The 56,282-nt window shown below is 61.9% G+C and carries 51 protein-coding genes and 2 pseudogenes; 24 read left to right on the top strand and 29 right to left on the bottom strand.

The window, feature by feature from the left end; all coding sequences use genetic code 11:
* Positions 1 to 196 precede the first annotated feature (196 nt).
* Both JV551A3_RS16725 and cysS read left to right on the top strand, forming a co-directional pair.
* Positions 197 to 1,900, top strand: a complete 1,704-nt coding sequence (locus JV551A3_RS16725) for a glutamine--tRNA ligase/YqeY domain fusion protein (RefSeq protein ID WP_133973169.1) — start codon at positions 197 to 199, stop codon at positions 1,898 to 1,900.
* A 9-nt stretch (positions 1,901 to 1,909) separates the two neighbouring features.
* The gene (gene cysS, locus JV551A3_RS16720; RefSeq protein WP_133973167.1) at positions 1,910 to 3,292 is read left to right on the top strand and encodes a cysteine--tRNA ligase; all 1,383 of its coding nucleotides are present in this window, start codon (positions 1,910 to 1,912) and stop codon (positions 3,290 to 3,292) included.
* Positions 3,293 to 3,427: 135 nt separating this feature from the next.
* Here the strand turns inward: cysS and JV551A3_RS16715 are convergent, their stop codons facing one another.
* The 3 genes from JV551A3_RS16715 to csiR all read right to left on the bottom strand — a co-directional run bounded on the left by JV551A3_RS16715 (position 3,428) and on the right by csiR (position 6,373).
* The gene (locus JV551A3_RS16715; protein ID WP_133973165.1) at positions 3,428 to 4,819 is read right to left on the bottom strand and encodes a sensor histidine kinase; all 1,392 of its coding nucleotides are present in this window, start codon (positions 4,817 to 4,819) and stop codon (positions 3,428 to 3,430) included.
* Entirely contained in the window at positions 4,797 to 5,477 is a 681-nt protein-coding gene (locus JV551A3_RS16710; protein WP_112253493.1) for a response regulator transcription factor, read from the bottom strand. The genes JV551A3_RS16715 and JV551A3_RS16710 overlap by 23 nt, the downstream gene beginning before the upstream one ends.
* A gap of 200 nt (positions 5,478 to 5,677) precedes the next feature.
* On the bottom strand, positions 5,678 to 6,373 hold the full coding sequence (gene csiR, locus JV551A3_RS16705; RefSeq protein WP_133973163.1) for a DNA-binding transcriptional regulator CsiR: 696 nt from the start codon (positions 6,371 to 6,373) through the stop codon (positions 5,678 to 5,680).
* Between the two features lie 195 nt (positions 6,374 to 6,568).
* Here csiR and glaH point away from each other — a divergent pair, with 195 nt between their 5' ends.
* The 6 genes from glaH (at position 6,569) to proP (ending at position 14,458) form a co-directional block, all read left to right on the top strand.
* On the top strand, positions 6,569 to 7,546 hold the full coding sequence (glaH, locus tag JV551A3_RS16700; RefSeq protein ID WP_133973161.1) for a glutarate dioxygenase GlaH: 978 nt from the start codon (positions 6,569 to 6,571) through the stop codon (positions 7,544 to 7,546).
* A gap of 113 nt (positions 7,547 to 7,659) precedes the next feature.
* Positions 7,660 to 8,922 carry an L-2-hydroxyglutarate oxidase gene (gene lhgO / locus JV551A3_RS16695; protein ID WP_133972611.1) on the top strand — a complete coding sequence of 421 codons (1,263 nt, stop codon included), beginning with the start codon at positions 7,660 to 7,662 and terminating at the stop codon, positions 8,920 to 8,922.
* 151 nt (positions 8,923 to 9,073) lie between these two features.
* Entirely contained in the window at positions 9,074 to 10,465 is a 1,392-nt protein-coding gene (gene gabP / locus JV551A3_RS16690) for a GABA permease (RefSeq protein WP_133972613.1), read from the top strand.
* A 235-nt stretch (positions 10,466 to 10,700) separates the two neighbouring features.
* The gene (locus JV551A3_RS16680; protein WP_133972617.1) at positions 10,701 to 11,594 is read left to right on the top strand and encodes a PA4780 family RIO1-like protein kinase; all 894 of its coding nucleotides are present in this window, start codon (positions 10,701 to 10,703) and stop codon (positions 11,592 to 11,594) included.
* A gap of 225 nt (positions 11,595 to 11,819) precedes the next feature.
* Positions 11,820 to 12,794: a porphobilinogen synthase gene (hemB, locus tag JV551A3_RS16675; RefSeq protein ID WP_013972900.1), complete on the top strand. Its 975-nt coding sequence runs from the start codon at positions 11,820 to 11,822 to the stop codon at positions 12,792 to 12,794.
* Positions 12,795 to 12,955: 161 nt separating this feature from the next.
* Positions 12,956 to 14,458: a glycine betaine/L-proline transporter ProP gene (proP, locus tag JV551A3_RS16670; RefSeq protein WP_133972619.1), complete on the top strand. Its 1,503-nt coding sequence runs from the start codon at positions 12,956 to 12,958 to the stop codon at positions 14,456 to 14,458.
* On the opposite strand, the gene JV551A3_RS16665 is transcribed toward proP, so the two are convergent.
* From JV551A3_RS16665 to JV551A3_RS16640, 5 genes are all read right to left on the bottom strand, one after another.
* Complete coding sequence (locus tag JV551A3_RS16665) at positions 14,459 to 15,160, bottom strand: YoaK family protein (RefSeq protein ID WP_133978974.1); 702 nt, start codon at positions 15,158 to 15,160, stop codon at positions 14,459 to 14,461.
* A gap of 10 nt (positions 15,161 to 15,170) precedes the next feature.
* A complete protein-coding gene (locus JV551A3_RS16660) occupies positions 15,171 to 15,797 on the bottom strand; it encodes a riboflavin synthase subunit alpha (protein WP_133978972.1) in 627 nt (208 codons plus the stop codon).
* A gap of 840 nt (positions 15,798 to 16,637) precedes the next feature.
* Positions 16,638 to 18,704: a maltose alpha-D-glucosyltransferase gene (treS, locus tag JV551A3_RS16650; RefSeq protein WP_133972625.1), complete on the bottom strand. Its 2,067-nt coding sequence runs from the start codon at positions 18,702 to 18,704 to the stop codon at positions 16,638 to 16,640.
* A 136-nt stretch (positions 18,705 to 18,840) separates the two neighbouring features.
* Entirely contained in the window at positions 18,841 to 19,683 is an 843-nt protein-coding gene (locus tag JV551A3_RS16645; RefSeq protein ID WP_133972627.1) for a TIGR03915 family putative DNA repair protein, read from the bottom strand.
* The gene (locus tag JV551A3_RS16640; RefSeq protein WP_112253503.1) at positions 19,674 to 20,894 is read right to left on the bottom strand and encodes a putative DNA modification/repair radical SAM protein; all 1,221 of its coding nucleotides are present in this window, start codon (positions 20,892 to 20,894) and stop codon (positions 19,674 to 19,676) included. Before JV551A3_RS16640 ends, JV551A3_RS16645 begins: the two co-directional genes overlap by 10 nt.
* A gap of 146 nt (positions 20,895 to 21,040) precedes the next feature.
* On the opposite strand from JV551A3_RS16640, the gene mqo reads away from it, so the two are divergent.
* Positions 21,041 to 22,618 carry a malate dehydrogenase (quinone) gene (gene mqo, locus JV551A3_RS16635; protein ID WP_133972629.1) on the top strand — a complete coding sequence of 526 codons (1,578 nt, stop codon included), beginning with the start codon at positions 21,041 to 21,043 and terminating at the stop codon, positions 22,616 to 22,618.
* Between the two features lie 318 nt (positions 22,619 to 22,936).
* Here the strand turns inward: mqo and JV551A3_RS16630 are convergent, their stop codons facing one another.
* The 6 genes from JV551A3_RS16630 to JV551A3_RS16605 are packed head-to-tail and all read right to left on the bottom strand — an operon-like array spanning position 22,937 to position 28,839.
* Positions 22,937 to 24,508, bottom strand: a complete 1,572-nt coding sequence (locus JV551A3_RS16630; protein WP_133972631.1) for an ArnT family glycosyltransferase — start codon at positions 24,506 to 24,508, stop codon at positions 22,937 to 22,939.
* Positions 24,509 to 24,511: 3 nt separating this feature from the next.
* The gene (locus JV551A3_RS16625; RefSeq protein WP_112253505.1) at positions 24,512 to 24,784 is read right to left on the bottom strand and encodes a lipid-A-disaccharide synthase N-terminal domain-containing protein; all 273 of its coding nucleotides are present in this window, start codon (positions 24,782 to 24,784) and stop codon (positions 24,512 to 24,514) included.
* Entirely contained in the window at positions 24,781 to 25,524 is a 744-nt protein-coding gene (locus tag JV551A3_RS16620; protein WP_133972633.1) for a glycosyltransferase family 2 protein, read from the bottom strand. The genes JV551A3_RS16625 and JV551A3_RS16620 overlap by 4 nt, the downstream gene beginning before the upstream one ends.
* A 31-nt stretch (positions 25,525 to 25,555) precedes the next feature.
* Positions 25,556 to 26,530 carry an NAD-dependent epimerase/dehydratase family protein gene (locus JV551A3_RS16615; RefSeq protein WP_133972635.1) on the bottom strand — a complete coding sequence of 325 codons (975 nt, stop codon included), beginning with the start codon at positions 26,528 to 26,530 and terminating at the stop codon, positions 25,556 to 25,558.
* Positions 26,518 to 27,855: a UDP-glucose dehydrogenase family protein gene (locus JV551A3_RS16610; RefSeq protein WP_133972637.1), complete on the bottom strand. Its 1,338-nt coding sequence runs from the start codon at positions 27,853 to 27,855 to the stop codon at positions 26,518 to 26,520. The genes JV551A3_RS16615 and JV551A3_RS16610 overlap by 13 nt, the downstream gene beginning before the upstream one ends.
* A gap of 48 nt (positions 27,856 to 27,903) precedes the next feature.
* Complete coding sequence (locus JV551A3_RS16605) at positions 27,904 to 28,839, bottom strand: LysR family transcriptional regulator (protein WP_133972639.1); 936 nt, start codon at positions 28,837 to 28,839, stop codon at positions 27,904 to 27,906.
* A gap of 116 nt (positions 28,840 to 28,955) precedes the next feature.
* Here JV551A3_RS16605 and JV551A3_RS16600 point away from each other — a divergent pair, with 116 nt between their 5' ends.
* The gene (locus tag JV551A3_RS16600; protein ID WP_133972641.1) at positions 28,956 to 29,801 is read left to right on the top strand and encodes a type 1 glutamine amidotransferase domain-containing protein; all 846 of its coding nucleotides are present in this window, start codon (positions 28,956 to 28,958) and stop codon (positions 29,799 to 29,801) included.
* Between the two features lie 157 nt (positions 29,802 to 29,958).
* Here JV551A3_RS16600 and JV551A3_RS16590 read toward each other — a convergent pair whose 3' ends face one another.
* The 6 genes from JV551A3_RS16590 to yghU form a co-directional block, all read right to left on the bottom strand.
* Positions 29,959 to 31,203 (bottom strand): saccharopine dehydrogenase family protein, encoded by a 1,245-nt coding sequence (locus JV551A3_RS16590; protein ID WP_003248123.1) that lies wholly within the window; start codon positions 31,201 to 31,203, stop codon positions 29,959 to 29,961.
* Positions 31,204 to 31,234: 31 nt separating this feature from the next.
* Entirely contained in the window at positions 31,235 to 32,332 is a 1,098-nt protein-coding gene (locus tag JV551A3_RS16585) for a carboxynorspermidine decarboxylase (RefSeq protein ID WP_112253510.1), read from the bottom strand.
* 333 nt (positions 32,333 to 32,665) lie between these two features.
* Positions 32,666 to 33,583, bottom strand: coding sequence for a pyridoxal-phosphate dependent enzyme (locus JV551A3_RS16580; RefSeq protein ID WP_133972643.1), 918 nt, complete (start codon positions 33,581 to 33,583; stop codon positions 32,666 to 32,668).
* Positions 33,580 to 34,254 (bottom strand): helix-turn-helix transcriptional regulator, encoded by a 675-nt coding sequence (locus tag JV551A3_RS16575; RefSeq protein ID WP_133972646.1) that lies wholly within the window; start codon positions 34,252 to 34,254, stop codon positions 33,580 to 33,582. Before JV551A3_RS16575 ends, JV551A3_RS16580 begins: the two co-directional genes overlap by 4 nt.
* A 184-nt stretch (positions 34,255 to 34,438) precedes the next feature.
* Positions 34,439 to 36,142, bottom strand: a complete 1,704-nt coding sequence (locus JV551A3_RS16570; RefSeq protein WP_133978970.1) for an amidase — start codon at positions 36,140 to 36,142, stop codon at positions 34,439 to 34,441.
* A gap of 265 nt (positions 36,143 to 36,407) precedes the next feature.
* A complete protein-coding gene (gene yghU, locus JV551A3_RS16565; RefSeq protein WP_133972650.1) occupies positions 36,408 to 37,250 on the bottom strand; it encodes a glutathione-dependent disulfide-bond oxidoreductase in 843 nt (280 codons plus the stop codon).
* Positions 37,251 to 37,450: 200 nt separating this feature from the next.
* On the opposite strand from yghU, the gene JV551A3_RS16560 reads away from it, so the two are divergent.
* Entirely contained in the window at positions 37,451 to 38,497 is a 1,047-nt protein-coding gene (locus JV551A3_RS16560) for an alpha/beta hydrolase family protein (protein WP_133972652.1), read from the top strand.
* On the opposite strand, the gene JV551A3_RS16555 is transcribed toward JV551A3_RS16560, so the two are convergent.
* The 3 genes from JV551A3_RS16555 to JV551A3_RS16545 form a co-directional block, all read right to left on the bottom strand.
* Complete coding sequence (locus JV551A3_RS16555) at positions 38,459 to 39,652, bottom strand: MFS transporter (protein ID WP_133972653.1); 1,194 nt, start codon at positions 39,650 to 39,652, stop codon at positions 38,459 to 38,461. The genes JV551A3_RS16560 and JV551A3_RS16555 overlap by 39 nt on opposite strands.
* A gap of 247 nt (positions 39,653 to 39,899) precedes the next feature.
* Complete coding sequence (locus JV551A3_RS16550) at positions 39,900 to 41,486, bottom strand: ABC-F family ATPase (protein ID WP_075045122.1); 1,587 nt, start codon at positions 41,484 to 41,486, stop codon at positions 39,900 to 39,902.
* A gap of 32 nt (positions 41,487 to 41,518) precedes the next feature.
* Positions 41,519 to 41,887, bottom strand: a complete 369-nt coding sequence (locus tag JV551A3_RS16545; protein ID WP_133978968.1) for a site-specific integrase — start codon at positions 41,885 to 41,887, stop codon at positions 41,519 to 41,521.
* A 385-nt stretch (positions 41,888 to 42,272) separates the two neighbouring features.
* Here JV551A3_RS16545 and JV551A3_RS31030 point away from each other — a divergent pair, with 385 nt between their 5' ends.
* From JV551A3_RS31030 to arsH, 5 genes are all read left to right on the top strand, one after another.
* On the top strand, positions 42,273 to 42,572 hold the full coding sequence (locus tag JV551A3_RS31030) for a hypothetical protein (RefSeq protein ID WP_133978966.1): 300 nt from the start codon (positions 42,273 to 42,275) through the stop codon (positions 42,570 to 42,572).
* Between the two features lie 179 nt (positions 42,573 to 42,751).
* On the top strand, positions 42,752 to 43,099 hold the full coding sequence (locus JV551A3_RS16535) for a metalloregulator ArsR/SmtB family transcription factor (RefSeq protein WP_133978964.1): 348 nt from the start codon (positions 42,752 to 42,754) through the stop codon (positions 43,097 to 43,099).
* Positions 43,100 to 43,120: 21 nt separating this feature from the next.
* On the top strand, positions 43,121 to 44,404 hold the full coding sequence (locus JV551A3_RS16530; RefSeq protein ID WP_133978962.1) for an arsenic transporter: 1,284 nt from the start codon (positions 43,121 to 43,123) through the stop codon (positions 44,402 to 44,404).
* Positions 44,405 to 44,431: 27 nt separating this feature from the next.
* Positions 44,432 to 44,902, top strand: a complete 471-nt coding sequence (locus JV551A3_RS16525; RefSeq protein ID WP_133978960.1) for an arsenate reductase ArsC — start codon at positions 44,432 to 44,434, stop codon at positions 44,900 to 44,902.
* A gap of 12 nt (positions 44,903 to 44,914) precedes the next feature.
* Positions 44,915 to 45,616, top strand: a complete 702-nt coding sequence (gene arsH / locus JV551A3_RS16520; RefSeq protein WP_133978958.1) for an arsenical resistance protein ArsH — start codon at positions 44,915 to 44,917, stop codon at positions 45,614 to 45,616.
* Positions 45,617 to 45,805: 189 nt separating this feature from the next.
* Here arsH and JV551A3_RS16515 read toward each other — a convergent pair whose 3' ends face one another.
* Positions 45,806 to 46,081 (bottom strand): hypothetical protein, encoded by a 276-nt coding sequence (locus JV551A3_RS16515; RefSeq protein ID WP_133978956.1) that lies wholly within the window; start codon positions 46,079 to 46,081, stop codon positions 45,806 to 45,808.
* A gap of 26 nt (positions 46,082 to 46,107) precedes the next feature.
* Positions 46,108 to 47,064 carry a non-homologous end-joining DNA ligase gene (gene ligD / locus JV551A3_RS16510; RefSeq protein WP_235874595.1) on the bottom strand — a complete coding sequence of 319 codons (957 nt, stop codon included), beginning with the start codon at positions 47,062 to 47,064 and terminating at the stop codon, positions 46,108 to 46,110.
* A gap of 325 nt (positions 47,065 to 47,389) precedes the next feature.
* On the opposite strand from ligD, the gene JV551A3_RS31200 reads away from it, so the two are divergent.
* Both JV551A3_RS31200 and JV551A3_RS31195 read left to right on the top strand, forming a co-directional pair.
* A complete protein-coding gene (locus JV551A3_RS31200; RefSeq protein WP_133978952.1) occupies positions 47,390 to 47,926 on the top strand; it encodes a PIN-like domain-containing protein in 537 nt (178 codons plus the stop codon).
* A 16-nt stretch (positions 47,927 to 47,942) separates the two neighbouring features.
* Positions 47,943 to 48,695, top strand: coding sequence for a PIN-like domain-containing protein (locus tag JV551A3_RS31195; protein WP_167494831.1), 753 nt, complete (start codon positions 47,943 to 47,945; stop codon positions 48,693 to 48,695).
* A 252-nt stretch (positions 48,696 to 48,947) separates the two neighbouring features.
* Here the strand turns inward: JV551A3_RS31195 and JV551A3_RS16495 are convergent.
* Both JV551A3_RS16495 and JV551A3_RS16490 read right to left on the bottom strand, forming a co-directional pair.
* A pseudogene (locus tag JV551A3_RS16495) lies at positions 48,948 to 49,238 on the bottom strand (site-specific integrase); the annotation flags it as partial.
* Positions 49,239 to 49,413: 175 nt separating this feature from the next.
* Positions 49,414 to 49,881 carry a hypothetical protein gene (locus tag JV551A3_RS16490; protein ID WP_133978948.1) on the bottom strand — a complete coding sequence of 156 codons (468 nt, stop codon included), beginning with the start codon at positions 49,879 to 49,881 and terminating at the stop codon, positions 49,414 to 49,416.
* A 164-nt stretch (positions 49,882 to 50,045) separates the two neighbouring features.
* Between JV551A3_RS16490 and JV551A3_RS31020 the strand changes: the two genes are divergently transcribed.
* The 6 genes from JV551A3_RS31020 (at position 50,046) to JV551A3_RS16460 (ending at position 53,732) form a co-directional block, all read left to right on the top strand.
* Positions 50,046 to 50,345 carry a hypothetical protein gene (locus JV551A3_RS31020; RefSeq protein WP_133978946.1) on the top strand — a complete coding sequence of 100 codons (300 nt, stop codon included), beginning with the start codon at positions 50,046 to 50,048 and terminating at the stop codon, positions 50,343 to 50,345.
* Between the two features lie 252 nt (positions 50,346 to 50,597).
* Positions 50,598 to 50,975 carry a hypothetical protein gene (locus tag JV551A3_RS16480; RefSeq protein ID WP_133978944.1) on the top strand — a complete coding sequence of 126 codons (378 nt, stop codon included), beginning with the start codon at positions 50,598 to 50,600 and terminating at the stop codon, positions 50,973 to 50,975.
* A 401-nt stretch (positions 50,976 to 51,376) separates the two neighbouring features.
* Positions 51,377 to 51,757, top strand: coding sequence for a hypothetical protein (locus JV551A3_RS16475; RefSeq protein WP_328592102.1), 381 nt, complete (start codon positions 51,377 to 51,379; stop codon positions 51,755 to 51,757).
* 457 nt (positions 51,758 to 52,214) lie between these two features.
* The gene (locus tag JV551A3_RS16470) at positions 52,215 to 52,727 is read left to right on the top strand and encodes a DUF2199 domain-containing protein (protein WP_085615075.1); all 513 of its coding nucleotides are present in this window, start codon (positions 52,215 to 52,217) and stop codon (positions 52,725 to 52,727) included.
* Complete coding sequence (locus JV551A3_RS16465) at positions 52,720 to 53,058, top strand: hypothetical protein (protein ID WP_133978942.1); 339 nt, start codon at positions 52,720 to 52,722, stop codon at positions 53,056 to 53,058. Before JV551A3_RS16470 ends, JV551A3_RS16465 begins: the two co-directional genes overlap by 8 nt.
* Before the next feature lie 164 nt (positions 53,059 to 53,222).
* Positions 53,223 to 53,732 (top strand): hypothetical protein, encoded by a 510-nt coding sequence (locus tag JV551A3_RS16460; protein WP_133978940.1) that lies wholly within the window; start codon positions 53,223 to 53,225, stop codon positions 53,730 to 53,732.
* 1,036 nt (positions 53,733 to 54,768) lie between these two features.
* Here JV551A3_RS16460 and JV551A3_RS16455 read toward each other — a convergent pair.
* Together JV551A3_RS16455 and JV551A3_RS16450 are read right to left on the bottom strand one after the other, a co-directional pair.
* The gene (locus JV551A3_RS16455) at positions 54,769 to 55,458 is read right to left on the bottom strand and encodes a B3/B4 domain-containing protein (protein ID WP_133978938.1); all 690 of its coding nucleotides are present in this window, start codon (positions 55,456 to 55,458) and stop codon (positions 54,769 to 54,771) included.
* Between the two features lie 677 nt (positions 55,459 to 56,135).
* Positions 56,136 to 56,282 (bottom strand): annotated as a pseudogene (locus tag JV551A3_RS16450) (phosphonoacetaldehyde hydrolase); the annotation flags it as partial.

The following is a 56,282-nucleotide window of genomic DNA, read 5'->3' as shown; positions in this document are numbered from 1 at the left end:
GTTATCACCTGACGCAGGATCAGGCGATCACGACACATGGCGCGCACCGGCCATTTTGCCAGGCTGCGGCAAAAAGCCGTGATAAATCACGCCAGTTTGTCCGGGCCCGACTGTCAGCAGCTTGACTGCTTCGGCTATGATAGGCCCTTTGATTCAATCGGCCTACCCAGGCCGGACACGTGCATTCAAGGATCCTATGAGCAAGCCCACTGCCGACAACGCGCCCAACGCCGCTGCCAAAGGCGCCCCCGCTGTCCCTGCGAACTTCCTGCGGCCGATCATCCAGGCCGACCTGGACTCGGGCAAGCACAGCAGCATCGTCACCCGTTTCCCGCCGGAGCCCAATGGCTACCTGCACATCGGTCACGCCAAGTCGATCTGCGTCAACTTCGGCCTGGCCAAGGAATTCGGGGGCGTCTGCCACCTGCGTTTCGACGATACCAACCCGGCCAAGGAAGACCAGGAGTACATCGACGCCATCCAGAGCGATGTCAAGTGGCTGGGCTTCGACTGGGCCGGTGACGTGCGCTACGCCTCGGACTACTTCGACCAGCTGCACGACTGGGCGGTCGAGCTGATCAAGCGTGGCAAGGCCTACGTCTGCGACCTTACCCCTGAGCAGGCCAAGGAATACCGCGGCAACCTCAAGGAACCGGGCAAGAACAGCCCGTTCCGCGAGCGCAGCGTTGACGAGAACCTCGACTTGTTCGCCCGCATGAAGGCCGGCGAGTTCAAGGATGGCGAGCGCGTGCTGCGGGCCAAGATCGACATGGCCTCGCCGAACATGAACCTGCGCGACCCGATCCTGTACCGTATCCGCCATGCCCACCACCACCAGACCGGTGACAAGTGGTGCATCTACCCGAACTACGACTTCACCCACGGCCAGTCGGACGCGATCGAAGGCATCACCCACTCGATCTGCACCCTGGAGTTCGAAGGGCATCGTCCGCTGTACGACTGGTTCCTCGACAACCTGCCGGTGCCGGCACACCCGCGCCAGTACGAGTTCAGCCGCCTGAACCTGAACTACACCATCACGTCCAAGCGCAAGCTCAAGCAGCTGGTCGACGAAAAGCACGTCGAAGGTTGGGACGACCCGCGCATGTCGACCCTGTCCGGCTTCCGCCGCCGTGGCTACACCCCGGCCTCGATCCGCAACTTCTGCGAAATGATCGGCACCAACCGTTCCGACGGCGTGGTCGACATGTCCATGCTCGAGTTCAGCATCCGTGACGACCTAGACCGCACCGCGCCACGCGCCATGTGCGTACTGCGCCCGCTGAAGGTGGTCATCACCAACTATCCGGAAGGCCAGGTCGAGCAGCTCGAACTGCCGCGCCACCCGAAAGAAGACATGGGCGTGCGCGTGCTGCCGTTCTCCCGTGAACTGTACATCGACCGCGACGACTTCATGGAAGAGCCGCCGAAGGGCTACAAGCGCCTGGAACCGGCCGGTGAAGTGCGCCTGCGCGGCAGCTACGTGATCCGCGCCGACGAGGCGATCAAGGATGCCGACGGCAACATCGTCGAGCTGCGCTGCTCGTACGACCCGGACACCCTGGGCAAGAACCCCGAAGGCCGCAAGGTCAAGGGCGTGATCCACTGGGTGCCGGCCGAGGGCAGCGTCGAGTGCGAAGTGCGCCTGTACGACCGCCTGTTCCGCTCGGCGAACCCGGAAAAGACCGAAGAGGGCGGCAGCTTCCTGGACAACATCAACCCAGGCTCGCTGCAAGTGCTCAGCGGCTGCCGTGCCGAGCCTTCGTTGGCCCAGGCGCAGCCCGAGGACCGTTTCCAGTTCGAACGCGAAGGCTACTTCTGCGCCGACCTGAAAGACAGCCAGCCGGGCCGCCCGGTGTTCAACCGCACTGTCACCCTGCGTGACTCCTGGGGCAGCTGAGGAACCGCCGTGCTTACCATCTACAACACGCTGAGCAAAGCGAAGGAAACCTTCAAGCCGCTGGATGGCAACAAGGTACGCATGTACGTGTGCGGCATGACCGTGTACGACTACTGCCACCTCGGCCACGGCCGCAGCATGGTGGCCTTCGACCTGGTCACCCGTTGGCTGCGCAAGAGCGGCTACGAGCTGACCTACGTGCGCAACATCACCGACATCGATGACAAGATCATCAACCGGGCCAACGAGAACGGCGAAAGCTTCGACGCCCTGACCGCCCGCATGATCGACGCGATGCACGAAGACGAGCGCCGCCTGAACATCCTGCCGCCGGACCAGGAGCCTCGCGCCACCGACCATATCGCCGGCATGCACGCGATGATCCAGACCCTGATCGACAAGGGTTATGCCTACGCACCGGGCAACGGCGACGTGTACTACCGCGTCGGCAAGTTCGTCGGCTACGGCAAGCTGTCGCGCAAGAAGATCGAAGACCTGCGCATCGGTGCCCGTATCGAGGTCGACGAAGCCAAGCAGGACCCGCTGGACTTCGTGCTGTGGAAGGGCGTCAAGCCGGGCGAGCCGAGCTGGGAGTCGCCGTGGGGGCCGGGGCGCCCGGGCTGGCACATCGAATGCTCGGTGATGTCCACCTGCTGCCTGGGTGAAAGCTTCGACATCCACGGCGGCGGTAGCGACCTGGAGTTCCCGCACCACGAGAACGAGATCGCCCAGAGCGAGGCAGCCACCGGCAAGCAGTACGCCAACGCCTGGATGCACTGCGGCATGATCCGTATCAATGGCGAGAAGATGTCCAAGTCGTTGAACAACTTCTTCACCATTCGCGACGTGCTCGAGAAGTACCACCCGGAAGTGGTGCGCTACCTGCTGGTGGCTAGTCACTACCGCAGCGCGATCAACTACTCGGAAGACAGCCTGCGCGATGCCAAGGGCGCACTGGAGCGCTTCTATCACGCCTTGCGTGGCTTGCCACGAGTGGCGGCCAAGGGTGGCGAAGAGTTTGTCGAGCGCTTCAGCGTGGCCATGAACGACGACTTCGGCACCCCCGAGGCCTGCGCCGTGCTGTTCGACCTGGTGCGCGAGATCAACCGCCTGCGCGACAGCGACGTGGAGGCCGCTGCCGGCCTGGCCGGTCGCCTGCGCGAGCTGGGTGATGTGCTGGGTGTTCTGCAGCTGGAAGCCGATGAATTCCTGCGTGCCGGTGCCGAAGGCAAGGTGGATGCCGCTGAGGTCGAGGGCTTGATCCAGGCGCGCCTGCAGGCGCGTGCGGACAAGAACTGGGCCGAGTCCGACCGCATTCGCGATCAGCTGACCGCCATGGGTGTGGTGCTGGAAGACAGCAAGGGTGGCACTACCTGGCGTCTGGCTGACTGATCGGTCTCAAGGGGGCTGCTTTGCAGCCCATCGCGACACAAGGCCGCTCCTACAGGAATGGCGCCGCATTCAATGCTTGCGCAATCCTTGTAGGAGCGGCCTTGTGTCGCGATGGGCCGCAAAGCGGCCCCGCTTTTATTTGGCCAACCCGGCCAACGGGCAGTGCAACACCAACCTGGCCCCACCCAGCTCGCTTTCCCCCACCTCCAGCCCGAACCCATGCAGGTCGACGATCGCCGCAACGATCGACAACCCCAGCCCGAACCCAGCATGGCGGTGGCCTTCCTCACTACGATAGAAGCGCTTCAACACCGCAGCACGCTCTTCTTCCGGAATACCTGGCCCGCTGTCCTCGATGGCCAGGTGCACGCCTTGCTCGTCCTGCGTCGCGCTAATCCGCACCTGCCCACCCTCGGGGGTGAACTTGATACCGTTGCCCACCAGGTTGGCCAATGCCTCGAACAGCAGTTCGCGGTCACCGTGCAATGCCGGCAGTTCAGCGGGCTGCTGCAGTTCCAGGCGAATGCCGCCATCCTCGGCCAACGGCAAGTAGAAATCGTGCAGCTCCACCAGCAGTTCGTGCGGGTCAAGTTGGACGAAACCGGCTCGCCGCTGGCGGTCTTCCAGCTCGCTGATGCGCAACAAACCGCGAAAACGCGCCATCAGGGTGTCGGTTTCACCGATGGCCTGGTTCAGTGCCTCGGCCTGGGTGGAGTCGACCTCACTTTGCTGGCGAATGCGGTACAGCTGGGCGCGCAGGCGCGTGAGCGGGGTGCGCAGGTCGTGGGCGATGTTGTCGCACACGCCCTTGACCTCGTGCATCAGCCGCTCGATGCGGTCGAGCATGGCATTGACGATGGCCGCCAGCATGTCCAGCTCGTCACGCCGGGCCGACAGCGGCAGGCGGTGGGTAAGGTCGCCGGCGACGATCAGTTCGGCCTGGGCCTGTATCGCGCGAATGCGCTTGAGCGGGCGGCGCCTTAGCAGATACCAGCCGGCAAAGCCCGGGATCAGGGTCAGCGAGATCCCCCACAGCAAGGCATGCAGGATGATCCGGGTGACCACGAACAGCGAGCCGTTGTCGCGCACCAGCACCAGCCAACGGCCATCCTGCACCTTGATCGCCACCGCGTCGCAGCTGTCGCGCGGCATGTGCGGGTCGTCGGCGTCCAGGCAGCGCTTGAGTTCGTGAACCTTGCCGTCCAGCCCCAGCTCTGGCGGGATGGCACGAATGCGCCCGCCGATCGGGTTGAGCTGGCTGTCGAACAGGCCGTAGGCGTCGAAGCTGCGTTCTTCGAAGGCCTGGCTGGCGACCAGGGCGTCGTCCAGCTGTTTGCCGCTCATGTGCGCGAACAGGTGCTGGCGCTGCAGCATGGAATGGCGGGTGAGCTTGTTCAGGTAGCTGGATACCTCAAAGTACAGCACCCCCATGAGGATGCTGCTCCAGGCCACGAACAGAAAGCTGTACAGCGCCAGCAGGCGGCTGGTCGAGGAGCTCCAGCCCTTAGACGGGTTCAGCAATGGCATAGCCGGAGCCCCGTACCGTACGGATCAGCGGCGACTGGCCGGGGGAGTCGATTTTCTTGCGCAGGCGGCCGATGTGCACATCGATCAGGTTGGTGCCCGGGTCGAAGTGGTAGCCCCAGACTTCCTCGAAAATCATCATCCGCGTGATCACCTGGCCGCTATGGCGCATCAGGTACTCCAGCAGCTTGTACTCGGTGGGCAGCAGGTTGAGGGTCTGTTCGCCACGACGGGCTTCGTGGCTGATCAGGTCCAGTTGCAGGTCGGCGACCTGCAGGCGGGTCTGGGTCATGGGCACACTGTTGCGACGCAGCAGTACTTCGACTCGCGCGGCCATCTCGTCGGAGGCGAACGGTTTGGTCAGGTAGTCGTCACCCCCGGCACGCAGGCCACGCACCCGCTCGTCGACGTCGGAGAGGGCGCTGATCATCAGGATCGGCGTGGCGATCTTGAGGCTGCGCAGGGTGGTGACGATGGTCAGGCCATCGACCTCGGGCAGCATGCGGTCCAGGGTGATCAGGTCGTAGCCGCCGGCAATGGCCTTGGCCAGGCCTTCACGGCCGTTGTCGGCCCAATCCACGTCGAGGCCGTGGCTGGTAAGTTCGGCGACGATTTCCTGGCCGGTGACGGCGTCGTCTTCGATGGTCAGTACGCGAGGCATGCTGGTTCCCGGGCATCTAATGGAGACTTGATTGTGCCAAAGAATAGCCAAACGGCGATTTAAGAAAAATTCATCTAGGGTGTTTTGCCTGCGCCGGCCTCTTCGCGGGTAAACCCGCTCCCACAGGTGCAGCGTCGCCCCCAAGGGCGGTGACATCCCTGTGGGAGCGGGTTTACCCGCGAAGCAGGCACCGCGCTGTTTCAGCGCGCGCCGATCCCCTCGGCATGCATGATCTGCGCAATGATCGGCACCGGTGTCATCAGGTGCGAACGCATCATGGCGCTGGCGCGCTTGGCGTCCCGGGCCAGAATCACTTCCACCAGTGCAGCATGCTCCTGGCGCTTGAGCTCCAGGGCCTGTTCCGAAAACACCGTCTGGGTCAGCCACAGGTGCCGGTAGCGCTCAGCCTGGTCGAACAGGTAGGTGCGCGCCTGCAGCAGGTGCTTGGAGCCGCAGCCCGAGGCAATGGCCGTGTGGAACGCCTTGTGCCGCTCGTCCCATACATCCAGCCGCTGCTCGCGGGTCTTCACTTCCACCACCTTGGCCAGGGTATGCGAGTGGGCCAGTACCGACGCCTCCCAGGCGTCGTCGCCACGCTCGATGGCCAGGGTGATGATCATCGCCTCCAGGTTGGCGCGGGCATCGTAGATGTCGTTCATCTCGTCAAGCGACATGGGCGCCACGCGGTAACCCTTCTGGCTGATAGCGTTGACCAGATGCTCGGCCACCAGCTGCGACAGTGCTTCGCGCAGCGGGCCCACGCCCAGGTCGTAGCGTTCCTTCAGAGCACTCATCAGCAGCTTTTCTCCGGGCTTGAAGATGCCGCGGATGATGTCCTTCTTGAGCCTCTCATACCCGCTGAATGCTGAGTTTTGTCGGGGGGCGAGCGCTTCCAAGGTCCTGTTCCTCAAACGGTTTTGTCGATCATACCGAAAGCGTTCGCTGGCGAAAAACAATGGACAAACACATGTTTTGTCGCTGAATAATAAAAATGTAGACATTTTTCAGTTATGGCGATAATTTTACCTCGCCCGCACTGATCCAAGTCATGACCGGACAGCGCCACTCACTTTCTCTGCCAGGACACAGCCATGAACGCTTTTACGCAGATCGACGAACTTGTGATGCCACTGCCGCTCGAACCGCGTGGTTACACCATCGCCCCCTCGAAACAGTCGCCGCGCCTGCTTGAACTCACCTTCGCCCGTGAAACGGTCGAAGCGTTCGTCCACGCGGTTGCCCAGTGGCCGGTGCAGGCGCTGGAGTACAAGTCGTTCCTGCGCTTCCGGGTTGGCGAGATCCTCGACGAGCTGTGCCAGGGCACCCTGCGCCCGGTGCTGCTCAATACCATCCTCAACCGCGCCAGCGGCGGCATGCTGATCACCCCGGTCGGCCTGGATGACGTGAGCCAGGCCGAGGACATGGTCAAGTTCACCACCGCCTGCGCACACCTGATCGGGCGCTCCAACTACGACGCCATGAGCGGGCAGTTCTATGCTCGCTTCGTGGTGGTCAACACCGACAACTCCGACAGCTACCTGCGCCAGCCGCACCGGGTCATGGAGCTGCACAACGATGGCACCTTCGTCGACCAGATCACCGACTACGTGCTGATGCTGAAGATCGACGAAAAGAACATGGAAGGCGGCAACTCGCTGCTGCTGCACCTGGACGACTGGGAGCAGTGCGACGAGTTCTTCCGCCACCCGCTGGCCCGTCGCGAAATGCGCTGGACCGCACCGCCGAGCAAGAAGGTCTCCGAGGATGTGTTCCACTCGGTATTCGACACCGATGCCGAAGGCCGCCCGACCATGCGCTACATCGACCAGTTCGTACAGCCGGAAAACTACGAGGAGGGCATCTGGCTGAACGCCTTGTCCGAATCGCTGGAAGGCAGCGAGAATAAGCTTTCGGTACCGGTTGGCGTGGGTAGCTTCCTGCTGATCAACAACCTGTTCTGGCTGCATGGCCGCGACCGCTTCACGCCGCACGAAGGCCTGCGCCGCGAGCTGATGCGCCAGCGCGGTTACGTGGCCTTCCCCAAGCCGCTGTACCAGCGCGGGCAATAATGACAGGGCGCTGGGCGGGCGCCCGCCCAGCGTCTTTGTACAAAACGATGCCACCTGGGCCCGCGCGGGCCGTGGTGAGCCAGTCAGGCAATGCCTGCGTGTGAGGTAAGGCTGTGTACGATTTCATCATCATTGGCGGTGGCATTGTGGGCATGTCCACGGCCATGCACCTGATCAAGGTCTACCCGGATGCGAAGATTCTCCTGCTGGAGAAAGAGTCCGGCCCGGCCCGCCACCAGACCGGCCACAACAGCGGCGTGATCCACGCCGGCGTGTATTACACCCCCGGCAGCCTCAAGGCGCGCTTCTGCCTGGAAGGCAACAAGGCCACCAAGGCCTTCTGCACCCAGCACGGTATCCGCTTCGATGAGTGCGGCAAGCTGCTGGTGGCCACCAACGACCTGGAAATGCAGCGCATGAAGGCGCTGTGGGAGCGCACTGCGGCCAATGGCCTGGAGCGCTACTGGTTGTCGGCGGCCGAGCTGCGCGAGCGCGAGCCCAATATCGTTGGCATGGGCGGCATCTTCGTGCCCTCCAGCGGCATCGTCAATTACGCCGAAGTGACTGCGGCCATGGGGGCCGAGTTTCAGCGCGCCGGCGGTGAAATCCGCTATGGCGCCGAGGTGGTCGGCCTGCAGGAGCTGGCCAGCGAAGTGATCGTGCGCACGCGTGGCGAGCATCGTGACGACGAGTTGCGCAGCCGTTTCCTGGTGACCTGCTCGGGCCTGATGGCCGACCGCGTGGTGAGCATGCTGGGCTTGCGTACCGAGTTCGTCATCTGCCCGTTCCGGGGCGAGTATTACCTTTTGCCCAAGCAGCACAACCAGATCGTCAACCACCTGATCTACCCGATTCCCGACCCGTCCATGCCGTTCCTGGGCGTGCACCTGACACGCATGATCGACGGCACGGTCACCGTTGGCCCCAACGCCGTGCTGGCAATGAAGCGCGAGGGCTACCGCAAGAGCGACGTCAGCCCGGCCGACCTGTTCCAGACCCTGACCACCCCCGGCATCCTCAAGGTGCTGGCGAAGAACTTCCGCCCTGGCCTGATCGAGATGAAGAACTCGCTGTTCAAGGGGGGGTACCTCAAGCAGGTACAGAAGTACTGCCCGAGCATCACCAAGGCCGACCTCACGCCATACCCGGCCGGCGTGCGTGCCCAGGCCGTTTCGCGTGACGGCAAGCTGATCGACGACTTCCTGTTCGTCAACACCGCTCGCAGCGTCAATGTGTGCAATGCACCGTCGCCTGCCGCCACCTCCGCCATCCCGATCGGTGCCTACATCGTCGACAAGGTTTGCGAGCAGGTCGGCCGCCAAGGCGGCAGTTTCCCCAAGGCCGACCTGGCGCCTCGCCAGCGGGCTGGCGGCTGACTTACCCGTAATACGTTCTGCGGTTTCGTTTTACTCAACCCGTACTGCCCTACTCACCATCTGGGGCAGGGCGGGCTTTTTCGCGCCTGCGCCGGTGACGTGCAAGCCGGCGGCCCCTGCGTGGGCATGACAAAAACAACAAGGTAGCGCCATGCAAACCCACAAGAACAATTTGAGTCATGGATTGAAGTCCAGACATGTCACCATGCTGTCCATTGCCGGCGTGATCGGTGCCGGCCTGTTCGTCGGCTCCGGCCGTGCGATTGCCGAAGCAGGGCCCGCCACCATCCTGGCCTATATGCTGGCCGGTGCGCTGGTGGTGCTGGTGATGCGCATGCTGGCCGAAATGGCCGTTGCCTCACCGGACACCGGTTCGTTCTCGACCTATGCCGACCTCGCCATCGGCAAGTGGGCCGGCTACACCATCGGCTGGCTGTACTGGTGGTTCTGGGTACTGATCATCCCCATCGAGGCCAATATCGCCGCCACCATCATCAATTCCTGGGTCCCGCAGCTGGAGATCTGGGTCTTGTCGTTGGTGATTACCCTGTTGCTGACCGCCACCAACCTGTTCAGCGTGAAGAACTACGGTGAGTTCGAGTTCTGGCTGGCGCTGGTGAAGGTGGTGGCCATCGTCGGCTTCATCGCACTGGGGGTGTGCGCCATCTTCGGCCTGCTGCCAGGCTCTGGTGTCAGCGGGGTGTCGCGCCTGTGGGACAATGGCGGTTTCATGCCCAACGGTTTTGGTGCGGTGCTCAGTGCCATGCTTATTACCATGTTCTCGTTCCTCGGTGCCGAGGTGGTGACCATCGCCGCGGCCGAATCGGACGAAGCAGGCAAGCATATTTCCAAGGCCACCAACTCGGTGATCTGGCGAATCACCCTGTTCTACATCCTGTCGATCTTCATCGTCATCGCGCTGGTGCCGTGGACTGACCCGCGCCTGGCCACAGAAGGGTCCTATGTCACGGTGCTGGACACCCTGGGCGTGCCGAATGCCAAGGCCATCATCGACTTCGTGGTGCTGACGTCGGTGACCAGCTGCCTCAACTCGTCGCTGTATACCGCTTCGCGCATGGTCTACTCGCTGAGCCGCCGCGGTGATGCGCCGGCCTGTGCCCAGGTGACCAGCCGCAGCGGCACCCCGGTGGTAGCTGTGCTGCTGTCCACTGGCGCAGCTTTTCTGGCCGTGATCGCCAATTACCTGGTACCGGCCAAGGTGTTCGGCTTCCTCATGGCAAGCTCCGGCGCCATTGCTTTGCTGGTGTACCTGGTGATCGCCGTTTCCCAGCTGCGCCTGCGCCAGCGCCTGACTGCACAGGGCAAGACGTTGGGCTACCGCATGTGGCTGTTCCCATGGCTGACCTGGGGCGTGATCCTGTTCATCAGTGGTGTGCTGGTGCTGATGCTGTTCCGCCCGGATCACCGTCTGGAAGTGGTATCGACCATGGTGCTGGCGGTGCTGGTGGTGTGTTCCGGGCTGCTGGTCACGCGGCGTCGGGCACGTGGGGTGGTAGTTGGCAGCGTAGGGCAGGGCGCCTGAGATACACACTTCTGGCCTACGCAGCCCAATGTAGGAGCGGCCTTGTGTCGCGAGAGGGCTGCGAAGCAGCCCCAGCAATTCGTGCATCTGCCCTGAAACCCTGGGGCCGCGTTGCGGCCCTTTCGCGACACAAGGCCGCTCCTACAAGGTCTGATGTTGACCGATCAGACGAGCAAGTCGCCTCAGGCTGTGAGAGGATGTCCGCCATCACAGCCAGGACCCCGAACGCAGCCTGATGAAGACACCCAAAAGAATCGAACCCCTGATCGAAGACGGCCTGGTCGACGAAGTACTGCGGCCGTTGATGAGTGGCAAGGAAGCCGCCGTGTATGTGGTGCGTTGTGGCAACCAGGTGCGCTGCGCCAAGGTTTATAAAGAAGCCAACAAGCGCAGTTTCCGCCAGGCGGCCGAGTACCAGGAGGGCCGTAAGGTCCGCAACAGCCGTCAGGCCCGGGCCATGGCCAAGGGCAGCAAGTACGGCCGCAAGGAAGCCGAAGACGCCTGGCAGAACGCCGAAGTGGCGGCGCTGTTCCGCCTGGCCGGCGCTGGTGTGAGGGTTCCCAAGCCCTACGATTTCCAGGATGGCGTACTGTTGATGGAGCTGGTGACCGATGCCGACGGTGACGCGGCCCCGCGCCTGAACGACGTGCACCTCGAGGCCGAGGATGCCCGTGCGTTCCACGCTTTCGTCATTCGCCAGATCGTGCTGATGCTGTGTGCCGGGCTGGTGCATGGCGACCTGTCGGAGTTCAACGTGCTGCTTGGCCCGGACGGGCCGGTGATCATCGACCTGCCGCAGGCGGTGGATGCAGCGGCCAACAACCACGCCTTCAGCATGCTGCAGCGCGATGTGGCCAACATGGCCCATTATTTCGGGCGCTTTGCGCCGGAGTTGAAAAATACCCGGTATGCGCAGGAAATGTGGGCCTTGTACGAGGCGGGCAAATTGCTGCCTGACAGCGAATTGACCGGCGTGTTCGAGGATGACGAACATGAAGCCGACGTAAGTGGCGTGATGCGCGAAATTGACGCAGCCCGGCTGGATGACGCCCGCCGCCGCGCGGCGCGCGCCGAGGCCGAGCATGGTGAGGCTAGGGCAGAGGAGCCTGCGCCGCCCTGGCTTCAGTGATGTGTTGCCTGTGCCGGCCACTTCGCGGGCACGCCCGCTCCCACAGGGACCGCACGATACTTGAGGGCTGCGCTGTACTTGTGGGAGCGGGCATGCCCGCGAAGAGGCCGGCACAGGAAAAATGCAGCCATTGCCTTTGACGCAAGACAATATCTCGTCATCTGGCCTTTTCACTGGCGCGCGACAGGCATAAGGTATACGCCGTTCAAATTCCCTGGAGCTGTCATGTCCAACCAATTCCCGTCCGTTCGCCCCCGCCGCCTGCGCCAGAACGAGTCCCTGCGCACGATCTTCCAGGAAACCGAGTTCCGCCTTGAAGACCTGATCCTGCCGATCTTCGTTGAAGAGGGCATCGATGACTTCGTGCCGATCACCAGCATGCCGGGCGTCAACCGCATCCCAGAGAAGCTGCTGGCGCAGGAAATCGAGCGCTATGCCCGCGCCGGTATCAAGTCGGTAATGACCTTTGGCGTTTCGCACAACCTGGACGCCGTCGGCAGCGACACCTGGAACGAAAACGGCCTGGTCGCGCGCATGTCGCGCATCTGCAAGGACACCGTGCCGGAAATGGTGGTGATGTCCGACACCTGCTTCTGCGAATACACCAGCCACGGCCACTGCGGCGTGCTGCACGACCACGGCGTGGACAACGACGCCACCCTGGCCAACCTGGGCAAGCAGGCAGTCATCGCCGCCGCTGCCGGTGCCGACTTCATTGCCCCGTCAGCGGCGATGGACGGCCAGGTCCAGGCCATCCGTAGCGCACTGGATGGTGCCGGCTTCCACGACACCGCGATCATGGCCTATTCCACCAAGTTCGCCTCGTCGCTGTATGGCCCGTTCCGTGAAGCCGGTGGTACCGCACTGAAGGGCGACCGCAAGAGCTACCAGATGAACCCGATGAACCGCCGCGAAGCCGTGCGTGAGTCGCTGCTCGACGAGCAGGAAGGGGCCGATGTGCTGATGGTCAAGCCGGCCGGAGCCTACCTCGATGTGATCGCCGATATCCGTGCCGCCTCCCGCCTGCCGCTGGCGGCGTACCAGGTGAGCGGTGAGTACGCGATGATCAAGTTCGGCGGCCTGGCTGGCGCCATCGATGAAGGCCGGGTGGTGCGTGAAAGCATTGGCGCGATCAAGCGTGCCGGTGCCGACCTGATCCTCACCTACTTCGCCATGGACTTGGCCCGCGAAGGCATCTGACCGCGAGCCGTTGCCCATGCAAGCCGCTGCCATCGCAGCGGCTTTTCTTTACCCGCGCAGCAACCGCTGAGAGGAAAAACACAAAAAACCCGTAAGCGCTGAATTATTTAGTGTCCCGTTGTATCTCATCCCTTAGAGCATTCATCGACAGGGATACGGACATGAAACCTCGCAAGAAAAACCTCCAGCCAATCGGCCTGAAGGACATCACCATCGTCGACGACGGCAAGATGCGCAAGGCAATCACCGCGGCAGCACTGGGCAATGCCATGGAGTGGTTCGACTTCGGCGTCTACGGCTTCGTCGCCTACGCCCTGGGCAAGGTATTCTTCCCCAACGCCGACCCAAGCGTGCAGATGATCGCGGCGTTGGCCACGTTCTCGGTGCCGTTTCTGATCAGGCCTCTGGGCGGGCTGTTCTTCGGCGCCTTGGGCGACCGGTTCGGGCGGCAGAAAATCCTCGCTGCGACCATCGTGATCATGTCGCTCAGCACCTTCGCCATCGGCCTGATACCGTCCTATGCCAGCATCGGTATCTGGGCGCCGATCCTGTTGCTGCTGGCCAAGATGGCCCAGGGCTTCTCGGTGGGGGGCGAGTACACCGGTGCGTCGATCTTCGTCGCCGAATATGCCCCTGACCGAAAACGGGGGTTTCTCGGCAGTTGGCTGGACTTCGGCTCGATTGCCGGGTTCGTGTTGGGTGCCGGTGTGGTGGTGTTGATCTCTACGGTGCTGGGTGAGGACAAGTTCCTCGAATGGGGTTGGCGCCTGCCGTTCTTCCTCGCCTTGCCGCTGGGCATCATCGGCCTGTACCTGCGCCATGCGCTGGAGGAAACGCCAGCCTTCCAGCAGCATGTCGACAAGCTGGAGAAAGGTGACCGCGAAGGCCTGGCGACCGGGCCCAAAGTATCGTTCCGGGAGGTGGCCACCCAGCACTGGCGCAGCCTGGTGACCTGCATCGGCGTGGTGATCGCCACCAACGTCACCTACTACATGCTGCTCACGTACATGCCCAGCTACCTGTCGCACAACCTGCACTACAGCGAAGACCATGGCGTGCTGATCATCATCGCGATCATGGTTGGCATGCTGTTCGTGCAACCCATTATCGGGCTGCTCAGCGACAAGTTCGGCCGTCGACCGTTCATCATCGTCGGCAGCGTCGGCCTGTTCGTGCTGGCCATCCCGGCATTCATGCTGATCAACAGCGGCGTACTGGGGGTGATCTTTGCCGGGCTGCTGATCATTGCCGTGCTGCTGAACTTCTTCATCGGCGTGATGGCCTCGACGCTACCGGCAATGTTCCCCACGCACATCCGCTACAGCGCCCTCGCCAGCGCCTTCAATATCTCGGTGCTGATTGCCGGCCTCACCCCGACCATCGCCGCCTGGCTGGTGGAAAGTACTGGCAACCTGTACATGCCGGCCTATTACCTGATGGTGATCGCCGCCGTGGGGCTGGTCACCGGCCTGACCATGAAGGAAACCGCCAACAAGCCGCTGCGCGGCGCGGCACCGGCAGCATCGGATATCGAGGAAGCGCGTGAGTTGCTGCAGGAGCACCATGACAACATCGAGCAAAGGATCGAGGACATCGATGCGCAGATTGCCGAACTGGAGGCCAAGCGCAAGTTGCTTGTTCAGCAGCACCCGCGCATCGAGTGATCAGTATGGCATGTAGCCACGCTGCCAGGTCCGCGGAATGAACCGCGACACCAGGGCCAGCACGCAGGCCAGCGCGCAGCTGCCGGCCAGCGCCTGCAGGCCCAGGTGATGCTCCAGCCAGGCACCCAGCGCGGCGCCCAGCAGCATGCCGGCCCAAGGCACCAGTTGCACCCGCCAGCCATTGCGCCGCTCGCCCAGCAGCCAGCGCCCCAGCCCACGACCGAAGCGTGACAGGGCGCCGGTGACGTAGGTCAGGCCGATTGGCAGGCCGTTCACCTGTTCGACCACAGCGTTGATCATGCCCATGGCCAGCGTGGCAGCGAGCAGCGCTGGAAAGGTCGCTGCCAACGGCCATGCGGCTGCAAAGGCCAGCAAGGCGGCGACCACCAGCAGCACCGGCCAGGCCCGGCGGCGGAAACCGCGCGCCAGCAGCACGCCCAGGGCGTTGCCGACGACGAAGCCCAGCACCGCAGCACTCAGGCGCAGCACCAGGGCCAGGTCCGCATCGCTGATGGCGACAGCCAGGCGCGTGGTGTTGCCACTCATGAACGACACGAAGTCGCCAAGCGCCAGCAGGCCGATGGCATCGGTCATGCCGGCCAGTACGGACAGGCCGGCGACCAGGCCAAGGCCGACACGACCACGCAGAACCTGCAGGCGTAGCCGCTTGGCTGTGCGCGCGGGGAGGGTGTTGGGCAGCATGCTCGGGAACTCAGCGAGGCATTTCGCGGGCCAGGGTACTCTTGATGGTGCGCTCCACTACATCGACCAGCACCATAGTCTGGTGGTCCACTTCGATATTGAGCAGATCTCCGGCCTTGTAGTCAGGGAAGGTGGTCTGGCGCAGGGTTTCCGGGATCAGGTTGATGGTGATCACGTTGTCCTCGACATCGGCTACGGTCAGGCTGCAGCCATTGACCCCGATGAAGCCGCGCGGGAACACGTACTTGCCCCATTCCGGTGGCATGCGGAACTTGATGAAAGCACCGGTTTCCTTGATCGACAGCTCGACGATTTCGGCGGTGGTGGCGATGTGGCCGGCCATCAGGTGGCCGCCGACTTCGGCGTTCATCTTCGCCGAACGTTCGATGTTGACGCCCTGGCCGGCTTTGAAGTTGCGCAGGTTGGTACGCTCGAGGGTGGCGCTCATGGCGTCGAACCTGACCTGGGTGCCGTGGATCTCGGTGACCGACAGGCAGGTGCCTTCGACACTGACGCTGGCGCCGATCTTCAGCTCGTCGAGTAGCTCCGGGGTGAGGTCGATGGTGAACTGGTTGTGGCCCGGGTAAGTGGTCACATCAAGCAGAGGGCGGACGGCCTGGACGATGCCGGTGTACATGGAGTTGCTCCTGGGCACGGAAAAGAAAACTTCCGAACGCTATGCCCGTGGAGCGGTAAAAGCAAGCTGGCCATTTGTCTGGGCACTTGGAGCCCACGCGGCATCCTGTGGGAGCGGGTTCACCCGCGAAGCAGGCGACGCGGTGGCTGGCACCGGCTGCGCCGGTGTTCGCGGGCGCGCCCGCTCCCACAGGTACAGCACATTCCTTCAGCTGACGGGGGGCCTGTGGGAGCGGGCATGCCCGCGAAGCAGGCGACGCGGAGGATGGCACCGGCTGCGCCGGTGTTCGCGGGTGAACCCGCTCCCACAGGTACAGCACATTCCTTCAGCTGGCGGGGGGCCTGTGGGAGCGGGCATGCCCGCGAAGCAGGCGACGCGGAGGCTGGCACCGGCTGCGCCGGTGTTCGCGGGCGCGCCCGCTCCCACAGGTACAGCACATTCCTTCAGCTGACGAGGGACTCTGTGGGAGCGGGCATGCCCGCGAAGCAGGCGACGCGGTGGATGGCACCTGCTACGCCGGTGTTCGCGGGCGCGCCCGCTCCCACAGGTACAGCACATTCCTTCAGCTGGCGGGGGGCCTGTGGGAGCGGGCATGCCCGCGAAGCAGGCGACGCGATGGATGGCACCGGCTGCGCCGGTGTTCGCGGGCGCGCCCGCTCCCACAGGTATGGCGCATTCCTTCAGCTGGCGGGGTCCCTGTGGGAGCGGGCATGCCCGCGAAGCAGGCGACGCGGTGGATGGCACCGGCTACGCCGGTGTTCGCGGGCGCGCCCGCTCCCACAGGTATCGCGTGGCTGCCGTTCAGAGCTTCACCGGCGAAGGCAATGGGGCGAATACAATTCAGACATGGCCGCTGCTGTTGACGATTCGCAGGCACAGCGCCTCATACGGGTCCAGGTTCACCATCAGCCGCCCATCCTCGGTCAAATCCCCTTCGACTGTTTCATTGATCATGTCCACCACCGGCCCCGGCGTGAACCCGGTCAGTTGCAGCTCCTCGGCAATCACTTCCTGGCCGAAGTTCAGCGCACTGATCTGGATACCGCGCCCGGCCGGCAGTTCATGCACCATCACCAGCAAGCCGGGGCTGCTGACTTCGGGCACCAGCACCTGGCGGCTGGTGGCGATGCCATAGGCCTGGCGCACCGCCAGCAGTTTCTTCACCTTGCAGGCAAACGAATCGCCGTTTTCCAGCTGGCTGTCCAGGCTGCCATACAGCGCCCGGGCTCGGGGCATGCCACGTACCGATGACTGGGCCTGCGGCTCCAGCCCGGCCAGGTCGTAGCCGCCGCGGTGAATCCAGCGGGTATCGCCATCGAGCATCCGCTGCGCGACCGCTTCGGCGGGCAAGGGCAGGGCACCCACCAGGTCCCAGCCGGACAGCGCCACCACCCCCGGTTGCATGGCGTTGTACATGACCAGCAGCAGGTGCACCTTCTGGATCAGCTCGGTTTCTGCCACCCCGATCTGCCCAAGGTCGCGGATGCCCAGTGCGGCAGCGATCAGGCTGGCCGTGGTACAGGCTATGCCATTGGTGACGAAGCGCAGGTTGTACGGCGCATGCTCGCCCGACAGCCGTTCGTAGATCTCTTCGCGAATGTGCTCGCGCAGGATGCCGCCCGGCAAGGTCTGGCCTTTGTACAGGTACATGTCATGGGCATGCAGCGTCCAGAAATGCACCAGCTCCACGGTCAGCTCGTCATGGTTCTGCAAGGCATGGATCAGCGAGGCCGGGTCGATGCCGAAAGCGTGCATTTCCTTGAGCATCAGGCGCAGGAACTCGGTGTCGCCGGTCAGCAGCGCATGCTGGTAGGCCGGCCGGGTAATGAAATCGTAGGACAGGTCGGCACCGCCTTTGGACATCTGCGCGATGTCGTCAAGGGTCAGGTTCAGCTCCTGAAAGCTGAAACCGCCAGCCTTGCGGATCATGCCGCCGATCAGCTGGTTGCCGACGATCGACAGCGGGTGGCTTTCCGACCAGGCCGTGCCGCTGGCGCGCGTTTCCACGCCGAGAAAGCCGTTGGCATCCAGGCGCAGGCCGCGGGCACCCAGGCAGTCCAGGGCGTGCAGGGCATCGCCAATGATCATCTGCTGGGCGGCGAAGGTCGGGTCCAGCCAGTTCAGCGACGGCTGGCCTTCCTTGAAGTAGTGCAGGTACACCCAGCGCCGGGTCTTGCCATCCACACCGGTCACCGGCGGCGTGGCGCTCCAGTCGGTTTCCTTCACCCCTGGTTCGAAGAAGATCACCCGTTGCAGCTGGCCGACGATGTAATGGCGGGCCTTGAGTTCGTCACACTGGGCCGGCAGCAGGTTGACCGCGTCGCGCCCAGCGGGCACTTCGGGCAGCAGCGGCCAGTCTTCCTCGCGGATTTCGACCATGTGGTACAGCCCCGGGTAGGGGCCGTAGGCCAGCTCGGCCAGGCGGAAGTCGGCGCCCTTGCCAGTGTGCGAGGGGATCAGGTCGTCGATGGTCACGGCGTTGTGCGCGGCGGCCATGCGGCTCATCTGGATCAGCTCCTGCTCGCTGCCGTACAGCGGGTCGATGTCGAAACTGATGCGGTCGAAGTTGCCGTCCACGCTGGGGGTGAGTTCACGGCCGCGAATGCCGCCGGACAGCTTGATAGGGCCGGTGTGCAGGCCCTGGATGCCGATCTCCGACAAACGCTTCCACAGCGCCTCGTGGGCCAGGGCGCCAAGCACCGAACAACCTTCGGGGGCGATGATGGCATCGGGGTAGACGGTCAGCCAGACCGAAGCGATTTCAGTGGCGCGGCGGGGCTGGGCTTCGGCGTAGGGCTGTTGCCACAGGCGCGACTGGCCCGAGTACAGGTGGGTGCGTTGCTGGGAGGCCCTGAGCATGGCGCGGTCTTCGAGCCATTTGACGTATGACGGGTCGGGTTGGGTCATTTCGCGTCCTCTTTGCGTGTCGGCAGCGGCTCAGGTTATGACGGNTGTGGCGGCTGATCGTTCGGCTTGAGAATGGTTCTGGCTGCTTCGCGGGCACGCCCGCTCCCACAGGGGCTCCTCACACTTCGAGAAACCACTACCGCATGGGCTTGCTGATTTGCTTGCCAGCCCGGGAGGCAACTTCCAGGGCTTGGCCGTCCCGTTGCTTGCCTTGCCGGGCCTGGCCTTCGAGCTGCGGAATCAGCATGCCCTCCGGCAAATGTCGCCAGAACCGCCCGGGCATGTGCAGGCGCAAGGCATCGGGGTTGAGGCGGGCAGGGTTGAAGGTATGGCGATAGTAGGTTCGCCATAACTCGGCGCCAGGGTCTTCGGCATTGCGGGCCCACTGGCGCCAGGGCTCGGGGCACTGGCGCTGGTAGTCGAATGCCTGGCCATCGAAGCGTATGCCGTCGTGCGCCGTGGCAATCATCCAGCGCAAACGCCCCAGGCGGTCGGCGAAATGCGCACTGGCGCTTTCCAGAATGTCATGCGCCGGCTCGTGATAGGCCACCAGGTCAAGGTGCAGCTGTTCAGCCAATACTTCGGGTAGTGGCACGAAGCGTACGAACGCATGCAGGTGGTGCGATTCGCGATTGACCTGCTTGATCCGCCTTTGCAACTCACTGCCCAATCGGTCACCTGCCAGCATTGCCGTGCGGTCGCCATGGGCCACCCGCCAAAGTACCTCGTACAGCAGGTTCCAGCGCTGCTCGCCACGGTAGCGGGCGGCCTGTTCCAGCTGGCTCAGCAGCGCCGCTGGCACCTTGGCGCGAAAAGGACCGGCGCCTTCCGGCAACGCGGTCGGTACGGCCAGCAAATCTGCCACCGGCCCTTGCAACCAGGTGACCTGCGACGGGTCGATACCATGCCCCAACAACACCCGGGCCTGGTCACGCCAGGTGGCGAACAGGCCGTCGCAGTCGAGCGCGATCATCCCCACAAGCCCATCTGCACCGGCGCTTGCGGCTCACGCAAGCGCGCCCTCAGCAGGCCGCTGCGCAGCTCGGCCTGGGCTGGGCGGTAGTCGCTGGTGACAATGAACGGGCGCGCCTTTTCCAGTACACAGCGCAACTGGATCAGGTCATCGTAGCGAACGCGCCGTTCGCGGCGCAGGGCTACCAGGCGCTGCACGCTGCGCAGGCCGATGCCGGGGATGCGTGCCAGTAGCGCCGGCTCGGCACGGTTCACATCCAGTGGGAACACTTCGCGGTTGGCCAGCGCCCAGGCCAGCTTGGGGTCGATGTCCAGTGCCAGGTTGCCGCTCTGGCCCAGCAGCTCGCCGGCCTTGTAGCCATAGCCACGCAGCAGGAAGTCAGCCTGGTACAGGCGGTGTTCGCGCAGCAGCGGTGGTGCGGCGAGGGGTACGCTGCCGGGGCTGTCGGGGATGGGGCTGAAGGCGGAGTAATACACGCGCTTGAGGCCGTAGCCTTGGTACAGCGATTCGGCATTGCGCAGCAATGTGCTGTCGTCGGTGCTGTCGGCCCCGACGATCACCTGGGTGCTTTGCCCGGCCGGGGTAAAGCGCGGCGCCTTGGGCTCGTGGGCCACAGCTTGTTGGCCCTGGTGGATCACGCCCATGGCCTGGCGAATGGTATGCGCCTGTTTCTCCGGTGCCAGGCGTTTCAGGCTGGCATCGGTCGGCAGCTCGATGTTGACGCTGAGCCGGTCTGCCAGGCGCCCGGCCTCCTCGATCAGCAGCGGGTCGGCGTCGGGGATGGTCTTGAGGTGGATGTAGCCACGGAAGCCGTGCTCCTCGCGTAACAACCGCGCGACGCGGATCAGCTGCTCCATGGTGTAGTCCGCCGAGCGGATGATGCCAGAGCTGAGAAACAGCCCGCTGATGCAGTTGCGCCGGTAGAAGTCCAGCGTCAGCCGGACCACTTCCTCGGGGGTGAAGCGTGCGCGTGGCACGTTGCTGGAGCGGCGGTTGACGCAGTATTGGCAGTCATAGAGGCAAAAGTTGGTCAGTAGCACTTTGAGCAGTGACACGCAGCGCCCGTCGGGGGTGTAGCTGTGACAGATGCCCATGCCATTGGTAGCACCCAGGCCATCAGCCCCGCGCGAGTTGCGCTTGGGCGCGCCGCTGCTGGCGCAGGATGCGTCGTACTTGGCAGCATCGGCAAGGATGCCGAGTTTGGCGATGAGTTGCATGGGGGCTGACCTGTAATACTGAATATTCATACAGTATTTTGAGATGTGACGGATTGCAAGTGATTGTGCAACAGCCATGCCCGACCAAATCCGTCATCTAAGCTTGTGGCTGAACTTACGGATGGCAACGAGGCAAGGGAGACGTTATGAAGATCACCATCAAGCCGTTACTGGCGCTGACCGGGCTGGCCCTGGCATTCGGCATGCTCGGTGCCCAGGCCGCAGAAACCCGGAAAGTCGATGTCATGCTGGTGGGCGGCGGCATCATGAGTTCAACCCTGGCGATCTGGCTAAATGAGCTGGAGCCGGGTTGGTCGATGGAAATGGTCGAGCGCCTGGACAAGGTCGCCGAAGAAAGCTCCAACGGCTGGAACAATGCCGGCACCGGCCACTCGGCCCTGGCCGAGCTGAACTACACCCCGGAGAAGGACGGCAAGGTCGATATCAGCAAGGCGGTGGAGATCAACGAGTCGTTCCAGGTCACCCGCCAGTTCCTCGCCTGGCAGGTGAAGCAGGGCGTGCTGAAGAACCCGCATTCCTTCATCAACACCACCCCGCACATGAGCTTTGTCTGGGGCGACGACAACATTCGCTTCCTGAAGAAGCGCTACGAAGCCTTGCAGGCCAGCCCGCTGTTCAAGCCCATGCAGTACTCCGAGGACCACGAGCAGATCCGCAAGTGGGTACCTTTGATGATGGAAGGCCGCGACCCCAACCAGAAACTGGCCGTGACCTGGACGCCGATCGGCACCGACGTAAACTTTGGCGAGATCACCCGGCAGTACGTGGGTTACCTGCAGACCCGGCCGAACTTCGACCTCAAGCTGTCGACCGAAGTGCAGGCCATCACCCGCAACGACGACGGTTCCTGGCATGTCGAATACAAGAACCTCAAGGACGGCAGCAACGCGGCCACCGACGCCAGGTTCCTGTTCATCGGCGCTGGTGGTGCAGCGCTGCCGTTGCTGCAGAAGTCGGGCATCGACGAGGCCAAGGACTATGCCGGTTTCCCGGTTGGTGGTTCGTTCCTGGTCACCGACAACCCGGCCATCGCCCAACGTCACATGGCCAAGGCCTACGGTATCGCCGCCACCGGCGCGCCACCGATGTCGGTGCCGCACCTGGACACCCGCGTGCTCGATGGCAAGCGCATGATCCTGTTCGGGCCGTTCGCCACCTTCTCGACCAAGTTCCTCAAGCAGGGCTCGCTGCTTGACCTGTTCGCCAGCGCCAGTGTGCACAACGCCTGGCCCATGGTAAGGGTCGGGGTACGCGAATTCGACCTGGTGCAGTACCTGATCGGCCAGGTGCTGCAATCTGACGATGACCGTTTCGATGCGTTGCGCACCTACTTCCCCGAGGCGAAGAAGGAAGACTGGCGGCTGTGGCAGGCGGGCCAGCGGGTGCAGATCATCAAGAAGGACGAAGCATTGGGTGGTGTACTCAAGCTTGGCACTGAAGTGGTGACGTCCAGGGATGGCAGCATCGCCGGCTTGCTTGGGGCGTCCCCTGGCGCCTCGACCGCGCCGCCGATCATGCTCGATGTGCTGGGCAAGGTGTTCAAGGACAAGGTGGCATCCCCACAGTGGCAGGCGAAGATCAGGCAGATCATCCCGTCCTACGGCATTCGCCTCAACGACCACCCGGAGCAGGTGCAGAAAGAGTGGGCATACACCAACGAGGTGCTGCAGTTGAATCCTCCTGAGAGTGCCGTTACGCCCTAGGCAGGAGCAAGATTTGCTCCAATTCTGAAAGTTGGCGCGATCTCCCATATTGTCAGCAGCGGCTTCCAGGCATGCACAGGATCAGTAGGAGCAGCCTTGTGCTGCGAAGAGGCCATTACCGGCAAAGAGGATTTTTTGCCCTTCCGGCCTCTTCGCAGCACAAGGCTGCTCCTACAGGCCACACCGGCCTCAAGCCATGTGCAGTACCTGTAGGAGCGGCCTTGTGTCGCGATGGGGCGCGAAGCGGCCCCAGGTTTTCAGCTTCGCAGCAAAGATTGTCGGGGCCGCTGCGCGGCCCATCGCGACACAAGGCCGCTCCTACAAGGGCCAGTGCTGGCTTGAAGAGATATCCAGGACAGTTGCTCCCACAGGAATAGGGCGTACCCAGGCGAAGTGGTAGACATGGCTGGGGGCGGTGGCCTGGCACTGGCCGTTATCGGCATCGGCACCGACCACATACCATTCGGCGCGCGAGGTCTCGCCCAGCCTGCGTGCCTTGCCTGCATTGAAGCAGCGGCCCAGTTCCGAAGCCGGGACCAGGGCGAAGGCCGCAGGGTTGTGGCGCAGCCAGTAGACGGCCGCATCCGCCCTGGACTGGCCGGTGAAACCGAAGTGCACGATGGGTTGTCGGGCAAACAACCAATGCCCCTCGCGCCAGTTGACCAGCACCAACTCGGCGCCGCCGGTAGCCCGAGCGGCTTCAGTCATCAATGTCTCATGCGGGTTACGGCCTTCCTTCAGCGGCTCGACGAAGCCGCGCGCAAACCACAGCGCGAACCATGCCAGGGCCACGGCAGTGAACGCCTTGCGCCAGGCCGGCCGGCCCCCTAGCCAACGCTTTAGCAGCCACGGCAGCAGTGGCGCGATGGCCAGCACCAGGCCCGGCAGCGCCGGGAAGATATACAGTTTGCGTTTGCCGCTGCTCAGGCTGAAAAACAACAGTACCAGCGCCACCCAGCCGAGCAGCAGCAGGAAGCGCCCGTCGTGTTTGTGCAACTGCCGGCGCCAGGCCGGTATCAGCCAGGGCAGGGCCAGCACCAGTGGCAGCCAGTACTTGGGGATGACCTTGACGAAGTAGTACCAGAACGGTTCGCGATGGTCCCAGGCATTGGCATAGCGGCTGGCGGTCTGGCGCAGCAGGATTTCCTTCAGGTAGGCCAGCTCTGCCGCGCCACCGCCATGGGCAATCGATACCAGCAGCGGCAGCAGCCACACCGCGCAACCGGACAGCAGCCACAGCAGCCCCAGGCTCCAGCGCCAACCCTGGCCGGGCATGGCCACCACCCCGTGCCAGTGGTGGCGCACCGCCCAGGCATAGGGCACCAGAAGCAGCGCCGGGATAAAGCCCACGCCCTTGCTGATGATACCCAGGCCCATGGCCGCGCAGGCCAGGTAGAACCAGCCCCAGGCCGGCCCGAGCAGCAAGTGGCGCAGCATGCCGTAGAATCCCAGCGCAACCCACAGGCACAGGAAGCTGTCGATCTGCCCGGTGCGCAAGATGCTGTAGCTCTGGTAGGTAGCCAGGAACAGCAAGGCGGCGATCACACCGATGCGCCGGGTCCACAGGCGCCGCCCCAGGTCATGCAGCACCCAGGTGATGGTCGCCGCCGACAGCAGCCCTGGCAGGTACAGGGCAACCTTGGGCGAGCCGGTGAGGTGGCTGAACAGGGCCACGGTCCACATGAACAGCGGCGGCTTGTCGCCGTAGATTTCCCCCGCCCGGTGCGGGATGAACCAGTTGCCGCCCTGCAGCATTTCCAGGGCGACGCCGAGAAAGCGTTCCTCGTCCACATTCATCGGCTGGCGCCAGCCGATACCCGCGCCCACCAGCAACACGGCGAGAGCAACCAGGGCCAGGCGTTCGGCCCCGAGCGTGCTGAACCTTGGCAAGGGCTATTCCTTCTGTTCCTGGTGTCGGGCGATCAGTTGCAGGTTGCGCAGGTAGACCAGCAAGCCGAAGCCCTGGCCAATGATGAACACCGGGTCCTGGCGATAGATGGCATAGGTCAGCAGCAACGCGCTGCCGAGCATGCTCAGGTACCAGAACCCCACCGGGATCACGCTGCGGCGCTTGAACTCGCTGTACAGCCATTGCAACACGAAACGCCCGGTAAATACGGCCTGGCCGGCGAAGCCGATGACCAGCCACAGGGTTTCGCGGGTCATCCTTCGAACTCCTGGGGGCGCGTGTCCAGGCGGGTGCGCCGGATCAGCCACCAGACCCCGAACAAGTCGAGGATGCCGACCAGGGCGCGGTCCAGATTGCCGTACTTGGACACCCCGGCCTGACGTGGCCGGTGGTTGACCGGGTGCACCAGCATGCGGCCGTTATGGCGCAGGATCAGCGCCGGGATGAAACGGTGCATGTGGTCGAAGTAGGGCAGGCGCAGGAAGGCCGCGCGCTCGATCAGTTTCAGCCCGCAGCCGGTGTCTGGCGTTGCGTCCTTGAGCAAGCGGCTGCGCAGGCCGTTGGCAAGCCGCGAGGCCCAGCGTTTGCTGGCGCTGTCGCGGCGGTTGACCCGGTGCCCGGCCACCAGCTTGACGCCACCGGCCAGGTCCTGGTTGGCACGTACCAGGGCCAGCATGCCGGGGATGTCCGCCGGGTCGTTCTGGCCGTCGCCGTCCAGGGTTGCCAGCCAGCGCCCGCGGGCAGCCTGGGCGGCATGCCACAGCGAAGTGCTCTGGCCCAGCGACTGCTCGTGACGGAGGATGCGCAGTTGCGTGTAGCCCTGGTTTTTCAGTTGCTGCAGTACGCTCAGGGTGCGGTCGCTGCTGCCGTCATCGACCACCAGTACTTCAAAGTCTTCAGCCGCCAGTGCGGTACGTATTTCCATCAGCAGTGATGGCAGGTTGTCGACCTCGTTCCGGGCGGGAATGAGCACCGAGAGGTCAAGTGGATCTGTCATGAGGCTACCTGTGCTTGTTGTGAGGCGCGGCTCAAACCCGGTAGAAATCCCGGTACCAGCCGACGAAGGCGTTGACACCGCGTTCCAGCGATGTGCCCGGGGTGTAATCGATCCAGCGCGCCAGCGAGCCGGCGGCGGCCCAGGTCTCCAGCACGTCACCCGCTTGCAGCGGCAGGTAGTCGCGTCGGGCCTTGATGCCCAAGGCACGCTCCAGGCATTCGACGAAGTGCAGCAGCCGTACCGGCTGGCCTCGGCCGATGTTGAACAGCTGGCAAGGCGGTTGTCCCTCGGCCGGCAGTGGCGGCTTCAGGCGCAGGCGCACAATGCTCTCGACGATATCGTCGATGTAGGTGAAGTCGCGCCCCATCATGCCGTGGTTGTAGACCTCGACCGGCCGGCCCTCGAGCATGGCGCGGGTGAACTTGAACGGCGCCATGTCGGGGCGGCCCCAGGGGCCGTACACGGTGAAGAAACGCAGGCCGGTGGTCGGCAGCTGGTACAGGTGTGCGTAGCTGTGCGCCATCAGTTCATTGGCGCGCTTGCTGGCGGCATACAGCGACAGCGGTTGTTCGGCCGGGTCGTCGACGCTGAACGGCAGCTTGGCGCTGGCGCCGTATACCGAACTGCTGGAGGCATAGATCAGGTGGCGGGGCGGCTGCTGGCGGCAGGCCTCGATGATGTTGAGAAAGCCGACCAGGTTGGCCTGGCCATAGGCGCCGGGGTTGTCCAGCGAATAGCGCACCCCGGCCTGCGCCGCCAGGTGGATCACCTCACTGAACGCCTGGCCGGCGAACAGTTGTTGCAGTTCGTTCGGGTGGGCGATATCGAGTGTGTGGAAGCGAAAATTGGCAAAGCCGAACAGTTGCTGCAGGCGCGCCAGTTTCAGCTGGACGCTGTAATAGGTATTGAGGTTATCGATGCCAACCACCTCGATGCCTGCTTCGCACAGGCGCCGTGCAACGTGGTAGCCGATGAAACCCGCCACGCCGGTAATCAGTACGGGCATGCTGGCTGCACCTGGCCACGGCCGATGCCGTAGTAAGTCAGGCCGGCGGCGGCCATGTGCTCGGGTTCGAACAGGTTGCGCCCGTCGAACACCACCCGGTCGGCTAGCTGTTGCGGCACCTGGTCGAGGTTGAGCACGCGGTAGTCCTGCCATTCGGTGACGATCACCAGGGCATCGGCGCCGCGCAGTGCATCGTCCTTGCACGGCACCAGTTGCAGGTCGGTGCGCGGGCCATAATGCCGCTGGATTTCTTCCATGGCCTGCGGGTCATGGGCCTGCACCCGCGCGCCGGCGGCCCACAGCGCTTCCAGCAGGACCCGGCTGGAGGCCTCGCGGATGTCATTGGTATTGGGCTTGAACGACAACCCCCACAAGGCGAAGACCTTGCCCCGCAGGCCACGTGGGTAGTGGCGCTGGATCTTGTTGAACAGCCGGCCCTTTTGCTGCTCGTTGACCGATTCCACCGCACGCAGCAACTGCGGTTCGAAGCCTTCGGCCTCGGCGCTGCGGCGCAGGGCTTGCAGGTCCTTGGGGAAGCACGAGCCGCCAAAGCCGCAGCCGGCATAGATGAAGTCGTAGCCTATGCGCGGGTCCGAGCCGATGCCGCGGCGCACCATTTCGATATCGGCGCCCAGGTGCTCGGCCAGGTTGGCGATTTCATTGATGAACGAAATCTTGGTCGCCAGCATGCAGTTGGCCGCATATTTGGTCAGTTCGGCGCTGCGCGCATCCATGACCATGAGCTTTTCGCGGTTGCGGCTGAACGGCAGGTACAGCTCGCGCAGCAGTTCTACTTCGGCGGGTTCCGCGCCACCGATGATGATGCGCTCCGGGCGTATGCAGTCATCGACAGCCGAGCCTTCCTTGAGGAACTCGGGGTTGCTGACGACATGGAAGCGGCTGGTATCGGCCACGGCCTGGGCGATGCGTGCCTTGATGCGGTGCACCGTGCCGACCGGCGCGGTGGATTTGTTGACGATCAGCTTGGGGCCGTCGGCATGTTCGAGGATGCTGTCGACCACGGCAAACACGTGCTTCAGGTCGGCGCTGCCATCGGCCTGTGGCGGGGTGCCGACGGCGATGAACTGCAACCTGGCGTAGTTGGCCGCTTCGCTGGCGTCGGTGGTGAAGCGCAGGCGACCGCAGGCCAGGTTCTTCTCCAGCATCGGCGCCAGGCCGGGCTCGAAGATCGGGCAATGGCCTGCATTGAGGCTAGCGACCCGCTCGGCGTCGACATCCATGCACAACACCGAATGCCCCACCTGGGCCAGGCATACCGCCTGGGTGAGGCCGACATAGCCGGTACCGAAAACCGTGACCTTCATTCGACAGCTCCTTGGCGAGAAAGCTGTAAAAAAATGTCACATCGTTGTTTAGATATTGTTACTTGCGCAGGCCGCTGCTTCTTGGGCGACGTTCCACAGCTGCTGGCGGAACCAGCGCCGCAAGGGGTCGGCGTGGGTGCGTTCATGCCAGATCTGCATCACCTCGATTGCGGGCAATGTCAGCGGCAGCGGGTACATGAGCAGGTCGTCATCACGCTCGGTGGCTTCGATGGCCAGCGAGCTCAGGCATGTGAGCAGCAGGTCGGTGCCGCGCAGCAGGCGCGTGGGGGCTACAAAGCTGGACAGGCCAGCCACGACCCGTCGTTGCATGCCCTGGCTGCGCAAGGCGCGGTCGACCAGGCCATCGAGGTCGCCGGTGAGGGTGGTGAGCAGGTGGTCGCTGGCGAGGAAGGTATCCAGGTCCAGGCCGTTTTCCAGGCCCGGATGGCTGCGCGAGGCCAGCACTACCAAGTGTTCGCTGAGCAGGCGCTGCTGGTGGAAGGTTTCCGGCAGGCCGGTGTAGAACCCGGCAACGGCCAGGTCGCAGGTGCCTTTCTCCAGTTCTTCGCGAGGTAGCTGGCCGCGAGTGTTGTGGGTGACCAGCGTCAGGTTCGGTGCCTGGCTGCGCAGGATCGGCAGCAGCCTGGGCAACAGGGTCTGCTCGACAAAATCGGTGCTGTACAAGTGCAGGCGGGCAGGGCGGGCGAGGAAGTCCTGCCCTTCGCAGCGTTCATAGAAACCTTCCAGGCCCACTACCAGGCGTTCTACCTCGGGCGCCAGTTCGTGGGCACGTGGTGTCGGGGTCAGGCCCCTGGGCGCGCGGACGAACAGCGGGTCGCCAAACTGATGGCGCAGCTTGTTGAGCTTGTGGCTGAGGGCGGGCTGGCTCAGCGCCATGCGCTGGGCGGCGAAGGTGGCGTTGCGTTCCTGATACAGCACGTGGAACAGGTACAGCAGGTTGAGGTCCTTGCTGGAGATATTCATTTTCTGGATCACAGGCATGAGAGCTTTCGAATTATCGAATCATAGCCTTGCCATTAGCATGAACGCATCCCGCCAACATGAGCGGACAGCTATTTGCCTGATCAGGAGAATGTTGCATGACCAAGATATCCCGGCTTGCCCTGGCTGTTGCCGGCACCCTGCTTGCAGCCGGCGCCCATGCCGCACCCAAGGGTGAAGTGCTGGTGCTGCTGTCCAGCGAAAACCAGTTGCCGCTGCAGGACGGCAAGCGCTACGCCACCGGCTACTACCTCAACGAGTTCGGCGTGCCTGCCGACCAGTTGCTCAAGGCTGGCTACAAGCTGGTGCTGGTTACCCCCAAGGGTAATGCGCCGAGCGTCGACCAGCGGTCGATCGACCCGCGCTACTTTGCCGGCGATGCGGTGGAGATGCGCCGGATCGAGAAGGTCGTGCAAGGCCTGCCGGGTATTGACGATACCCTGTCGGTGAAAGAGGTACTGGCAGGTGACCTGGGCCGTTATGCCGGGCTTTTCATCCCCGGCGGCCATGCGCCGTTGATCGACCTGGCCAACAACCCGGACGTGGGCGCCTTGCTGCGGCATTTCCATCAGGCCGGCAAGCCCACAGCCGCCATCTGCCATGGCCCCATCGCCTTGCTCTCGGCCCAGCAGGACCCGGCGAGCTACCAGTCGGCGCTGGCGCGTGGTGAAAAGCCGGCAGCCAATGACTGGCTGTACAAGGGTTACAAGATGACCATCTTCTCCGACCCGGAGGAGCAGGTGTTCGAAAGTTCGCTCGAGGACCAGCGGCTGTTGTTCTACCCGGCCAACGCCATGGCAATGGCAGGGGGCGACATGGGCTATGCCAAGGCCTGGCAACCCAATGTGGTGGTGGACCGTGAGCTGATTACCGGGCAGAACCCGTTCTCGGACAAGGCCCTGGCCAAAGCGCTGCTGGACAAATTGGCCGGGCAGGGTGGCTGAAGCCTGCACCGGCCTCTTCGCGGGTGAACCCGCTCCCACAGGGACACCACAATACTCAAGACCTGTGAAAGGCCTGTGGGAGCGGGTTTACCCGCGAAGAGGCCGGGCCTGCAAAAACAGAAAGGGCGCCATATCGGCGCCCTCTCTGTGTTGCGGCTTAGGCTTCAGCGTCCCACGGACGATCGCCTTTTTCATCCTTGACGCGGGTCGGCAGGCCCATCACGTCCAGCGCCTTGAGGAACGGCTCGGCTGGCAGCTCCTCGACGTTGACCATGCGCTTGGCATCCCACTCGCCACGGGCGACCAGCAGGGCGGCAGCCACTGGCGGTACACCGGCGGTGTAGGAAATGCCCTGGCTGTCGGTCTCGGCGTAGGCTTCTTCGTGGTCGGCCACGTTGTAGATGAACACTTCGCGCGGCTGGCCATCCTTGGTGCCCTTGACCAGGTCACCGATGCAGGTCTTGCCGGTGTAGCCCGGGGCCAGCGAGGCTGGGTCCGGCAGCACGGCCTTGACCACTTTCAGCGGTACTACTTCCAGGCCTTCGGCGGTTTTCACCGGCTGCTCGGAGAGCAGGCCCAGGTTCTTCAGCACGGTGAACACGTTGATATAGTGCTCGCCGAAGCTCATCCAGAAACGCACGTTCGGCACGTTGAGGTTCTTCGAAATCGAGTGAACTTCATCGTGGCCGGTCAGGTACAGGTTCTGCGAACCTACAACCGGCAGGTCGTCGGTACGCTTGACCTCGAACATGGTGTTGCTGGTCCACTGGCTGTTCTGCCAGCTCCACACTTGCCCGGTGAATTCACGGAAGTTGATTTCCGGGTCGAAGTTGGTGGCGAAGTACTTGCCATGCGAACCGGCATTGACGTCGAGGATGTCGATCGAGTCAATGCTGTCGAAATACTGTTGCTGCGCCAGCTTGGCGTAGCTGTTCACCACACCCGGGTCGAAACCGACGCCGAGAATGGCGGTAATGTTCTTTGCCTGGCACTCTTCGAGGTGTTTCCACTCGTAGTTGCCGTACCACGGCGGGGTCTCGCAGATCTTGCCCGGCTCTTCGTGGATGGCGGTGTCCAGATAGGCGACACCGGTATCGATGCAGGCACGCAGCACCGACATGTTGAGGAAGGCGGAACCAACGTTGATCACGATCTGCGATTCGGTTTCGCGGATCAGCGCCTTGGTTGCCTCGACATCGAGAGCATTGAGCGAGAAGGCCTGGATGTCGGCGGGTACCTTGAGGCTACCCTTGGCCTTGACGCTGTCGATGATGGCCTGGCATTTGGAGATGTTCCGTGACGCGATAGCGATACGACCCAGTTCGTCGTTATGCTGCGCGCACTTGTGGGCCACCACCTTGGCGACACCTCCTGCACCAATGATAAGAACGTTCTTCTTCAATTTATCCCTTGCTCCTTACTGAAAGCCGGTCTTACGACAGGCTGGAAACGTAGTCTTCGAAACCGAACTCGCGCACCACTTCGACGCTGCCGTCGAGTTGCTTGACCACGATGGATGGCATTTTCAGACCGTTGAACCAGTTTTTCTTGACCATGGTGTAACCCGCCGCGTCGACGAACGACAGGCGATCACCGATGGCCAACGGACGATCGAATTGGTATTCGCCGAAGATGTCACCGGCCAGGCACGACTTGCCGCAGACCATGTAGGTGTGCGCGCCGTCGTTGGGGGCCATCTTGGCGTTGAGGCGGTAGATCAGCAGGTCGAGCATGTGCGCTTCGATCGAGCTGTCGACCACGGCCAGGTGCTTGCCGTTGTACAGAGTATCGAGCACGGTCACTTCCAGCGAGGCGCTGTTGGTGATGGCCGCTTCGCCCGGCTCCAGGTACACCTGCACGCCGTACTTTTCCGAGAAAGCTTTCAGGCGCGCGCAGAAGGCGTCCAGCGCGTAGTCTTCACCAGTGAAGTGGATGCCGCCACCGAGGCTGACCCACTCGACCTTGTGCAGCAGGTGACCGAAGCGCTCTTCGATGTGCGTGAGCATCTTGTCGAACAGGCCGAAGTCGCCGTTCTCGCAGTTGTTGTGGAACATGAAGCCGGAGATCTGCTCGATCACCTGTTCGACCTTGACCGGGTCCCATTCGCCCAGGCGGCTGAACGGGCGGGCAGGGTCTGCCAGCAGGTAGTCTGAGCTGCTGACCTGCGGGTTGACGCGCAGGCCACGGACCTTGCCTTCGGACTGTTCGGCAAAGCGCTGCAGCTGGCCGATCGAGTTGAAGATGATCTTGTCGCAGTTCTCGAGCATTTCCTCGACCTCGTCGTCGGCCCAGGCCACGCTGTAGGCGTGGGTTTCGCCAGCGAATTTCTGGCGGCCGAGCTTGAGCTCGTACAGCGACGAAGAGGTGGTGCCGTCCATGTACTGTTGCATCAGGTCGAAGACCGACCAGGTGGCAAAGCACTTGAGGGCGAGCAGCGCCTTGGCACCGGAGTGTTCGCGCACGTAGGCGATCTTCTCCATGTTGCCCAGCAGCTTGGTTTTATCGATGAGGTAGTACGGCGTCTTGATCATTTAGAGGCCCCCGGCCAGGCCGGCCAAAAAAAGGACACGCATTGTGCCTTCACTTGCCGCAGACCGAAAGGGTGGGTTACGCATTTCGTCGTGGTTGACGCCGTTGCGAGGTGATTTTTCCGGTTGCGGCGGGCTCAGTAGAACAGCGGCATGTGACTATCGTAATCAGCAACTGGGTGCCGCAAGGAGAATCCGATGAGTGTTGTATTGGATGGCACCGGCTCCGCCGGTGTTCGCGGGCTTGCCCGCTCCCACAGGTTTAGCGCGAGGCTCGGAAGGTGCGCGGTTGCTGTGGGAGCGGGCAAGCCCGCGAAGAGGCCGGTACAGGCAACCTCAATCAACCTGCTGCAACCACGCCTGAATCTGCTCCAGCGTGGCGGTAGCCCCGCCGCAAACCACCACCAGCACATTCTGGTACTGCGCCAGGGCGCCCGGTGCATAGGCCAACGCCAAGGCCGCTCCACAAGCTGGCTCCACCAGCACGCGGTGGTCCAGCAGGAATCGCTCGCACGCCTCCAGCGCTGCGCGGTCACTGACCAGGTGGCTGTGCACCGGATGCTGCTGCACGCACACCAGCGCCTGATCAGCCACACGCTTGGCCCCCAGCGAAGTCGCCACCGAGGCAATACGTTCCAGCTCCACCGAATGCCCCGCCTGCATTGCAGCATGCAGCGATGCGGCGCCTTCGGTTTCCACCGCCAGCACCGGCACATCGCCCCAACCGTTGCGCTGCAGCCCTTCGACCACGCCACTGAGCAGGCCGCCGCCGCCCACCGACAACACCACGGCATCCGGTTTCATGCCGGCCTCGGCGACTTCATCCACCAGGCTGGCATGCCCGGCCCACAACAGCGGGTCGTCAAAGGGGTGGATGAAGGCGTCATCCGGACCGACCAAGGTCTGTGCCAGGGCGTTGGCCTCCTGCCAGGAGCTGCCATGCACCACCACCTTGGCGCCCTCCAGGCGCAGCAGGTCCTTGGCCCGATCGGTGGTGGTCTCGGGTACTACCACAGTTACCGGCACGCCCAGCTTGCGCCCGGCATAGGCCACTGCCAGGCCCGCGTTGCCCCCAGAGGAAGACACGAAATGCCGCGCGCCACGGGCATGGTGCACCTCGCAGGCATGGCCCACGCCGCGCAGCTTGAACGAGCCGCAGGGCTGCAGTGCATCGAGCTTGAGCCAGACGTTGCTGCCCGCAGCCAGCGACAGCGGACGGGATTCGATCAGGGGGGTATGGATATGCAAGGTCATTGGCTGGCTCCGCGCAGTTGCTCGAGGTAGTTGTAAACGGTGTAGCGGGTCACTCCAAGGGCGCTGGCGGCCTTCTCCACGCCGCCCTTGACGATGAACAGGCCGCGCTCCTGCATCATTCGCACGGCCTCGACCTTGGCCTGCTTGTTCATCCGCCCCTGGCCGCTGCGCTGCAGGGATGCCTGGATGATCTCGCTCATCAGCAGCTCCATGTCGGCGGGCTCACTGACGGCAGGCGTGGCCCCCAGCGGCTGGAGTTGCTGGAGGAAATTCATGGCGGCATCCAGGCCGGTGACGTCGGTGTTGACGCAAAGGCTGGCGAACGGGTGACCGTTGCGGTCGCGGAAGATCGCCGTGGCGCTGCGCAGTGTGCGGCCCTTGAGCGTCGTTGGGTAATCGGGCAGCACCACCGGCTCACAGCCGTGCTGGTCGGTCGAGGCCTGCATGAGTGCCTTGAAACCCTGGTCCTGTTCCGGGGCGGCGAGGATCGGGCTACCGACGCTGCGGCCGGAAAGATGGCCGTTGACGATCGCCACCACGGAGTGTTCCGGGTGATCGAGGTCGTGCAGGAGGATCTCCATGTTGCGTGCGGCAACACTGCCCAGGGCCTGGATGGCGGCCTTGAGGACGGTGAGGGTTAGCTGGCGTTCTTCGTTGGGAGTCATGGACATGGCAGATCGCAAATTCAACGTTTTGTGCATTTTTACACATAAAGTTGAATTATGCGATTTGCTTTTCCGGGCCCATTCGCGGGTAAACCCGCTCCCACAGGAACCGCACGGTATTCAATACCTGTGGTGAACCTGTGGGAGCGGGTTTACCCGCGAATGGGCGGCAAAGCGGCCCCTTTAACCCTCAGCCCAGAGGCGGGGTACGCGGCGGGATCATCCGGCGCGACCCGGTCGCCTCGAAGGCTGCACCAAAGCTCAGCAGCGCATTGTCACTGTAAGCCCGGCCAGCAAAGGTCAGCCCCACCGGCATGCCGATATCGGCCATCACGCCCATCGGCACTGTCACGGTCGGCACGCCCAGGTGACGGATCGCCAGGTTGCCGTTGGCCACCCAGATGCCATTGCTCCACGCGATGTCCGCGGATGCCGGGTTGACGTCGGCATCCGCCGGGCCCACGTCGGCCACGGTGGGGAACAGCACCGCGTCCAGGCCCCGGTTGTCCATCCAGTCTTCCAGGTCGATCTTGCGGGTCTTCTCCAGGCCGCGCAGGCCGTCGGGCAGGGTCTCGATCTGGTCCCAGGTCTTCAGGCCACGCTTGGCCATGTTGACGTACTCGTCCATGCCGGCGGCAAGGTCGTCTTCACGGTTGGGCAGGGTGCCAGGGTCGTGGGGGAAGATCTGCGGCCCGTCGACGTCGGCCAGGCGGTTGAGCTTGGGGTCATTGTTGGCGCGCAGGAAGTCGTCGAAAGCCCAGCCCGACAGCTCCCACAGTTCGTCATGCAGGAACTCCTTGCTGACGATGCCGCGGTTGTACACGGTCGGTGCGCCCGGGCGGTCGCCCTCGCAGTTGGAAACCAGCGGGAAGTCCACTTCCAGCACTTCGGCACCAGCCGCCTCCAGGGCCTGACGGGCCTGCTGCCACAGGTCGATGACCGTGGCGCGGGTGTTGATGCGCTGGCCTGTCGGGCCGCCGATGCCTGGCTTCTCGGAGGTGCCGGCTTCGGCATCGGCATTGATGTACATGCGCGGCACGCCAAAGCGCTTGCCCTTGAGCGCGCTGGCATCCACGGCCAGGTCCAGATACGAAGCCGGGCGCACCGTCGAGGCCGCCGGGATTGGCACCCAGGGTTGCAGGCGCCACAGGTCGCCGCGCTTGTCGGCGTCGTCGGCTACGACCACGTCGAGGATTTCCAGCAGGTCGGCCATGGTGCGGGCATAGGGAACCACCACGTCCATGGTCGGTGTAAGCGGCCAGTTGCCACGCACCGATATCACCCCACGCGAGGGGGTATAGGCGCACAGGCCATTGTTGGACGCCGGGCCACGGCCGCTGGACCAGGTTTCTTCGGCCAGGCCGAAGGCACTGAAACTGGCGGCGGTTGCGGTGCCGGCACCGTTGGACGAGCCCGAGGCGAACGGTGCGGTCAGGTAGTCGGCGTTGTAAGGGCTTTCGGCGCGGCCATACACGCCGCGCTGCATGCCACCGTTGGCCATGGGCGGCATGTTGGTCTTGCCCAGGCACACGGCGCCGGCGGCGCGCAGGCGTTCGATGGTGAAGGCGTCGCGCTGGGCCACCAGGTCCTTGAAGGCCGGGCTGCCGGAGGCAGCGGTCAGGCCTTTGACCAGATAGCTGTCCTTGGCGGTGTAGGGGATGCCGTCCAGCGGGCTCAGGACCTGGCCTTTGGCACGACGGGCGTCGGAGGCTGCGGCCTCCTTCAGCGCTTCGGGGTTGCGTACCACTACGGCGTTCAGGGCAGTGGCGGTGTCGGCGCCATCGTAGGCGTCGATGCGCGCCAGGTAGGCCTGGACCAGCTCGACCGCCGTCGTGCGGCCCGACTCGAGCGCGTCGCGCAGCTCGGCAATGGAAACCTCGGTTACCTCGATCATGCGTTCACCAAAAATGTGCAGGTGGGGGCTAATGCGAGGAGTGTACAAGAAGGGCTTGGCGGACGCAGGTTTGCGCGGGGGCAAATGGTTTTTTGCAGGCGGGCATTGTCGGGGCTTTCCCAAGCACTCACGGACTCTTGTGGGAGCGGCCTTCTGTCGCGAAAGGGGTGCGAAGCGCCCCCCAGAATCATTGCTTCACCGCAAAATCGCCGGGGCCGCCCTGCGGCCCTTTCGCGACGCAAGGCCGCTCCCACAAGGGGCGGCGTCAACCGTCCAGGTCTGCCGCTGCATGCCGCTCGGGCACCTGGCTGGCTTCATCACCCCAGGTCCGGTTCACCCGTGTGCCACGCTGCACTGCCGGGCGCAAGGCAATCTCCTCGGCCCAGCGCTGCACGTGCGGGTATTCGCCCACCGCCAGGAACTCCGCCGCGCCATAAAGGTTGCCGCGCACCAGCTGGCCATACCATGGCCACACGGCAATGTCGGCGATGCTGTACTCCTCGCCGCCGAGGTAGCGGCTTTCGGCCAGGCGCCGGTCGAGCACATCCAGCTGGCGCTTGGCTTCCATGGTGAAGCGGTTGATCGCGTACTCGAACTTTTCCGGCGCATACACATAGAAGTGGCCAAAGCCGCCGCCCAGGTAGGGCGCCGCGCCCATTTGCCAGAACAGCCAGTTCAGGCTTTCGGTGCGGGCAGCTGGCGCTTTCGGTAGCAAGGCACCGAACTTTTCTGCCAGGTACAGCAGGATCGAACCCGACTCGAACACCCGCACCGGCGGCTCGACGCTGCGGTCGAGCAGGGCGGGGATCTTGGAGTTGGGGTTTACCTGCACAAAGCCGCTGGAGAATTGCTCGCCCTCGCCGATGCGGATCAACCAGGCATCATATTCGGCACCCAGGTGGCCCAGTGCGAGCAGTTCTTCGAGGGCGATGGTGACCTTGACGCCATTGGGCGTGGCCAGGGAGTACAGCTGCAGCGGGTGCTTGCCCTGCGGCAGGTCCTTGTCGTGAGTCGGGCCGGCAACCGGACGGTTGATGCTGGCGAACTGGCCACCGGACGCTGCGTTGTTGCGCCAGACCTTGGGTGGCACGTAAGCGGATTTGCTCATGCATGAATCTCCTTCAATGGCGCGAAACGGTCACCTAGAAACGTGGACCTGCATCTATGCCACGGGTTCGACGAAAAGCGCAAATGCATAGGCCGCCGGCGTGAAGTGCATGACTCCGGTTTCATCCAGGTTTCATCCGGCGCAGCCCAGGCCGGTTCTATGCTGGGCTATCTCTTCGCCCTGCAAGGAGCCGCCGGCCGATGACTCTCTCACGCTGCGTGTTGGCGCTGGCCCTGCTCGGCAGCCTGCTGGCCCGTGCCGAGGCTGCGCCCTGGGTTGCCGGCTTGCACCACATGACCCTGGCCGACCCGGTCGACGACCGGCCCATGCAGGCATTGGCGTTCTACCCGACCACCGGCAAAACCCACAGCCGCCGCATGGACGGCTACCCGATCGAGGTGGCTGAAGAGGCGCCGGTAGCATTGGGCCAGTTCCCGTTGCTGGTGTTGTCCCACGGCAATACTGGCAGCCCGCTGGCCTTGCATTACCTGGCGACATCGCTGGCGCGGCAGGGCTTTATCGTGGTGGCGGTGGTACACCCCGGGGACAACGCCGGCGACCACAGCCGCCTGGGCACCTTGAGCAACCTGTATGGCCGGCCGCTGCAAGTGAGTGCCGCGATTACGGCCGCCCGCGATGACACCTTGCTGGGGCCCTACCTGAACGCTGGCAAGGTGGGGGTGATCGGCTATTCGGCCGGTGGTGAAACCGCCTTGATCCTCTCAGGGGCGCGCCCCGACCTGGATCGCCTGCGCAAGTATTGCCTGGAGCGCCCGAACGACGCCGACGCCTGCAGGACCCACGGGGTGCTGATTTCCGACCGCAGCGAGCTGGTGCCCGAGGCCGACCAGCGGGTGGGGGCGGTGATGCTGATGGCACCGCTCAGCCTGCTGTTCGGGCGCCATGCCTTGGCCGGGGTACAGGTGCCGGCGCTTATCTACAGTGGCGACAGCGACCAGCTGGTGGCGGTGGACCGCAACGCCGAAGCCCTGGCCCGCAAGTTGCCGGTCACCCCAGACTATCGCCTGTTGGCGGGCGCCGGGCACTTCGTGTTCATGGCCCATTGCGATGCCGAGCAGTCCGTGCGGATGCCGGCGCTGTGCAAGGACGCCGCAGGCGTGGACCGCCGGCACATCCACCATTCCCTGCAACGCGAAGCCGCTTTGTTCTTCAGCCAGGCACTGGGTGCGCCGCAGCCGGCCGAGCGTTCAGCCGCGACCGGCGCGCCGCGCCAGCAACAGCGTTAGGCCGACACCGGCCAGGGCGAGCAGTGCGGCCACACAGAAGATCGAGGCATAGCCCAGGTGCGCGGCCACCGCGCCCATCACCGGCCCGGCGATGGCCAGGGCCATGTCGAAAAACACCGCGTAGGCACCCAACCCTGCGCCGCGGCTGCTGCTGGGTACCTGCTTGATCGCTTCCACCCCCAGCGCCGGGTATACCAGCGACAACCCGAAGCCGGTCAGCCCGGCACCGATCAGCGCCCATGGCGGCGATGGTGCCAGCCACAGCAGGCCCAGGCCGAGCACTTCGGTGGCCATGCACGCGACGGCCACGTTGTAGCCACCAAAACGGTTGACCGCGTTGACGAACAGCAGCCGGGAAATGATGAAGCACACGCCAAAGGCACTCAGACACCAGGCCGCGCCCACCCAGCCACGCTCAAGGTAATACAGGGTGACGAAGGTGGTCAGGGTACCGTAGCCGATAGAGGCCAGGGTCAGGCCCAGGCCGCAGGGTGCGACCCGGCCGAAAGCCGACCAGAAGGGCAAGCGCTCGCCGAGCACCACCACCACGTCCGGCCTTTTGCGCAGTACCAGCAGGGCCAATAGCGCCAGTATCAGCAATGCCGGCCCCAGCACGCCGAAGTCCAGCCCATCCACGGCCAGTACACCCAAGGGGGCGCCAATGGCGATGGCGCCATAGGAAGCGATACCGTTCCAGGAAATCACCCTGGCGGTGTGCTCGGCCCCGACCTGGCTGATGCCCCAGCTAAGCGTGGCCACGCCGATCAGCCCTTGGGCGATACCCAGCAGCAGGCGCCCGCCGAGCAACAGCGCCAGGCTCAGCAGCGGTAATGTCAGGGTCCAGGCCGATAGCAGCGTCAACACGCCGCAGCCGGCAATCCCCAGCAAGCCGAAGCGAATGGCCTGCTTGCCCCCCAGGGTATCGGCCACGCGCCCGGCAAACGGGCGGCTGAGCAGGGTGGCCAGGTATTGCAGGCCGATGGTCAGCCCGGCGACCACCGCGCCGAACCCCAGCTGGTCGTGCACATGGCTGGGCAGCACGGCGATCGGCAGGCCGATGCAGAGGAAGGCAATGAAGGTGTAGAAAACGATCGACAGGATCTGCAGGGTGATTTGCAGCGTATTGCTGGCGGGGGCGGGTTGTTGCGCGGTCATGGGCACGTTCGCGGGCGGGCGGTTGGGCGTGGCCCCATCATGGCCGTTGCGCGAAGGAAATGAAAGCAGGCTAACGAATTATTCGTCGGGGAGCGTCAGCCTGACGGTTCGGTGGTGGATTCTTCGCGGGCTCGCCCGCTCCCACAGGATTTGCATAGGCCTTGAATGCTATGCAGTCCCCTGTGGGAGCGGGCATGCCCGCGAAGAGGCCGGCCCAGCCATACAAGATGCCAGGCCGCCCCATCAATCAGACCAGCACACCCTGGCTACGCAGGTAATCGTCGTAGGTACCGCTAAAGTCCACCACACCATCAGCCGACAGCTCGATGATGCGCGTGGCCAGCGACGACACGAACTCGCGGTCGTGGCTGACGAACAGCAGGGTGCCCGGATAGTTTTCCAGCGCCAGGTTCAGCGCCTCGATCGATTCCATGTCCAGGTGGTTGGTCGGCTCGTCCATCACCAGCACGTTCGGCTTCTGCAGGATCAGCTTGCCGAACAGCATGCGGCCTTGCTCACCACCGGAAATCACCTTCACCGACTTCAGAATCTCGTCGTTGGAGAACAGCATGCGCCCGAGGGTGCCGCGGATCACCTGCTCGCCGGAGGTCCACTGGCCCATCCAGTCGAACAGGGTCATGTCGTCTTCGAAGTCGTGGGCATGGTCCTGGGCGTAGTAGCCCACTTCGGCGCTGTCGGTCCACTTCACTTCACCCTTGTCCGGGGTCATTTCGCCGACCAGGGTACGCAGCAGGGTGGTCTTGCCGATACCGTTGGGGCCGATGATCGCTACGCGCTCGCCGGCCTCGATGGTGAAGCCCAGGTCCTTGAACAGCACCTTGTCGTCGAAGGCCTTGGCCATTTTCTCGACGGTAACGGCCTGGCGGTGCAGCTTCTTGGTCTGTTCGAAGCGGATGAACGGGCTCACCCGGCTCGACGGCTTGACCTCGGCCAGCTGGATCTTGTCGATCTGCTTGGCCCGCGAGGTGGCCTGCTTGGCCTTGGAGGCGTTGGCCGAGAAACGGCTGACGAAGGTCTGCAGTTCGGCGATCTGGGCTTTCTTCTTGGCGTTGTCCGACAGCAACTGTTCGCGGGCCTGGGTGGCAGCGGTCATGTACTCGTCGTAGTTGCCCGGGAACACGCGCAGCTCGCCGTAGTCCAGGTCGGCCATGTGGGTGCAGACACTGTTGAGGAAGTGCCGGTCGTGGGAAATGATCACCATGGTGCTGTTACGCGCGGTGAGGATGGTTTCCAGCCAGCGGATGGTGTTGATGTCCAGGTGGTTGGTCGGTTCGTCGAGCAGCAGCACGTCCGGGTCCGAGAACAGCGCCTGGGCCAGCAGGACACGCAGCTTCCAGCCCGGCGCCACTTCGCTCATCGGGCCGAAGTGCTGTTCCAGTGGGATACCCAGGCCCAGCAGCAGTTCACCGGCGCGGGATTCGGCGGTGTAGCCGTCCATCTCGGCGAACTCGGTTTCCAGCTCGGCGACGGCCATGCCGTCTTCCTCGGTCATTTCCGGCAGCGAGTAGATACGATCGCGCTCGGCCTTGACCTTCCACAGCTGGCCGTGGCCCATGATCACCGTGTCGATCACGGTGAATTCCTCGTAGGCGAACTGGTCCTGGCGCAGTTTGCCCAGGCGCGTGTTCGGCTCGAGCATGACCTGGCCGCCGGACGGCTCGAGGTCACCGCCGAGGATCTTCATGAAGGTCGACTTGCCGCAACCGTTGGCGCCGATCAGGCCGTAGCGGTTGCCGTTGTTGAATTTGACGGAAACGTTTTCGAACAGCGGCTTGGAGCCGAACTGCATGGTGATGTTGGCGGTAGAAATCAAGTGCTTGTCCTGCGGGGGTTCCAGAGGTGTATTTAGGCCCTCTCGTCAGTTTTGGGCCAATTTGGGACCAATTCGACTCGGGGCGGCAGCTTCTCCAGCTCCCTCCAGTCCGAGGAGGAGCTGATCCATTTCGCGTAGGTAGAAAGCAACATCTCGACGCTGTGACCAAGCTGGTTCGCGATGAACGCGGGGTTCATCCCAAACATCAGGCACATGGTGGCGTAGGTGTGGCGGGTGTCGTACTGACGGCGTTCACGGATGTTCAGCGCCTTGAGCGCCGATTTGAAGTGGCGGATTGTAACACTTGGTTCGGTGATCCACAGCCCACCTTTGCTCGGTTGGAACACAAATGGGCTGACCACGTGCGCTGAATTGGAAGCCATGCGCCGGAGCTCGGCCATCCGCTGGGCCCCAGCAGTTCGGCCATTCTTTTCTCCGTCACCCGTCGTTGAATCGGTAGACGGTACAGCTTTCCACCTTGAAAAGCCGCTCGACCTTGAAGTCGAGCCGGCGCGAGTTGTTGATTCAGCTTGCCCTTGGCAGTTGGCCAGGGTGGCCAGCAGTAGGCAGAGGGAGGCGGGTCATACCGGCTCGCCATTGAACGAGTAGCCGTTGTTGGTCGCGATATCACGCCACTGAGTTGTACGGCGGACTTGGTTTTGTACAAGAAATCGGCCAGTGGTCCGGTTCGGCATTCAAACTGGCATACCGCGATTGCCTGCCGCCTCGCTTTGGCTATGGTGAGAGTTAACCCGTGGCATACAACTAAAGTCGTAGGAGATCGACATGAGGATACGCGGTGAAGTTTTCTGGAAATGGGCTGACCCTTCGCTTCACCACCGTACTCATGACGAGACCCTTAGCGATGGAACGCACATAGATGTCCAGGTGCGACTGTCGCGGGCAGGTAACACGCAGATGTTCATTGGGGTGTATGCCTCGACCGGCATGGCCCTTCATGAAGAGGCATTCGATTCGCGTCCCGGTGAATCAATGACCAGGGCTTTGGCCTGGGGTGTGGGTCGGGCTCGCCGGATCGCCACGGATACCCAGCCGAAATTCGATAAAGTCACCTGCTCACAATAGGTTGGGATGGGCTACAGCTGGCTGGAGCACAAATGTGCTCCTTCCAGGAGTTTTCGCTCAGCGCGTTGCATACCGCGTCGTAAGGGCTTTCGACCCATAGCGGTCGTTCAGGGCAAATGTACTTGCATAAAAAATATGGAAATCCGTATATTCAACTTTCCATATGTATTGGTGCCGCCATGATTACCCCGCCCGATGTGTTCAAGAGCTTATCCGACGAGACCCGTGTTCGTGCCACCCTGCTGATCGCTAGCCTCGGTGAGCTATGTGTCTGCGAACTGATGTGCGCACTGAACGACAGCCAACCCAAGATAAGCCGCCACCTCGCGCAGCTGCGCAGCAATGGCATGCTGTTGGATCGCCGCCAGGGTCAATGGGTGTATTACCGCCTGAACCCGGATCTGCCGGCTTGGGTGCATGAAATGTTGCAGGTGACCTTGCAGGCTAACTCACAGTGGTTGGCAGACAACTCTCTTCGGCTGAAGAACATGGACGGCCGCCCCGTTCGTGACGCTGCCTGCTGCTGATCATCACCGAGCGAGATCTTCATGCTGGTCGCCATTGCCGTCTTTGTTTTCACCCTCATCCTGGTCATCTGGCAGCCGAAGGGGCTTGGCGTTGGCTGGAGTGCCGCGCTCGGTGCCCTCATCGCCTTGGCGGCGGGTGCCGTTTCGCTGCACGATATCCCGACTGTGTGGGCTATTGTCTGGAACGCCACCGCAACCTTCATCGCCGTCATCATCATCAGCCTCCTGCTGGACGAGGCCGGTTTCTTCGAGTGGGCCGCGCTGCACGTGGCGCGCTGGGCAAACGGCAGCGGTTACCGCCTGTTCGCCTTCAGCGTACTGCTCGGTGCTGCCGTGTCGGCGCTGTTCGCCAATGACGGTGCGGCACTGATTCTCACACCTATCGTCATGTCGATGCTGCTCGCGCTGCGTTTTTCTCCCGCCGCGACGCTGGCCTTCGTCATGGCCGCCGGCTTCATCGCTGACACGGCGAGCCTGCCGCTAGTCGTCTCCAACCTGGTGAACATCGTCTCGGCCGACTACTTCAGGCTGGGCTTCAGCGAATATGCCTCGGTGATGGTGCCGGTGAATTTCGCTAGCGTGGCCGCAACCCTGCTGGTGCTATTCCTGTTCTTCCGCCGTGATATCCCGAGGCAGTACACCGTCGCGCTCTTGAAGACGCCAAGCGAGGCGATTCATGACCGCGCGACCTTCAACGTCGGTGGCTGGGTGCTTCTGGTGTTGTTGATCGGCCTGTTCGCCCTGGAACCACTGGGTATCCCGATCAGTGCGGTAGCCGCAGCCTGTGCGGCGATCCTCTTTGCCGTCGCCGCTCGCGGGCATCGCATCTCGACCCGCCGGGTACTGCGCGAAGCGCCCTGGCAGGTGGTGATCTTCTCTCTCGGCATGTACCTGGTGGTCTACGGGCTGAAGAATGCTGGCCTCACCGACATGCTTACCCATCTGCTAGATCGCCTTGCGCAGCAAGGGCTGTGGAGTGCCGCTATCGGCACCGGCTTGATTTCGGCATTACTGTCCTCGGTCATGAACAACATGCCTAGCGTGCTGGTCGGCGCCTTGTCGATCCAGGCCAGCGAGGCGCAAGGGCTGGTGCGTGAGGCGATGATCTACGCCAACGTCATCGGCTGCGACCTCGGCCCGAAAATCACCCCCATCGGCAGCCTCGCCACGCTGCTCTGGCTGCACGTGCTGGAGCGCAAAGGCATGCGCATCACCTGGGGTTACTACTTCAAAGTCGGCATTTTGCTGACGCTGCCGGTTCTGTTGATCACCCTTTCGGCCCTGGCATTGCGCCTGAGCCTCTGACATCCGCCACGAAGCGGAGGAGCCCCGATGCGAGTTCTGTTCATGTGCACGGCCAACAGCTGCCGCAGCATCCTTTCCGAGGCCATGTTCAATCACCTGGCGCCTCACGGATTTGAAGCCGTCAGTTCCGGCAGTTTTCCGAAGGGCCAGGTGTTGCCTCGCAGCCTGACCACCTTGCAGCATGCCGGCATCTCGACCGTTGGGCTGAGCAGCAAGGGCAATGACGCGTTCGAGGGCTGCCCTCCTGATATCGTCATCACCGTGTGCGACAAGGCTGCCGGCGAAGCTTGCCCGGTGTATTTCGGCCCTGCCCTGAAGTCGCACTGGGGGCTGGAGGATCCGTCCGATGTCGTGGCTGACGAGGCGTCGGTCGACGCAACATTCCGCGCCACGCTGGCCCGCATCGAGGCTCGCTGCCAGGCCTTCTTCGCACTGCCTTTCGATCACCTCGACCGTGATCAGCTCAAACATGAGCTGGATCGCATCGGTACGCTTTGAGCAGGAGGAAACATGTCCGAGCAATTGCCTCATCTCGACCTCGCGCTATTCGATGTGCCGCCTGCAGCGACCCGTTCCAGCGAGCACAAGCCGCGCATCCTGCTGCTGTATGGATCGACCCGCGAGCGCTCCTTCAGTCGCTTGCTGGTGGAAGAAGCCGCGCGCCTGCTGGAGCATTTCGGTGCCCAGACGCGGGTGTTCAATCCATCGGGCCTGCCGCTCCCTGACGATGTGCCTGTAGAACACCCCAAGGTGCAGGAACTTCGAGAGCTGGTGCAGTGGTCGGAAGGCCAGGTCTGGTGCTCGCCCGAACGCCATGGCGCGATGTCTGCGGTGTTCAAGGCGCAGATAGACTGGATACCCCTGGCGCTGGGTGCGCTGCGCCCCACCCAAGGCAAGACCTTGGCAGTCATGCAGGTATGTGGCGGCTCGCAGTCGTTCAACGTCGTCAACCAACTGCGTGTGCTTGGCCGCTGGATGCGGATGTTTACCATCCCGAACCAGTCCTCGGTACCCAAGGCCTACCTTGAGTTCGACGACTCTGGGCGGATGAAGCCTTCGCCGTATTATGATCGCGTGGTGGATGTCATGGAGGAGCTTGTGAAGTTCACCCTGCTGCTGCGTGACCGCCAGGAATTCTTGGTGGATCGCTATTCGGAGCGGAAGGAAAACGCCGAGCAGCTATCTGCTCGCGTGAACCAGCGCTCGATCTAAGCGCTATGTCCTGGCTACATGAGTCTGTTCCTACGAGCTGAACGACCAAGTTGCTTTGGTGGCTGATCCTGATAGGCGCGCAGCAGTCCTTAGCGAGAACGCCTATGGCGCGCGCCGACGGCGGGAAATCGACGAAGGTGATCTGGTGGACATGCTGAAACTGGCGGAAGCAGTCACGAGCATGACCATTCAGGCGGCCCGCTCGGCGTCGATCTGGTGCCATAGTTCCTCTTCGATAAACTCGGCGTAACGGTCGGCCATCTCGGCGCAGCCATTCCGGCCCAAATCATGTGGGCCACCGTCTGGACCGAGCCACTGGCCGGAGACCACACGGAACTCCAACTCCCTGTAGCCATGGGCGTCCCAGACGCTCGACCAGGCGCCGGTCTTCGACTCCTCGTCAACCAGGTCGGTGATCTCGCATTGCAGCACACTGGCCTCCGCTTCAACCAATACCTCGTACACGATGCCTCCTAGGGCATTCGCCCCGCCTACTGCGGCTCCATGTCGCTCTCCAAACTGATGCCCGCCGCCGGCTTGTCGTCTCGCAATGCGACAAGCACGGCGTGGCGCACCTTTCCGCTCGGCGTGATCTCTGAAAACCTCACCTCGCACACCTGCTCAGGGGCAACCCACACCACTGGCAGGCCCTTTTCAAACTTTGGCGGATCTGCCAGGGCCGGGACGGCCTGGATCAGCGGGCCAAGCCGCGACCTTAGATCGTCCACGGCGCGCCCGCTGAATCCGGACTTTACCCGGCCTGCGTACACAAGACGCCCATCGTCATCATGCAGGCCCAGCAGCAGGGAGCCGATGCCGGCCGATGACCGGGTGTAACCTACGATGATGAACTCCTGCCGGTTTCCGCACTTAAGCTTCACCCAGGTCCCATCGCGCTCGCCGCTGTACCGGCTGCCGTCCCGCTTGCCGACTATGCCCTCCAGCTTCAGGCGGCAGGCATTGGTCAGCAGCTGGGCGGGGTCCGCATCGAGCGTGTCGGACAGGCGCACCAGGTCAAGCGGGCAGTCGTCGAGGAGGTCGGCTAAGGCCTGGCGCCGCTGCTCCACCGGTTTGCCGCGCAGGTCAATGCCATTCAGGTAGAGCAGGTCGAAGGCCACATACACCAGATCATCGGTCTGGCGTGTGGCGAAGGCGGACTGCAGCGTCTGGAACGCCGGCCGGCCATCGTCATCCTGAACAACCACCTCGCCGTCGAGCCAGGCCGAATGCACAGCCAACCGGGCCAGGTCCGCGGCCAACAGCGGCATGCGGTCCGTCCAGTCGTAGCCGTTCTTGTTGAACAGCTGGACCGCCCCGTCGATCCTGGCCAGCATTCGGTAGCCGTCGTACTTGATCTCATACCGCCAGGCGCCGGCGGGTGGCCGGCTGACCAGCGTAACGAGCTGCGGCGCGATGCGTTCAGGGCACGGTACCCTAGGGGGCTGCATGACGGCCACCTCTCAGGTTCGGGTTGTTTCCGATGGAGTTTGCCGGGCAGGACAGGTGCCTGCGACCCGACAAGAAGTGAGCAACTACACAAAGGAAGGGAATCGTTCGGCAGAACGCCGGGGAAGGGTGGTTCGGGTGTCTAAAACCGCTCAAAAGCATCTCGGTTTTACTGGGCGAAAGTCGCCGAAACTGGCCGAACCATATTTGACAGCCTCGATTCGCAGGCCGCATTGGTAGCGGCCTGAGGTCGATTATTTCCGCTACTGCTGCATTATCGGATGCCGGATAGCTGAGCTCTGTCCGGACGCAACGCTGGTCCGTTGGATGCCTTTTGATTCGATTGGTGGCGTGCAATACTGGCATTTTGACGGCTGGAGCATCGCGATGAGGAAAGCATTCCCTGGGCATTTTGCTAACAATCCAGATGAACTGAAAAAGCTCTGGGAAAACAGTTTGATCGCCGTGGATGCTAATCTGCTTTTGAGTTTGTATCGGTATTCTGAAAGTACTCGAGCTGAATTTATTGAGGTTTTTGAAAGGTTAAAGGATAGGTTATGGATACCTAATCAGGTCGCAAAAGAATTTCTAAGGAATAGGCTTAAGGTAATAAGTGATCAGGCAAAAACCTATGATGAGGCTATTCAAAATCTAGAGAATTTGCGGAGAGATTTTGAGAATACTAAACATCATCCGTTCGTTAGTCCTGAGGTCCTCGGTGATTGCATTAAGTCATTTGATCTGATTGTCGGAGAGTTAAAATCTAATAAGGCTCGGCATGATTCTAAAATTTATAGTGATGATATAAAGGACGTGATTGGCGACATTTTTGACGGTAAAGTAGGGGGTTGGGTATGCGAGTGAGCGCCTTGAGGAATTAATCAAGGAGGGTGAGGCTCGCTATGAAAACAAAATTCCGCCTGGTTTTAAGGATAGTAATAAGGCAGGTGGTAAATCATTGGAGGATAGACTGCTCCCTTATGGTGACTACATCGGGTGGCTCCAACTACTTGAAAAATCCCGCACTGACGGTCTAGATGTAATCTACGTTACGGGCGATAATAAGGAAGATTGGTGGCTGCGTCTTAACGGGAAAACGCTAGGTCCGCTCCCTGCACTAGTCGAAGAGTTTATCAGTGTTACCTCTCAGCGATTCTATATGTACCTACCTGATCGATTTTTAGAACGGGCCGGTGAGTTTTTAGATCAGAAAGTTTCTGCTCAAGCAATGGAGGAAGTCCGCGAGGCTCGGCGTGATGACCCTTTATCTGATACAAGCTCTTCGATTGATTTGGCGAAAGTCAAGAACAATTGGGCGCACGCAAGTCGCATCTTGGCTGATGCTATCTTGAAGCGTAAGGATTTACAGGAGAGCCTAGCACTTAATAATTTGTATAGTACTATCGGGAATGTTTCATCCTTGCGCTTAGAAGCTGCCGCTCTACAGTGGGAACTGAGAAAGCTCATGGCAGAACAAGATCTTAGATTAGTAGATGGCCCTTCGGAGTCGTTGTCTTCGGTCTCTGATGCTGACTTGGACTCTAAAATTTCAGAAGCACGGAGTAAGCTCAATCAGACGCTTTTGACGTTGAGCCTGATGGAAGGCTCAAAGGGGGAGGCGGGTGGGGAATGAGCATCTGACGGTCTTGAAATCCGTTGGCTGCGCTCGGCATCGGTGAACGCTATGCGTGTCCGGCATGGGAGGTCATGGAGCCGCGCCGGACCAATTCGCGAACCAACCTATGGGTTTGGGTGAGGGATAGAGGGGAGTTTGGCCCAGCAAAATCAACACATCTCCACTCGCTAATCCCCATGGCATAGCGCATGGTGATGTTGGCGGTGGAGATCAAAGGGCTTACCTATCAGTCACTTACAGAGCTGGCTTTCAAGCTGATACCGATTTGATACCAATTTTGAGTTTTTCCAGCTCGCTCCAGTCGGAGCTTGAGTTGAGCCAACGGGCATACGTCGACAGCAGCATTTGGACGCTGTGACCCAGCTGTTGGGCGATAAATGCGGGGTTGAGGCCGGACATTAAGCATATTGTCGCATAGGTGTGCCGGCAGTTATATGGGGGACTACGCCGAATGCCCAGCTCATTCAGCACCGGCACCCACTGTTTGTGCAGATCGGAGGTCTGTTTCACGTGCTCGGCGTTCTTCGACGGTGGGAACAAGACCCCGGCTCCGGCCGGGGCCACCGGCGTAACCCAGATCCGCCGGAGTAGGACCAGCACGTCACTGCACGCTGGTCGTCGTGAAACACCTAGAACACATAGGGCATGCCTCGTGTTTCGCGTGGGTCTGCGCTGGCGCCGGTGGCCAGCAGCAGGAGGCAGAGGGCGAGGCGGGTCATGGCTTGGTCGCCTCCATGCCCAGGTCGATCGCATGGTCTAGCGCGTCGTTACCAAGAATGTCCTCATGCTCGGCGTAACCGCAGATGATGGGCGGCATGTTGTATTCGCTGCCCAAGTCCTCCTGTCCGTCGGGGTCGCGCAACCAGCGGTACCGCTCTGCGTCAGTCCGGAGAGCGCGGACTTCTGCAATCAGGGCCAACATGACGGCAGGCCGCGCGGCGCGGTAGTACGCCTCAGCATGAACGTGCGGCTTACCAATGCCATAGAACTGGACACCCAATGCCACGCCGTCGTAGTTCAGGTAGTCGGCCGTCAGCTCGACAGAGCCTTCACCGCCACACCCAGGGCATTCCATCCATCCTTCTTCGGCACCACCGACTTGGGCGCTGACGAAGTCTTGCGGGGTTGCAGCCTTGGCCGCCGCCTCGATCGCGTCGAGGTCCAACTCATTTTTTTCGGGCATGACGATTCCTTGGCCGCCATATCGCGGCAGTGAACAGAGGGGAGATGGGAATGCCGACTGTCCGATTCAGCTCACAGATCGGTTCGACGGATTTGCGTAAAACTGGGTGTTCGCTATGGTGGCAATACAACACCTAACTACAACTAAAGTCGTAGGAGACCGACATGAGGATTCGCGGTGAAGTTTTCTGGCAATGGGCTGATCCTTCGCTTCACCACCGCACTCATGACGAGACCCTTAGCGATGGAACGCACATAGATGTCCAGGTGCGACTGTCGCGGGCAGGTAACACGCAGATGTTCATTGGAGTATATGCCGCGAGTGGCATGGCCCTTCACGAAGAGGCGTTCGATTCCCGTCCCGGTGAATCCATGACCAGGGCTTTGGCCTGGGGCGTGGGGCGGGCTCGCCGGATCGCCACGGATACCCAGCCGAAGTTCGATAAGGTCGCCTGCTCACAATAGGTTGCGATGGGTTAAAGCTGGTTGGAGTACAAATATGCTCCTGTCAGGTTTTTCGCTCAGCGCGCTGCATACCGCGTCATACAGGTCGAATGGGTCGTCATTCCCCAATCCATGGGCTTTCCGGCAATGGACCGGGGCGGTTCGCTGGGATACACAACGCTACTACGGCGCCGGCATGGCCGGTTACTGGCTTTCTGTCCAGGGTGGATAGATAGGGTGATGATAGGCTCGGCGATTTTTGGGAGAATCGACATGTCTACAAGGATCGTTTCGGCATCGGTGGCGCTAGCTTGTGTACTGGGAAGCCCTTCGGCGCTGGCATGGAAAAATGTAGATGGAGTGATCAAATTCGAGGGCAATGAAACCCGTCATTGCGACGCCTGGGCGCTTGATGCTAGCGCGGTGATGCACGCCAGGCAGTTTAATCAGACGCCGGTATATGTGCGGGACAAATCCGGTGAACCATCCGAAGAAACTCTCAAAATGCGAGAGATTCTCGCTCAGCAGGTATTAGCCTACCCTCGGCGCGAAACTCCCGAAGAAATGCTGAGGGATAGTGACGAATTCACCAGAGCTGTTTGGTTGCAGTGCATTCGGGCATACGTCAAATCGACGCCGTCGAGCTCCTGAGGGGGTTCTCCATGTGACAGTTGGCGTTCCTGGACCTCATCCGCGCCCTAGGAGTCTTTCACCCACACTGGATGCAGCCCAGCCCCGCGCTGGGCTTTTTGCGTCTGGGGTGGCTTTGCCGTTACAGCTGGTGGGTGAGTGGACAGGATTGCGGTCCCCGCTGCTTTGGGGGGATGAAGGCCCATTGCCTTCCTCAAGGAGCCGAGTCATGGCGTTGCGGTTCCGGAAAAGCCTTAAGGTCGCGCCGGGTGTGCGTATCAACCGTAAGCGTTCGCTGAAGTCACCTTGCATGGCTTGGGCGCGCATCGACTTGGCTGAATGCGCGCGAGACAGGATCACCCTATGATTCGGTGAGTCCACGTCTGATAATGCTTCGGATATCAATATTCAAGGCAGGGCCAATGATGGACTACCGTGCAACTCGCTACGCCCTATTTGCCTTTCCCTTTTTCGTAATGTGGCAGCCAGTACAAGCATCGTCGTGGGAGATTTGCCGTATGGAGCTGCATATCACTGATGTGTTGAAGCTTCCCTATCCAAAGCTACAGGCCCAGGTCGTGAAGGTAAGCCAGGCATCGACCACGGCAGAATGCCCGGAAAAGGGGGCGACTATCACATTCGTACCGGAAACTGCTGATTACCAAAACACGCTTTCACGCAGGCAGTGGCCCCAAAAAGGCCAGTTGATGCACATCAACTACCGATATCTGGATGGGACGTGTAAAGGCGATGGCCATCCCCATGAGTGCCGTATTGAACACTACCCCATAGCGGGTAGTTGATAAGCGTCCGACGAACACATGTTCGCCACAAGCAGCCGATTTCGGTGATAGCCATCCGATATTCCTTTGGGATGCGATAGCCCGGGTTTTGGCGCTTCCTGTTGATGGTGGTAGATTGCCCGCATCAAAAAGGAGTGATTGCATGCGAATTCTGATCGGTGCGATAGGGGGGCGTTAGTCGCCGGTCGTGAATGGCTGCTATCGACCCAAAACGGACGGCCATCGCGGACACCTGTTGACCATGAGCAGTCATGACGGAACAGTGCCCGCCACTGATTGCCGATAGTCATCGCCTGGTAGCGAAAGAGGGCATCGGGTCAAGGCTGCTCCTGAACCAACAGCTATTCGCTGACGGTCGAACTTAAATCCGTTCACGTACCAGGTTTAGCCGTGTAGGCTTACGAGCATGCTGAATAACGCTCTGGTGCGGTATTCACCCGTTAGGCTCTCTACAAACATGGAAGTCACTGTGAGCGGTTTTATATGTAACACCTGCGGCAAGCCGCACGATGAGTTGCCGATGTGCTTTGGCCCGAGCGCGCCAGACCTCTGGTACTCAATGCCAGAGACCGAGCGAAATGAACGAGGCGAATTGTCATCTGATCAATGCGTGATAGATGGCAAGCATTTCTTTGTCCTAGGCCGTATCCTCATCCCCGTAACCGACGGTGTCGGTCCATTTGCCTGGTTGGCATGGGTCTCATTGAGCGAAAGAAATTTTCTTCGAATGTGTGAGCTTTGGGAGCGCGATGGCCGGGAAACCGAACCGCTGTACTGCGGGTCGCTACAGAGCAATTTGCCCTACGAGCCGTCAACGTTGGGTCTTGAAGTTCAAGTTCAAACCATGCCTTTGGGAGAGCGTCCGCTTATCTTGTTTGATCATACAGTTCACCCCCTTTCTGTAGAGCAACACACCGGTATAACGATGGCCCAAGTCCAGCGCATTGTCGAGGCGGTGCTTCATGGTTAAGAAGAAGCCTGGCTCCTCCATCAAGGGATGGTTGTCCGCATCGGGGTATTTATCAATCAGTGACGTTCTAAAAGTCGATGACTACTTCCAGCTAGTGTTTGTGGACGGGTCCGTGTTGTCTGTATACAACCCGTTCCTCTGTGAAGGCGTGAACTTTGCCGATCTCAAGGGTTGTACCCTCTGCGAAATCCGTGAAGATGAAGCAGCCAATGTGATCATATTAGGCTTGGACCAAGGCTCCATCCGTGTCAACGTGCACCCTGACGCATGGACAGGGCCTGAGGCAATGGCTCTTTACGAGCAAGGTCATTCGATTGTGATTTGGAATTGACCTTTACCAAGCGCCCATTGGTAGCTGACTACTGCTCTTGTTTATAGTGGGCCTGATTTGTCTAAACCCAGCGCTCGTGATTGACCTCCGTCGACGCTTAGCAGGCCTTGGGCGCCGGGCACTTACCGGCCCCTGCGTTATCGCTAATTCACTTTGGAGTACATATGGAAGCCGAACTCCGCACCGGTGCACACGGTGACTACCGCACGCTTGACTGGAACACTGGATGCGACGTCAATTTGGGCACTATCGTTCGCCAACTTCCTCAGGTCGTAATGGGCCGCTATGTAGCAATTGCTTGGTCCGATAGCGCGCAATACAACCTTAGCGCTGCTGAGATTGAGCTCGGCTGGGAATGTGTTGGTGACCTAGTGCTCAGTCCGCTGATCACGGATATCGCTCAACTCCCCACGCCTGGCTTTGATGAGTGGTATATCTTCGAGCGTATGCCGGACTGGACGAAGCTCTCGAAATTCAGAAGAGCTATCGCGTTTCAACCTTTCGCCGATGGCGTCGAGGCCGACGACTTCTGGTCGCAAATTGAAGATCTGCAACCTGAGCACGCCCTTCTAGGCGCATGCCCAAGCCTGCTTCTGATCACTCGAGATGAAGCTATTTACGAACGCACCTTGGCGCTCTGTACCGCCTCAGCGTTTCCCATTGACGGATGGTGAGTGGTGGGCGCTCAAACCCGATTTGGGGGCGCAGCAGGTCCCACATACGTTGAAATATCGCACCGTTGGCATCAACCAAGCCGCTTCAACTACGGGTGAAGTGCAGTTGGACCAACCCTGGCGGAATCCCTGCGACTAATAGGAATTGACCGAGGCTCTTTATGAAGAGCACAAAAAAGCCCGCTCAATGGCGGGCTTTCAACAACTAGGGTGAAGCTAGTGGGTAAGCATGACCTTGGTAGTCTTATCGTTGGTCACTGTGATCCGGTCAGTAATCTGCCCGCCTTGATTGGTAAGTCCCCATTGGGTTGGCGCTTGCCATCGAACCTCTGAGGTCAAGAAATATCGCCCAGGAGGAACTTCGGTGAACTGGAAATTGCCGCTTCCGTCCGCTCTTGTGGTTTTAATGTAATCTGACTGTCGCGGGTCCCCATCCTGAATCGGCGCGCGGACCTCATAAATGGTTCGATACCAATGCTCTGAGTAGGAAGTGACTGGGTTAAGGAATACCTGCGAGCCGGCGCCATATTTGACATCCCCGCCAACAGTTTTCATGAAGACCTGACCCTCGACCGTGCCGCTTCCGGTAGTGGGTAGGGCGCTGTACTCAGCGACCGGGAAGGGTGGCCTCGGCTGGGGCGTGGGTTGCGAAATGCAACCGGTCGTCATCAATGCTGCTAATGCCAGCGATGTGATTCGTGGAGACAACGAAAGCATGGGTACCTCCATGTGAATTGAGCTGCCATCCTAGCACTCTGGCCATCTGCCATCACGCAGGCAAAGAAAAGCCCGCACTGCAATGCGGGCTAACGTAGGGAAGCGGATGAACCTTCACTGTGCAGGGCAGGGCGTGAAAAAAGCGTGAAGGTATTACAAAGCCCGCGAAGCGGGCTATGCCGGTGGTCAAGAGAGCGCTGCCATGGGACAGGCCCACTATTACCTAAAGCGCCCCAAGCTGCCGTTCAACTCGACTTCCCAATCGCCATAACGGGGGCAGAGGAAAAGCGCTGAGACCTGTTAACACTTGCGTCTTCGGTCAGTAAAATTCGATCACTTGGGATGCAATTTTTGCCTTCGGCATCATCTGTTGAAGTCCACTGCTCAGCTCATCCCCAGCAGCCCTCAGGGCCTCCATGGGCATTTCAGGAAGACTCTCCAGAATGAACCATATCCGCTTCGCATTCGAATCCAGCCGGGTCCGGGTGCCCTGACGCCAGTTCCAACGTCGGCAAGTCACACCGTAATCATCTCGCCAAATGACTTCACCTTTTTCTGGAGACTCGTTTACTGCTCGGCCATCTTTGATTGTGTCAAACAGCTCAGTGCCATCAGCGATGGTCAAGCGTGGAACACCTATGTAAGCGTCAAAATTTTCTCCGCCAACAGGTATGGCGTACTTGATGCTAATTGCGTTGTACAAGTCGACAATGGGATCGATGCTGGGAAGACTCCCATCTCGCAGAACCCGCTTACGCAATGCTTCGCCTGAGCACGGGGTGCGCTGTGGCTTAGCGCCGAATTGCCTGAACGTGTTGGCCCACGCGGCCAAGTGACTTTCAGCCCAAGCCGGGGTGTCAGCGACTAGCGATTGACAAGCCTTTTTAAGAGCATCTGTAGAAATCTGAGGGTGTTCGATTGGAGAAGCCTCCACGCTGATACTCAGCGCTCGGAAACCTGGTGCAATCTCAGCTATCTGGGGGGCAAGAACTGGAGCTACAAAGGACATGCTGGCCTCCACGGCGACTAACGCTGAAGGTTTCTTTTGGTATAGCGGCTTCATGCCGAGCACAGAATATTGAGGGTGTGTATGAACGTTTTCAGTTTGCCTTTCAATGTAGCTATCTCCGCAGTGAAGGTGATCAGTGCATGGAGTTTTAACCCGCGACCATCATTAAATCTAATGATTTACTATCATGATGCATAAGTTTTTTTTATTGAATTACCCAAGCACGAGCCTGCAAGCACGCGCCAGATGGAGTGTGATAATAGATACACGGTGACTGAGGTAATGGAGATTCCGTCACTTCCACTTCAAGGACTCTGCCACCAAAGAGCCCGCTTCTGGCCGATTGCTGCCCGTCACCACTGGCAGCTATGGGTTGGTAGCGGCCGGTTTACGGCTGGCGCTATCGACCCATAGCGACATCTGTAACCGGGGCCGCTTCGCAGCCCATCGCCGGCAAGCGCGGCTCCCACAGGTACAGCGCATGTCTGAAGGCTAGTGATATTTCTGTGGGAGCTGGCTTGCCGGCGATGAGGCCTGCACTGACTACAGAGCTTTGGTTCGCTGTCCGCTATGGGTCGAAAGCGGACGGTGCAGACAGAAACATGTCTGGCCGAACTGAATGACTAGGTTGCCTGGGTGGCTGATTTTTGAAAACCGACCGTCAAGCATATGGGGCGTCAGACGCTCTGGGGCATCTCACCACGTTGCAGACGTTCCTCGATATCGGCGATCACTGCCGGCAACTCTGCAATGGTATCGATAAGGTAGTGCGGTCGCGCGCCCTCGAACATCTGGCCAATCCTGGCCCGCGCCTGCTCCAACTC

The sequence above is a fragment of the Pseudomonas inefficax genome, from assembly GCF_900277125.1.
In the GTDB taxonomy this organism is placed as follows: Bacteria; Pseudomonadota; Gammaproteobacteria; order Pseudomonadales; family Pseudomonadaceae; genus Aquipseudomonas; species Aquipseudomonas inefficax.
The sequence above is the reverse complement of the archived record's forward strand: the minus strand, read 5'-3'. Positions and strand labels throughout refer to the sequence as shown.

What these genes read in the sequence shown, in the direction of transcription:
- JV551A3_RS16660 (WP_133978972.1), bottom strand. Translation starts at nt 15,797, where the DNA reads ATGTACACCGGCATCGTCCAGGCCGTCCGCCCTCTGCTTGATGTGACC.
- JV551A3_RS16465 (WP_133978942.1), top strand. Translation starts at nt 52,720, where the DNA reads ATGGTTAAGAAGAAGCCTGGCTCCTCCATCAAGGGATGGTTGTCCGCA.
- JV551A3_RS16580 (WP_133972643.1), bottom strand. Translation starts at nt 33,583, where the DNA reads ATGACCTTGCATATCCATACCCCCCTGATCGAATCCCGTCCGCTGTCG.
- JV551A3_RS16710 (WP_112253493.1), bottom strand. Translation starts at nt 5,477, where the DNA reads ATGCCTCGCGTACTGACCATCGAAGACGACGCCGTCACCGGCCAGGAA.
- JV551A3_RS16490 (WP_133978948.1), bottom strand. Translation starts at nt 49,881, where the DNA reads ATGCCCGAAAAAAATGAGTTGGACCTCGACGCGATCGAGGCGGCGGCC.
- gabP (WP_133972613.1), top strand. Translation starts at nt 9,074, where the DNA reads ATGCAAACCCACAAGAACAATTTGAGTCATGGATTGAAGTCCAGACAT.
- JV551A3_RS16475 (WP_328592102.1), top strand. Translation starts at nt 51,377, where the DNA reads ATGATGGACTACCGTGCAACTCGCTACGCCCTATTTGCCTTTCCCTTT.
- JV551A3_RS16585 (WP_112253510.1), bottom strand. Translation starts at nt 32,332, where the DNA reads ATGATCAAGACGCCGTACTACCTCATCGATAAAACCAAGCTGCTGGGC.
- JV551A3_RS16640 (WP_112253503.1), bottom strand. Translation starts at nt 20,894, where the DNA reads ATGCAACTCATCGCCAAACTCGGCATCCTTGCCGATGCTGCCAAGTAC.
- JV551A3_RS16605 (WP_133972639.1), bottom strand. Translation starts at nt 28,839, where the DNA reads ATGAATATCTCCAGCAAGGACCTCAACCTGCTGTACCTGTTCCACGTG.
- JV551A3_RS16530 (WP_133978962.1), top strand. Translation starts at nt 43,121, where the DNA reads ATGCTGGTCGCCATTGCCGTCTTTGTTTTCACCCTCATCCTGGTCATC.
- JV551A3_RS16600 (WP_133972641.1), top strand. Translation starts at nt 28,956, where the DNA reads ATGACCAAGATATCCCGGCTTGCCCTGGCTGTTGCCGGCACCCTGCTT.
- arsH (WP_133978958.1), top strand. Translation starts at nt 44,915, where the DNA reads ATGTCCGAGCAATTGCCTCATCTCGACCTCGCGCTATTCGATGTGCCG.
- JV551A3_RS16625 (WP_112253505.1), bottom strand. Translation starts at nt 24,784, where the DNA reads ATGACCCGCGAAACCCTGTGGCTGGTCATCGGCTTCGCCGGCCAGGCC.
- JV551A3_RS16535 (WP_133978964.1), top strand. Translation starts at nt 42,752, where the DNA reads ATGATTACCCCGCCCGATGTGTTCAAGAGCTTATCCGACGAGACCCGT.
- JV551A3_RS16610 (WP_133972637.1), bottom strand. Translation starts at nt 27,855, where the DNA reads ATGAAGGTCACGGTTTTCGGTACCGGCTATGTCGGCCTCACCCAGGCG.
- JV551A3_RS16680 (WP_133972617.1), top strand. Translation starts at nt 10,701, where the DNA reads ATGAAGACACCCAAAAGAATCGAACCCCTGATCGAAGACGGCCTGGTC.
- JV551A3_RS16665 (WP_133978974.1), bottom strand. Translation starts at nt 15,160, where the DNA reads ATGCTGCCCAACACCCTCCCCGCGCGCACAGCCAAGCGGCTACGCCTG.
- yghU (WP_133972650.1), bottom strand. Translation starts at nt 37,250, where the DNA reads ATGAGCAAATCCGCTTACGTGCCACCCAAGGTCTGGCGCAACAACGCA.
- JV551A3_RS16560 (WP_133972652.1), top strand. Translation starts at nt 37,451, where the DNA reads ATGACTCTCTCACGCTGCGTGTTGGCGCTGGCCCTGCTCGGCAGCCTG.
- JV551A3_RS16525 (WP_133978960.1), top strand. Translation starts at nt 44,432, where the DNA reads ATGCGAGTTCTGTTCATGTGCACGGCCAACAGCTGCCGCAGCATCCTT.
- JV551A3_RS16545 (WP_133978968.1), bottom strand. Translation starts at nt 41,887, where the DNA reads ATGGCCGAGCTCCGGCGCATGGCTTCCAATTCAGCGCACGTGGTCAGC.
- JV551A3_RS16715 (WP_133973165.1), bottom strand. Translation starts at nt 4,819, where the DNA reads ATGCCATTGCTGAACCCGTCTAAGGGCTGGAGCTCCTCGACCAGCCGC.
- ligD (WP_235874595.1), bottom strand. Translation starts at nt 47,064, where the DNA reads ATGCAGCCCCCTAGGGTACCGTGCCCTGAACGCATCGCGCCGCAGCTC.
- JV551A3_RS16460 (WP_133978940.1), top strand. Translation starts at nt 53,223, where the DNA reads ATGGAAGCCGAACTCCGCACCGGTGCACACGGTGACTACCGCACGCTT.
- treS (WP_133972625.1), bottom strand. Translation starts at nt 18,704, where the DNA reads ATGACCCAACCCGACCCGTCATACGTCAAATGGCTCGAAGACCGCGCC.
- mqo (WP_133972629.1), top strand. Translation starts at nt 21,041, where the DNA reads ATGAAGATCACCATCAAGCCGTTACTGGCGCTGACCGGGCTGGCCCTG.
- JV551A3_RS31020 (WP_133978946.1), top strand. Translation starts at nt 50,046, where the DNA reads ATGAGGATTCGCGGTGAAGTTTTCTGGCAATGGGCTGATCCTTCGCTT.
- JV551A3_RS16615 (WP_133972635.1), bottom strand. Translation starts at nt 26,530, where the DNA reads ATGCCCGTACTGATTACCGGCGTGGCGGGTTTCATCGGCTACCACGTT.
- JV551A3_RS16455 (WP_133978938.1), bottom strand. Translation starts at nt 55,458, where the DNA reads ATGTCCTTTGTAGCTCCAGTTCTTGCCCCCCAGATAGCTGAGATTGCA.
- JV551A3_RS31200 (WP_133978952.1), top strand. Translation starts at nt 47,390, where the DNA reads ATGCCTTTTGATTCGATTGGTGGCGTGCAATACTGGCATTTTGACGGC.
- glaH (WP_133973161.1), top strand. Translation starts at nt 6,569, where the DNA reads ATGAACGCTTTTACGCAGATCGACGAACTTGTGATGCCACTGCCGCTC.
- JV551A3_RS16575 (WP_133972646.1), bottom strand. Translation starts at nt 34,254, where the DNA reads ATGTCCATGACTCCCAACGAAGAACGCCAGCTAACCCTCACCGTCCTC.
- JV551A3_RS31030 (WP_133978966.1), top strand. Translation starts at nt 42,273, where the DNA reads ATGAGGATACGCGGTGAAGTTTTCTGGAAATGGGCTGACCCTTCGCTT.
- JV551A3_RS16555 (WP_133972653.1), bottom strand. Translation starts at nt 39,652, where the DNA reads ATGACCGCGCAACAACCCGCCCCCGCCAGCAATACGCTGCAAATCACC.
- JV551A3_RS16725 (WP_133973169.1), top strand. Translation starts at nt 197, where the DNA reads ATGAGCAAGCCCACTGCCGACAACGCGCCCAACGCCGCTGCCAAAGGC.
- hemB (WP_013972900.1), top strand. Translation starts at nt 11,820, where the DNA reads ATGTCCAACCAATTCCCGTCCGTTCGCCCCCGCCGCCTGCGCCAGAAC.
- JV551A3_RS16620 (WP_133972633.1), bottom strand. Translation starts at nt 25,524, where the DNA reads ATGACAGATCCACTTGACCTCTCGGTGCTCATTCCCGCCCGGAACGAG.
- proP (WP_133972619.1), top strand. Translation starts at nt 12,956, where the DNA reads ATGAAACCTCGCAAGAAAAACCTCCAGCCAATCGGCCTGAAGGACATC.
- JV551A3_RS16570 (WP_133978970.1), bottom strand. Translation starts at nt 36,142, where the DNA reads ATGATCGAGGTAACCGAGGTTTCCATTGCCGAGCTGCGCGACGCGCTC.
- JV551A3_RS16470 (WP_085615075.1), top strand. Translation starts at nt 52,215, where the DNA reads ATGGAAGTCACTGTGAGCGGTTTTATATGTAACACCTGCGGCAAGCCG.
- JV551A3_RS16480 (WP_133978944.1), top strand. Translation starts at nt 50,598, where the DNA reads ATGTCTACAAGGATCGTTTCGGCATCGGTGGCGCTAGCTTGTGTACTG.